This window comes from Nonomuraea maheshkhaliensis (assembly GCF_039529435.1).
GTDB classification, from domain to species: domain Bacteria; phylum Actinomycetota; class Actinomycetes; order Streptosporangiales; family Streptosporangiaceae; genus Nonomuraea; species Nonomuraea maheshkhaliensis.
In genome coordinates this window covers 1-57,671 of the sequence record NZ_BAAAMU010000061.1, presented here as the reverse complement: position 1 = coordinate 57,671, position 57,671 = coordinate 1, and the positions used below count along the sequence as shown (strand labels likewise).

At 71.2% G+C, this 57,671-nt stretch carries 44 protein-coding genes (1 of these 44 running past the window's edge); 24 read left to right on the top strand and 20 right to left on the bottom strand.

Annotated elements, in window-relative coordinates:
- Positions 1 to 477, bottom strand: partial view of a signal peptide peptidase SppA gene (gene sppA / locus ABFX54_RS33315; protein WP_346110555.1) — the beginning only. Its footprint begins 1,224 nt before the window's first position; the window shows 477 of its 1,701 coding nt (coding positions 1-477); the start codon lies at positions 475 to 477; the stop codon falls past the left edge of the window.
- Positions 478 to 566: 89 nt separating this feature from the next.
- On the bottom strand, positions 567 to 1,550 hold the full coding sequence (locus ABFX54_RS33310; RefSeq protein WP_346110554.1) for an NAD(P)-dependent alcohol dehydrogenase: 984 nt from the start codon (positions 1,548 to 1,550) through the stop codon (positions 567 to 569).
- Between the two features lie 155 nt (positions 1,551 to 1,705).
- On the opposite strand from ABFX54_RS33310, the gene ABFX54_RS33305 reads away from it, so the two are divergent.
- A complete protein-coding gene (locus ABFX54_RS33305) occupies positions 1,706 to 2,362 on the top strand; it encodes a DUF2306 domain-containing protein (RefSeq protein ID WP_346110553.1) in 657 nt (218 codons plus the stop codon).
- On the opposite strand, the gene ABFX54_RS33300 is transcribed toward ABFX54_RS33305, so the two are convergent.
- The 7 genes from ABFX54_RS33300 to ABFX54_RS33270 all read right to left on the bottom strand — a co-directional run bounded on the left by ABFX54_RS33300 (position 2,352) and on the right by ABFX54_RS33270 (position 15,339).
- Entirely contained in the window at positions 2,352 to 3,035 is a 684-nt protein-coding gene (locus ABFX54_RS33300; protein WP_346110552.1) for a response regulator, read from the bottom strand. The genes ABFX54_RS33305 and ABFX54_RS33300 overlap by 11 nt on opposite strands.
- A gap of 2 nt (positions 3,036 to 3,037) precedes the next feature.
- On the bottom strand, positions 3,038 to 4,234 hold the full coding sequence (locus ABFX54_RS33295) for a sensor histidine kinase (RefSeq protein WP_346110551.1): 1,197 nt from the start codon (positions 4,232 to 4,234) through the stop codon (positions 3,038 to 3,040).
- A 66-nt stretch (positions 4,235 to 4,300) separates the two neighbouring features.
- Positions 4,301 to 5,656: a S8 family peptidase gene (locus tag ABFX54_RS33290; protein WP_346110550.1), complete on the bottom strand. Its 1,356-nt coding sequence runs from the start codon at positions 5,654 to 5,656 to the stop codon at positions 4,301 to 4,303.
- Between the two features lie 133 nt (positions 5,657 to 5,789).
- Positions 5,790 to 7,175, bottom strand: coding sequence for a S8 family peptidase (locus ABFX54_RS33285; protein ID WP_346110549.1), 1,386 nt, complete (start codon positions 7,173 to 7,175; stop codon positions 5,790 to 5,792).
- Between the two features lie 204 nt (positions 7,176 to 7,379).
- Complete coding sequence (locus tag ABFX54_RS33280) at positions 7,380 to 9,359, bottom strand: S8 family peptidase (RefSeq protein WP_346110548.1); 1,980 nt, start codon at positions 9,357 to 9,359, stop codon at positions 7,380 to 7,382.
- Positions 9,360 to 9,589: 230 nt separating this feature from the next.
- Complete coding sequence (glgB, locus tag ABFX54_RS33275) at positions 9,590 to 11,743, bottom strand: 1,4-alpha-glucan branching protein GlgB (protein WP_346110547.1); 2,154 nt, start codon at positions 11,741 to 11,743, stop codon at positions 9,590 to 9,592.
- Positions 11,744 to 11,862: 119 nt separating this feature from the next.
- Positions 11,863 to 15,339, bottom strand: a complete 3,477-nt coding sequence (locus tag ABFX54_RS33270; RefSeq protein ID WP_346110546.1) for an AfsR/SARP family transcriptional regulator — start codon at positions 15,337 to 15,339, stop codon at positions 11,863 to 11,865.
- A gap of 316 nt (positions 15,340 to 15,655) precedes the next feature.
- Between ABFX54_RS33270 and ABFX54_RS33265 the strand changes: the two genes are divergently transcribed.
- The gene (locus tag ABFX54_RS33265) at positions 15,656 to 16,507 is read left to right on the top strand and encodes an NAD(P)-dependent oxidoreductase (RefSeq protein ID WP_346110545.1); all 852 of its coding nucleotides are present in this window, start codon (positions 15,656 to 15,658) and stop codon (positions 16,505 to 16,507) included.
- Positions 16,508 to 16,610: 103 nt separating this feature from the next.
- On the opposite strand, the gene ABFX54_RS33260 is transcribed toward ABFX54_RS33265, so the two are convergent.
- The 3 genes from ABFX54_RS33260 to ABFX54_RS33250 form a co-directional block, all read right to left on the bottom strand.
- Positions 16,611 to 17,942, bottom strand: coding sequence for a maltokinase N-terminal cap-like domain-containing protein (locus ABFX54_RS33260; protein ID WP_346110544.1), 1,332 nt, complete (start codon positions 17,940 to 17,942; stop codon positions 16,611 to 16,613).
- Between the two features lie 3 nt (positions 17,943 to 17,945).
- On the bottom strand, positions 17,946 to 19,646 hold the full coding sequence (treS, locus tag ABFX54_RS33255; protein WP_106249444.1) for a maltose alpha-D-glucosyltransferase: 1,701 nt from the start codon (positions 19,644 to 19,646) through the stop codon (positions 17,946 to 17,948).
- Positions 19,647 to 19,718: 72 nt separating this feature from the next.
- A complete protein-coding gene (locus ABFX54_RS33250; protein ID WP_346110543.1) occupies positions 19,719 to 21,809 on the bottom strand; it encodes an alpha-1,4-glucan--maltose-1-phosphate maltosyltransferase in 2,091 nt (696 codons plus the stop codon).
- A gap of 244 nt (positions 21,810 to 22,053) precedes the next feature.
- Here ABFX54_RS33250 and glgP point away from each other — a divergent pair, with 244 nt between their 5' ends.
- The gene (gene glgP, locus ABFX54_RS33245) at positions 22,054 to 24,636 is read left to right on the top strand and encodes an alpha-glucan family phosphorylase (RefSeq protein WP_346110542.1); all 2,583 of its coding nucleotides are present in this window, start codon (positions 22,054 to 22,056) and stop codon (positions 24,634 to 24,636) included.
- Between the two features lie 19 nt (positions 24,637 to 24,655).
- Positions 24,656 to 25,552 (top strand): MurR/RpiR family transcriptional regulator, encoded by an 897-nt coding sequence (locus tag ABFX54_RS33240; RefSeq protein ID WP_106249441.1) that lies wholly within the window; start codon positions 24,656 to 24,658, stop codon positions 25,550 to 25,552.
- Here ABFX54_RS33240 and ABFX54_RS33235 read toward each other — a convergent pair.
- The 6 genes from ABFX54_RS33235 to ABFX54_RS33210 form a co-directional block, all read right to left on the bottom strand.
- The gene (locus ABFX54_RS33235; RefSeq protein WP_346110541.1) at positions 25,515 to 27,434 is read right to left on the bottom strand and encodes an N-acetylmuramoyl-L-alanine amidase; all 1,920 of its coding nucleotides are present in this window, start codon (positions 27,432 to 27,434) and stop codon (positions 25,515 to 25,517) included. The two genes, ABFX54_RS33240 and ABFX54_RS33235, sit on opposite strands and share 38 nt — an antisense overlap.
- A 250-nt stretch (positions 27,435 to 27,684) precedes the next feature.
- On the bottom strand, positions 27,685 to 29,481 hold the full coding sequence (locus ABFX54_RS33230; RefSeq protein WP_346110540.1) for an ABC transporter ATP-binding protein: 1,797 nt from the start codon (positions 29,479 to 29,481) through the stop codon (positions 27,685 to 27,687).
- Positions 29,482 to 29,645: 164 nt separating this feature from the next.
- Positions 29,646 to 31,580: an ABC transporter ATP-binding protein gene (locus ABFX54_RS33225; protein WP_346110539.1), complete on the bottom strand. Its 1,935-nt coding sequence runs from the start codon at positions 31,578 to 31,580 to the stop codon at positions 29,646 to 29,648.
- 43 nt (positions 31,581 to 31,623) lie between these two features.
- Positions 31,624 to 32,610 (bottom strand): zinc-binding dehydrogenase, encoded by a 987-nt coding sequence (locus tag ABFX54_RS33220; RefSeq protein ID WP_346110538.1) that lies wholly within the window; start codon positions 32,608 to 32,610, stop codon positions 31,624 to 31,626.
- A 118-nt stretch (positions 32,611 to 32,728) separates the two neighbouring features.
- Positions 32,729 to 33,871 carry a helix-turn-helix domain-containing protein gene (locus ABFX54_RS33215; protein ID WP_346110537.1) on the bottom strand — a complete coding sequence of 381 codons (1,143 nt, stop codon included), beginning with the start codon at positions 33,869 to 33,871 and terminating at the stop codon, positions 32,729 to 32,731.
- On the bottom strand, positions 33,864 to 34,622 hold the full coding sequence (locus tag ABFX54_RS33210; RefSeq protein WP_346110536.1) for a hypothetical protein: 759 nt from the start codon (positions 34,620 to 34,622) through the stop codon (positions 33,864 to 33,866). Before ABFX54_RS33210 ends, ABFX54_RS33215 begins: the two co-directional genes overlap by 8 nt.
- A 152-nt stretch (positions 34,623 to 34,774) precedes the next feature.
- On the opposite strand from ABFX54_RS33210, the gene ABFX54_RS33205 reads away from it, so the two are divergent.
- The 11 genes from ABFX54_RS33205 (at position 34,775) to ABFX54_RS33155 (ending at position 46,401) form a co-directional block, all read left to right on the top strand.
- Entirely contained in the window at positions 34,775 to 36,853 is a 2,079-nt protein-coding gene (locus ABFX54_RS33205; RefSeq protein ID WP_346110535.1) for a family 10 glycosylhydrolase, read from the top strand.
- On the top strand, positions 36,850 to 38,733 hold the full coding sequence (locus ABFX54_RS33200) for a beta-galactosidase trimerization domain-containing protein (RefSeq protein ID WP_346110534.1): 1,884 nt from the start codon (positions 36,850 to 36,852) through the stop codon (positions 38,731 to 38,733). The genes ABFX54_RS33205 and ABFX54_RS33200 overlap by 4 nt, the downstream gene beginning before the upstream one ends.
- 86 nt (positions 38,734 to 38,819) lie before the next feature.
- Positions 38,820 to 40,109, top strand: a complete 1,290-nt coding sequence (locus tag ABFX54_RS33195; protein WP_346110533.1) for an ABC transporter substrate-binding protein — start codon at positions 38,820 to 38,822, stop codon at positions 40,107 to 40,109.
- Between the two features lie 8 nt (positions 40,110 to 40,117).
- Entirely contained in the window at positions 40,118 to 41,002 is an 885-nt protein-coding gene (locus tag ABFX54_RS33190; RefSeq protein WP_346110532.1) for a carbohydrate ABC transporter permease, read from the top strand.
- On the top strand, positions 41,002 to 41,889 hold the full coding sequence (locus tag ABFX54_RS33185; protein ID WP_346110531.1) for a carbohydrate ABC transporter permease: 888 nt from the start codon (positions 41,002 to 41,004) through the stop codon (positions 41,887 to 41,889). Before ABFX54_RS33190 ends, ABFX54_RS33185 begins: the two co-directional genes overlap by 1 nt.
- On the top strand, positions 41,886 to 42,812 hold the full coding sequence (locus ABFX54_RS33180; RefSeq protein ID WP_346110530.1) for a D-2-hydroxyacid dehydrogenase: 927 nt from the start codon (positions 41,886 to 41,888) through the stop codon (positions 42,810 to 42,812). Before ABFX54_RS33185 ends, ABFX54_RS33180 begins: the two co-directional genes overlap by 4 nt.
- A gap of 51 nt (positions 42,813 to 42,863) precedes the next feature.
- The gene (locus ABFX54_RS33175; RefSeq protein ID WP_346110529.1) at positions 42,864 to 43,586 is read left to right on the top strand and encodes a GntR family transcriptional regulator; all 723 of its coding nucleotides are present in this window, start codon (positions 42,864 to 42,866) and stop codon (positions 43,584 to 43,586) included.
- Positions 43,583 to 44,386 (top strand): hydroxypyruvate isomerase family protein, encoded by an 804-nt coding sequence (locus ABFX54_RS33170; RefSeq protein WP_346110528.1) that lies wholly within the window; start codon positions 43,583 to 43,585, stop codon positions 44,384 to 44,386. The genes ABFX54_RS33175 and ABFX54_RS33170 overlap by 4 nt, the downstream gene beginning before the upstream one ends.
- Entirely contained in the window at positions 44,286 to 45,332 is a 1,047-nt protein-coding gene (locus ABFX54_RS33165; RefSeq protein WP_346110527.1) for a 2-hydroxy-3-oxopropionate reductase, read from the top strand. Before ABFX54_RS33170 ends, ABFX54_RS33165 begins: the two co-directional genes overlap by 101 nt.
- 100 nt (positions 45,333 to 45,432) lie before the next feature.
- Complete coding sequence (locus tag ABFX54_RS33160) at positions 45,433 to 46,092, top strand: HNH endonuclease family protein (RefSeq protein WP_346110526.1); 660 nt, start codon at positions 45,433 to 45,435, stop codon at positions 46,090 to 46,092.
- Positions 46,093 to 46,401 (top strand): hypothetical protein, encoded by a 309-nt coding sequence (locus tag ABFX54_RS33155; protein ID WP_346110525.1) that lies wholly within the window; start codon positions 46,093 to 46,095, stop codon positions 46,399 to 46,401.
- A gap of 61 nt (positions 46,402 to 46,462) precedes the next feature.
- Here the strand turns inward: ABFX54_RS33155 and ABFX54_RS33150 are convergent, their stop codons facing one another.
- Together ABFX54_RS33150 and ABFX54_RS33145 are read right to left on the bottom strand one after the other, a co-directional pair.
- Positions 46,463 to 47,011: a hypothetical protein gene (locus tag ABFX54_RS33150; protein ID WP_346110524.1), complete on the bottom strand. Its 549-nt coding sequence runs from the start codon at positions 47,009 to 47,011 to the stop codon at positions 46,463 to 46,465.
- Positions 47,012 to 47,235: 224 nt separating this feature from the next.
- Positions 47,236 to 47,562, bottom strand: coding sequence for a HesB/IscA family protein (locus tag ABFX54_RS33145; RefSeq protein ID WP_346110523.1), 327 nt, complete (start codon positions 47,560 to 47,562; stop codon positions 47,236 to 47,238).
- A gap of 174 nt (positions 47,563 to 47,736) precedes the next feature.
- On the opposite strand from ABFX54_RS33145, the gene ABFX54_RS33140 reads away from it, so the two are divergent.
- From ABFX54_RS33140 to ABFX54_RS33100, 9 genes are all read left to right on the top strand, one after another.
- Positions 47,737 to 48,579 (top strand): alpha/beta fold hydrolase, encoded by an 843-nt coding sequence (locus ABFX54_RS33140; RefSeq protein WP_346110522.1) that lies wholly within the window; start codon positions 47,737 to 47,739, stop codon positions 48,577 to 48,579.
- Between the two features lie 81 nt (positions 48,580 to 48,660).
- Positions 48,661 to 49,434 (top strand): enoyl-CoA hydratase/isomerase family protein, encoded by a 774-nt coding sequence (locus ABFX54_RS33135; RefSeq protein WP_346110521.1) that lies wholly within the window; start codon positions 48,661 to 48,663, stop codon positions 49,432 to 49,434.
- A 136-nt stretch (positions 49,435 to 49,570) separates the two neighbouring features.
- Complete coding sequence (locus ABFX54_RS33130; protein ID WP_346110520.1) at positions 49,571 to 50,029, top strand: hypothetical protein; 459 nt, start codon at positions 49,571 to 49,573, stop codon at positions 50,027 to 50,029.
- Positions 50,020 to 51,228: a DUF6395 domain-containing protein gene (locus ABFX54_RS33125; RefSeq protein WP_346110519.1), complete on the top strand. Its 1,209-nt coding sequence runs from the start codon at positions 50,020 to 50,022 to the stop codon at positions 51,226 to 51,228. Before ABFX54_RS33130 ends, ABFX54_RS33125 begins: the two co-directional genes overlap by 10 nt.
- A gap of 31 nt (positions 51,229 to 51,259) precedes the next feature.
- Entirely contained in the window at positions 51,260 to 52,102 is an 843-nt protein-coding gene (locus ABFX54_RS33120; protein WP_346110518.1) for a M55 family metallopeptidase, read from the top strand.
- Positions 52,095 to 53,681 (top strand): flavin monoamine oxidase family protein, encoded by a 1,587-nt coding sequence (locus ABFX54_RS33115; RefSeq protein WP_346110517.1) that lies wholly within the window; start codon positions 52,095 to 52,097, stop codon positions 53,679 to 53,681. The genes ABFX54_RS33120 and ABFX54_RS33115 overlap by 8 nt, the downstream gene beginning before the upstream one ends.
- Before the next feature lie 61 nt (positions 53,682 to 53,742).
- Positions 53,743 to 54,258, top strand: coding sequence for a YbaK/EbsC family protein (locus ABFX54_RS33110; protein ID WP_346110516.1), 516 nt, complete (start codon positions 53,743 to 53,745; stop codon positions 54,256 to 54,258).
- Between the two features lie 117 nt (positions 54,259 to 54,375).
- Positions 54,376 to 56,667, top strand: coding sequence for a protein kinase domain-containing protein (locus ABFX54_RS33105; RefSeq protein ID WP_346110515.1), 2,292 nt, complete (start codon positions 54,376 to 54,378; stop codon positions 56,665 to 56,667).
- A gap of 16 nt (positions 56,668 to 56,683) precedes the next feature.
- A partial coding sequence (locus tag ABFX54_RS33100; RefSeq protein ID WP_346110514.1) for a serine/threonine-protein kinase occupies positions 56,684 to 57,671 on the top strand: 988 nt, incomplete at its 3' end.

Sequence of the window (57,671 nt, the reverse complement as noted above, 5' to 3'; positions counted from 1 at the left end):
GTAGCCGATGCCCAGCTTGCCCAGCGCGCCCTTGACGAAGCGCTGCTCCACGGCCACCCCGGTCAGCCCGACGTCGCCGCTGGGCTGCAGGTAGAGGCGCTCGAAGGCACTGGCCAGGTAGTAGGGGACGGTGCCGCCTCCGAACTCGCCGAACGTCTCGCCGAAGGCGACGGTCAGCTTGCCCGAGGCGCGGAAGTGGATCACGGCCTGGCGCAGCTCCTGCACCATGGCCAGGCCCAGCGGATTGCCGCCGATCTTCACCACGAGCGCCTTGACGCGCGGGTCCTGCCTGGCCCGGCGCAGGCCCGACAGGACGTCGGCCAGGCGGGGCTTGCGCATGGACAGCAACGCGGCGACCGGATCCGCCGGCGGGCCTTCCGTGAGGCCCTCTGTGAGGTCGAGCTCCAGCACCAGCGGGGCCGTGCGCCGCTGGCGGAGCTTGCCGACGGTTTCGAAGATCGCCTTGCCTGCGTCCATAGAAGCCACCCTAAGCGACACATTTCGAAAAACGTTCCGCCCGACGAACCGAGGTCGTCCGGCGGGCGGGAAGTCCCCGCCCGCACCTGTCATATCGTGATGACGACCTTCCCGGAGGCATGCCCCTCCTCCTGGTACCTGACCGCCTCCACGGTGTCGGCGAACGCGTACGCGCGATCGACGACCGGCGTGACCTGGCCGCTCTCGATGAGCTCGGTCAGCTCCCGCAGGTTGCGCCGGTTCTCGGCGCTGCCGATCACCTGGGTCACCACCGCCTTCTGCGAGGCGAACATCGACGCCGCGACCATCGTGAACATGCGCCCGGCCGGCTGCACCCACCGGCCCGCCGCCGCGCCGAGCATGACGCAGACGCCCTTGCGCTTGAGCACCCGCCGGCACTCGGCGAACGAGCGGTTGCCCGCCACGTAGAGGATCGCGTCGTACGGCGGCCCCATCCGGGTGAAGTCCTCCTTGGTGTAGTCGATCACCTCGTCCGCCCCGAGCGACCTGACCAGGTCCACGTGGCGGGTGCTGCACACGCCGGTGACGTGCGCCCCGTACGCCTTGGCGAGCTGCACCGCGAACGTGCCGACGCCGCCCGAGGCCCCGTTGACCAGGACCCGCTGGCCCGGCCCGACCTTGGCGTCGTCGCGCACGGCGAGCAGGGCCGTGCAGGCGGCCAGGGGCACCGCCGCGGCCTGCTCGAACGACAGGTTCCGCGGCTTGGGCGCCACCTGGTGCTCGGGGACGCTGACGTACTCGGCGAACCCGCCGCCCTCGGGCATGGCGAACACCTCGTCGCCGGGGGCGTGCTCGGTCACCCGCTCGCCGACCGCCTCCACCACCCCGGCCACGTCCGCGCCCAGGATGGTCTTCTTCGGCCGCAGCCCGAGGCCGCCGGGCATGACGCGGGCGACGTACGGCTCGCCGCGCATGCCGTGCCAGTCCCAGGGCTGCACCGAGGTGGCGCGGATCCGGATCAGGACCTCGTGCGGGCCGGGGGCGGGGGTGTCGACGTCGGTGAGCCGGAGGACGTCGGGGGAGCCGTACGAGCGGAGGACGAACGCCTTCATGATGCCTTCCTTCCGTTGGCGGGCCCTCAGTGTGTGCGGCGATCGCGGGCCGGCGGAACAGCCGAAAGTACGAGCTCTCGACCGGCTGATCGGCCCATGGGGAAGGGGTCTCAGGGCCGATGAGCGGGGGCGGGTCCGGCGCTCACCATCGAGGCATGCTCAGGAACCGGAGATCCGGATGGCTCGCGCCCACGGGGTTGATCGCGCTCAGTGCCGTCCCCGTGCTGGCCGGCGCCATCCGCATGAACGAGATCGTGAGCGGCGCCGCGATCACCCCGGCCAACGCCCGCTTCCTCACCTTTCCCGCCCCCGTGGCCGTGCACATCGTGGCCGTCACCCTCTACACCGTGCTCGGCGCCTTCCAGTTCGTCCCCGGGCTGCGGGCGCGCAGGCCCCGATGGCACCGCGCGGCGGGGCGGCTGCTGGTGGTGGCCGGGCTGCTGGCGGCGCTGTCGGGGCTGTGGATGACGTTGTTCTCCGAGGTGCCGCCGGCGGACGAGGGGCTGCTCGCCTGGTTCCGGCTGGTGTTCGGCTCGGGCATGCTCGCCGCCCTCGTGCTCGGCTTCCGCGCCATCCGGCGGCGCGAGGTGCGCCGGCACCGCGCCTGGATGGCCCGCGCGTACGCGATCGGCCTCGGCGCCGGCACGCAGGCGCTGACCCAGGGCCTGTGGCTGGCCTTCGCCGGCCCGCCAGGCGACGTCACCCGGGCGCTGCTCCTCGGGGCGAGCTGGGTGATCAACCTCGCGGTGGCCGAGTGGATCATCCGCCGCCGCCGTGGATCCAGGCGGCTCCCGTCGCCGGTCAGCCCTTGACGCGGTCGGTCTCGTACGCCCACATGGCGATCTCGACCCGGTTACGCACCCCGAGCTTGGTCATCAGGCTCGCGACGTGGCTCTTGACCGTGCTCAGCGAGATGTGCAGCTCGTCGGCGATCTCGCTGTTGGTCCGCCCGCGCGCCACCGTCACCAGGATCTGCTCCTCCCGGTCGGTGAGCGGCTCGATCGGCTGCACGCGCGGCCCGGAGGGAGCGGCGCCGGCGAAGGCCGACAGCAGCCGGGCGGTGATGCTCGGGGCGATGAGCGCGTCACCCCTGGCGGCGGCGCGGATCGCCTGGCCGAGCAGGTCGGGGCCGGCGTCCTTGAGCAGGAACCCGCGGGCGCCCGCCTGGAGCGCCGCGTAGACGTACTCGTCCAGGTCGAACGTGGTGATGACGACGACGGCCATCGGGTCGGCCACGTCGGGCCCGGCCAGGAGGCGGGTGGCCTCGATGCCGTCGCAGCGGGGCATGCGGATGTCGAACAGGCACACGTCAGGACGTAACCGCCTGGCCAGCTCGACGGCCCGGCGGCCGTCGCCCGCCTCGGCGACGACCTCGATGTCCGGCTGGGCGTCGAGGATCATCCTGAGCCCGGTGCGGGCGATCTCCTGGTCGTCGGCGACGACCACCCGGATGGGGGCGTCCGCGGGGTCGCCGGTCGCGCTCATGCTCATGTGCTCCTCGGGGAGACGTCGTGCTTCGGGGTCCTGGGCAGGACGGCGGTCACGGTCCAGCCGCGCCCCGGGTTGGGGCCGGCCTCGCAGGTGCCGCCGAGCAGGTCGGCGCGTTCGATCATGCCGAGCAGCCCGTACCCGGGTGAAGGTGTGGGCCTGGTGGCGGTGCTGTCGCCGTCGTCGCTCACCCGCAGCCGTACGGAGTCGTCGTCGGCGGCGACCCTGACCTCGATCCTGGTGGCGTGCCGGGCATGGCGGCGGGCGTTGGTGACCGACTCCTGGGCGATGCGGTAGACGGCGGCGCCGACCGAAGGCGGCACGCCGTCGAGGTCGCCGTCGATCAGCACCTCCACGGCGGGACCGACCTTGGGCCGCCCGGCGAGCTGCTGGAGGTCGGCGAGGTGGGGGTTGGGGGCCAGCTCGGGCATGTCCCCGCTTCCCGGCGTCCGGTCGCGGCGCAGGACGCGCACCATGGCCCGCATCTCGGCGAGCGTGCGCGACGCCTCGGCCTCGATCACGCGCAGCGCGTCCACGGCGGCGTTCGGATGCGTGGCGGCGGTCGCGATGCCGGCCTGGGCGCGGATGGCCATGGCCGAGACGTGATGGGCGACGGTGTCGTGCAGGTCGCGGGCCAGTTGCTCGCGTTCGAGCAGTTTGACCTGGTCGAGCTCGCGCGCCCTGGCCCTGGCGCGGTAGCGGAAGGCGCCGCCCAGGGCGAACGCGGCGAACACGACGGTGAAGGCGCCGATGACGTCGGAGGCGGCGAGCTGCCCGGGGACCGTGGCGACCTGCCCGGTGAGCGTGGACGTGGTCACCGCGGCGGTGATCAGCCCCAGCCCGAGCGTCATCTCCCGCCCGGACCCCCACCGGGACAGCGCGTAGAGCAGGATCACCATGTAGGCCACCGAGCCCATCTCGGCCGGGTCGGCGCCGGTGACGTTCTGGATCAGGCCCGTGACGATGACGGGGACCGCCAGGCAGGCCAGTGGATGGGTGCGCCGCCATAACAGGGTCGGCAGCATGACCAGCGGATAGACGATCGAGAGCGGCCGCCACAGCAGGTCCGTCCGCAGGGTGCCTTCGAGCACGACGGCCAGCGCGAACAGCCCGGTGAGCGCCCAGTCGCGCCACACCCTGCGCGGGGCGCCGGGCGGACGGGGCTCGTCCCACACGGAGCGGAGGAGGCCGTGCACGCCCTCATCGTACGAGAGCGGGCCCCGGCCCGGCGCGGGGGAGCGCCCGCGCCGGGCCGGCGGTGGCTACCTGGCGCGCAGTGCCGCCCAGACGTCGATCCGCGGCGTGGTGACCTCCGTGCCGGCGCTGGTGTAGGCGATCGGCTTGCCGGTGCGCCGCAGCGCGGACACGAGCTGGTCGACCGAGGCGGTGCGCCGCTTCTGGCGCAGCACCGCCAGCGCGCCCGTGACGTGCGGGGTGGCCATCGAGGTGCCGTTCAGCGACGCGTACGTGTTCCCGGCGATGGCCGCGGTGATCGCGACTCCCGGCGCGAACACGTCCAGCAGCGCGCCCCTGTTGGAGAAGGCCGCCACCGCGTCCTGCTTGTCCGTGGCGCCCACCGCGACCGTGTTCGAGACGCACGCGGGCCACGACACCGCGTCGTCGAAGCCGTCGTTGCCCGAGGCCACGACGGTCGCGGCGCCCTTGGCCATGAGCTTGTCCACCTCGGCCTTGAAGTCGGCCCCGTCGCCCTCGTCGCAGGCCACGTCGTACTTGCCGCCGCCCAGGCTCAGGTTGACCGCGGCGATGTTGTACTGGTCGGCCAGCAGGTCGGCGTAGGCCATGCCGGTCAGGATGGAGGAGTCGTAGGCCAGGATGCAGACGGGACGTCCGGCGCAGTACGGGGAGTTGTCGAAGCGGCTGAACACCTGGACCGGCACGATCCTGGCCTTGGGGGCGACGCCGTCGGCGGCGAACTCGGCCGTCCGCCGACCGGCCGCGATCCCGGCCACGTGGGTGCCGTGGTAGCAGAGGCCGTACTGCGGCTGCGGGGCGCCCGTCGTGCACGCGGTGCTCTCCGCGTCGGCCGCGCCGTCGCCGATCTGGAACTGACTGCCGTTCGGGCACAGCGGGGTGGAGCCGTCGACGGGGTCGGCGGCCGAGAAGCACGCCTGGGCCACGACGCGGCCGGCGAAGGCGGGGTGGTCGTTGTCGATGCCGGAGTCCAGGATGGCCACGGCGGTGCCCTTGCCGGTGAAGCCGGAGCGCTGCGCCCGGTCCGCGCCGATCAGCGGGATGCTCTGCACCAGCGTGGGCTCGTTGAGCTTGTCCTTGCGGATCGAGACGACGTCCGACTGCCCGGCGATCTGCTCCAGCTCGGCGCGGGTGCCGCGGTAGACGAAGAAGTCGAGCTTGGCGGCGATCTCGGAGGGCGGCTGGGCCTCCACGTTCTTCCTGTCCCGCTTGACCGCCTCGGCGCTGGACTGCACGGCCTGCACCTGGGCGGCCCGGTTCACGTGCACGATGGCGCGGTGCTCGCCGCTCGCGGTGATCGCGGGGTCGATCTTGGACTCGGGGTCGGCCAGGGCGGGCGTCGCGATGAGCGTCGCCGAGGTGGCGGCCAGCGCGATGGCGCCGGCCAGCAGAGACGAGAGTCTCAACCGTTCCTCCGGAGGGGTTCGGGGGGAGTTGTCGGGAGAAGTGTAGTAATTCAACTAGTGGGGTCAGAGGGAAAGGTGGGTTTTCGCGCGAAAGGCCGGACGGTCGTCCCGCCCGGCCCGGGAATGCGCGTGATCAGACCTGCGGGTTGGTGGCGGGGGTGGCGCCGGCGGTGGCCCGCTCCACGTCGATGCGCGCCGTGGTCACCTGGGTGCCCGCGGCGTTGAACCGGATCTGGGCGCCGGTGTCGCGCAGCCGCTGCAGGCTCTGCTCGACCGTGTTGTTCGGGAACGCCTGCCGCATCAGCGCGAACGCCCCCGCCACGTGCGGCGCGGCCATCGAGGTGCCGTTCTTGTCGCCGTAGGCGTCGTCGGGCACCGAGGAGCGGATGGCCACCCCGGGCGCGAACAGGTCGAGCAGCGGCCCTCGGTTGGTGAACGAGGCGAGCGCGTCGGAGTCGTCCGTGGCGCCGACCGCGATCGCGGTGGAGACGCAGGCGGGCGCGGAGACGCCGTTCTCCCAGCCGCTGTTGCCCGCCGCCACCACCGGGGCCACGCCCAGGCCCACCAGCGCGTCGAACTCCGGCTTGACCGCCCCCGCGCTCGGGTCGGTGTCGCACGCCTCCGCGTACGCCCGCCCGCCCCCGAGGCTCATGTTCACCGCCGCGACGTTGTGCGTCCGCGCCACCCTGGCCACGTATTCAAGCGCCAGCTTCTGGTCCGAGGTGTAGCTGAGGAAGCACGGCGTGGGGCCGACGCCGCAGGTCAGCGGGTCGTCCACGCGGCTGAAGACCTGGATGGGCAGCAGGCGGGCCTCGGGGGCGACGCCGTTGGCCGGCGCTCCCGCGGTCAGCCGGCCCGCCGCGATGCCCGCCACGTGCGTCCCGTGCGAGCAGACGTTCGCGCCGTCCACGGTGCACTGCGGCGTCTCGACGTCGGCCGCGCCCGGCCCGGTCTGGCTGGGCTGGTTGTTCGGGCAGAGCGAGACCGTGCCGTCACTCGCGTCGGAGGAGGAGAAGCAGGCCTCGTCCGCGATCCGGCCGGCGAAGAACGGGTGGTCGCGGTCGATCCCGGTGTCGAGCACGGCGACCGTGGTGCCGGTGCCGTTCCAGCCGGCCCGGTTGGCCCGGTCCGAGCGGATCACGGTGGTGCTGACGTCGAGGTTGGGCGCGCTCAGCTCGTCCTTGTAGACGGCCTTGACCCGGTTGTCCTTCTTCAGCTTGGCCAGCGTCCTGTCGTCCACCTCGGCCACGAAGAAGTGCGGCGACTGCGCCGCCTCCAGCACCCGGCCGCCCTCGGAGGCCATCTCCAGGTCATTGGCCACGGCCTGGACGCTCTGGCCTGGTTTGAGCTGGATGATGGAGCGGACCTTGTTCTTCTTCTGGATCTCCGAGACGAGCGCCGGGCTGATGATCGGATCGCCGGTGTCGGCGGAGTCGGCTTGCAGTGCCGGAGCGGTCCAGAGCACGGCTGATGTCACGGACAGCGTCAGGACGCCGGTGAACAGAGACCGTAGCCTCACTTTTTCCTCCCGGGGCTGGAGCCGTGAAGCATTTTTCCGGCTTCCGGCTGCGTACAGCCGTTTACATCCCCCCGTGTGACAAGTGTGATGTCAGTGACGTATGTAGCCCAGAGAAACGTTGGAGGCTTTTTTGCCTTGAAGAGCGAGACGAGAGAGGGCCGGTCAGATTCGACCGGCCCTCTCTTGATTTATCGTTTTTCCCGGCTATTTGCCGGATTTGAGGACGTTCTTCGTCGCCTTCTTCAGCGCCGCCGCGGACGGCTTGGCGCTGAGCCGCACCTTCTCGCCGGCCGTCAGCGACGTGGTGCCGTTCGTGCCGTGCGCCCAGTTCAGCCAGGCCGTCAGCAGCGCGCCGTCGAGCTTGGCCTTGCCGGTCTTGCCGTTCTTCAGCACGCGGTACGCCTTGCCCAGCGACGACGCCTTCGTCAGCTCGGGGAACACCTTGCTGGACTTGCCGATCAGCTTCAGATAGCAGGTGAGCGTGGCGTCCGGGATGGAGCCGGTGCTGCGGTGCAGCTCGATCGCCCACTTCTTGGCCGTCAGCTTCTTGGCCGCCGTGCCGCGCGTGCACACCGCTGACACCGGTGACGCCGTGTGGGTGACGGTCACCGTGACCGTGACCGTCGGCAGCGGGACCGGGCTGACCGACGACGTGGGCTCGGGCTCAGGCTCGGTGCCCGGGTCGGGGTTCGACGAGTCCTCCGGCTCGGGGCTGGGGCCGCTGGTGTCGCCGGGGCCCGGCTGCGTCGGGGACTGCGTGATGGGCGGCTGCTGCGCCGTCCCGGCCAGGGCCGCCGCCAGGTCCAGGCGGGGCGTCGTGACCTGGGCGCCGTTGGAGTCGTACACGTACGGGCGGCCCGTGCTCTTCAGCTTCTCGATCAGCTCGGTCATCGGGACGTCCGGCGTGGCCGCCTTCATCAGCGCCAGCGCGCCGGCCACGTGCGGGGTCGCCATCGAGGTGCCGCTGTAGACGGTCGTGGCGTTGTCCGGCACCGACGACTCGATGTCCACGCCGGGCGCGAACAGGTCGAGCAGCGGGCCGCGGTTGGAGAAGTCGGCGACGGCGTCGGAGTTGTCGTTGGCGCCGACGGCGACCGCCGAGGAGACGCAGGCCGGATGGGAGACGCCGTCGAAGAACTCGTTGCCCGCCGCCACCACGGTCGCGATGTTCTTGGCCAGCAGCGCGTCGATCTTCTCCTTGAAGACCGCGCCCTCCTCGGTCCCGTCGCAGTTCGACTCGTACAGCATGCCGCCCAGGCTGAGGTTGACCGCGGCGATCGGCTGGTTCAGCGTCCCGACGTAGTCCAGCGCCTCGCGCAGCGACGACTCGTACGCCATCAGGCACGACGGCTCGCCGCAGAGCTCCTCGTCGTTGATCCGGCTGAACACCTGCACCGCCACGATGTTCGCGCCGGGCGCCACACCGCCGGTGCCGGCCGCGATGCCCGCCACGTGGGAGCCGTGGTCGCACATGTTCACCGCGCCGGCCAGGCACTTCGGGGTGGTGGCATCGGCCGCCGCACCGTCGGTCTGCTTGTTCTGCCCGTTCGGGCAGAGCGACTCGACGCCGGCCTCCTCGGTGGCGGAGAAGCACGCCTGCGCCACGATCCGGCCGGCGAACCACGGGTGGTCCGGGTCGATGCCGGTGTCCAGCACGGCCACCGCCTGGCCGGCGCCGGTGAAGCTCTTGGCGTGCGCCTGGTCGGCGCCGATCAGCGACAGGTTGGGGGAGACGTCCGCCGGCAGGTACGTACGGTCGCGGTGGATCGAGGAGACCCGGGGGTCCTCGGCCAGCTTGGCCAGCTCCTCCGCCGTGCCCTCGACGACCATGAACGACTGGCTCAGCGGCTGCAGCACCACGTCCACGTTCGCGGCGGCGGCCTGGGTGGCGACGGGGGCGTTCTCGGCGGGGTCGGTGAGCTCGACGATGGCCCGTTCGGTGCCGCCGTCCACGCCTAAGCCCGCTTCCACCTTGCTCTCGGGACCGGACGGCTCCTCGGTCGGGGTCGTCTCGGCCGGCGACTCCTCGGCCGGTGGGGTCTCCGCCGGTGGCGTCTCGGCCGGAGGGGGCTCCTCGGCCGGTGGCGTCGGCGTCTGGGACGTGCCCGGCGTGGGGATGAGCGTCGGGTCCTCCGCGTAGGCCGGAGCCGACAGCGGCAGCAGGGCCAGAACGATCGAACTCACGATCAAGGGGCGGAATCGCACGCGTCCTCCGAGGGGGATGATCTCGGAGTTTAGGGCGATTTGCCCGACACGCACAGGCCCCTGGGCCGGTTTCTCACGGAACTTTCAGCCGCCGCACCTCAAACGTTCAGCCCGAAACCGACCAGCCCGAAACCGACCAGCCCGAAACCGACCAGCCCGAAACCGACCAGCCCGCGACGCTCAGCCCGGACCCGTCCAGTCCGCGGACGTCAGCCCGGCCCCTCGTGGGTGAGCCACACCGCGCCCAGCGGAGGCACCCGCAGCGTGGCGGAGCAGGGCAGGCCGTGCCACGGCTCCTCCGTGGCCTCGACCGTCCCCATGTTGCCGACGCCGCTGCCCCAGTAGTCGTAGGCGTCGGTGTTGACCGCCTCCGACCACCGCCCGCCGTACGGGAGCCCGAGCTTGTAGCTCTCGTGCGGCCCGCCGCTGAAGTTCACCACGCACGCCACCGCCGAGCCGTCGTTCGCATAACGGACGAACGAGAACGTGTTGCCCGAGGCGTCGTCGGCGTCGATCCACCGGAACCCCTCAGGCCTGCAGTCCTGCTCCCACAGGGCGGGCGTCTCGCGGTAGAGCCGGTTGAGGTCGCGGACCAGCCGCTGCACCCCCTGGTGCCCGTCGAACTCCAGCACCCACCAGTCCAGCCCGCGCTCCTCCGACCACTCCGACCCCTGGCCGAACTCGCCGCCCATGAACAGCAGCTGCTTGCCCGGATGCGCCCACATGAACGCCAGCAGCGCCCGCAACTGCGCGAACCGCTGCCACTCGTCGCCCGGCATCTTGCCCAGCAGCGAGCCCTTGCCGTGGACGACCTCGTCGTGCGACAGCGGCAGCACGTAGTTCTCGGAGTAGGCGTACAGCAGCGAGAACGTCATCTGGTGGTGGTGGTACTGGCGGAAGACCGGCTCGTGGCGCAGGTATTCGAGCGTGTCGTGCATCCAGCCCATGTTCCACTTGAAGCCGAACCCGAGCCCGCCCAGGTGCACCGGCCGCGAGACCCCCGGCCAGGCCGTCGACTCCTCGGCCACGGTCGAGATGCCCGGAGCCTCCCGGTAGCAGACCGAGTTCATCTCCTTGAGGAACTCGACCGCGTCGAGGTTCTCCCTGCCGCCGTACACGTTGGGTGTCCACTCGCCCTCGCGCCGCGAGTAGTCCAGGTAGAGCATCGAGGCCACCGCGTCCACGCGCAGCCCGTCGACGTGGAACTCCTTCAGCCAGAACAGGGCGTTGGCGACCAGGAAGTTGCGCACTTCCCTGCGGCCGAAGTCGAACACGTAGGTGCCCCAGTCGGGGTGCTCGCCCCTGGCCGGGTCGGCGTGCTCGTAGAGCGGGGTGCCGTCGAAACGGGCCAGCGCCCAGTCGTCCATCGGGAAGTGGGCCGGCACCCAGTCCAGCAGCACGCCGATGCCGCGCTGGTGCAGGCGGTCCACGAAGTGGCGGAACTCGTCAGGCGTGCCGAACCTGGCCGTCGGCGCGTAATAGGACGTCACCTGGTAGCCCCACGACCCGCCGAACGGGTGTTCGGCCACCGGCAGCAGCTCCACGTGGGTGAAGCCCATGTCGGCGACGTACTCGGACAGCTGGTCGGCCAGCTCCACGTAGGACAGCCCGGGCCGCCACGAGCCCAGGTGCACCTCGTAGACGCTCATCGGCCCCGTCTGGGGCTGCGCCTGGCGTCGCTCGACCATCCAGGCGTCGTCCTGCCAGCTGTAGTCCGACTTGTCGATCACCGAGGCCGTCATCGGCGGCACCTCGGTGCGCCTGGCCATCGGGTCGGCCTTGTCCCGCCACACGCCGTCGGCGCCCAGGACCTGGTACTTGTACCGCTGCCCCGCGCCCAGCCCCGGCACGAACAGCTCCCACACCCCCGACCGGCCCAGTGACCGCATCGGGTAGGCGGTGCCGTCCCAGTGGTTGAAGTCGCCGACGATCCTGATGCCGCGCGCGTTCGGCGCCCAGACGGCGAACGCGGTGCCGTCGACGTCCTGGTGCTCCATCACGCGCGCCCCGAGCGCCTCCCACAGCCGCTCGTGCCGCCCCTCACCGATGAGGTGCAGGTCCACCTCGCCCAGCGTGGGCCAGTGCCGATAGGGATCGAGCACCTCGTAGGGCTGCCCGCCGGCGTACTGGACGCTGTAGCGGTAGTCGGGCACCTTGTCCAGGCCCGGGACCGTCACCTCGAACACGCCGTGGGCCTGGTGCTTCATGTCATGGGCAGAGCCGTCGGCCAGCACCACCTGTACACGTTCCGCCAGTGGCCGCAGCGTACGGAAGACCACCCCGCCGGACACGGGGTGCGCTCCGAGCACGGAGTGCGGATCATGGTGCGCCCCGCCCGCCAGGCGGTCGAGCTCTGTCCTCATCGGCATGCTCCCAACCCTGCCCTAAGATGACCGTCCATCCCAGGCACTGCCCGCTTTCACCGCGACAATCACCGGAAGTGCGAAATCGCGGGTTTATTACAGGACGATACCGAAGCGGTCTATAGATCCTTTCCCCGCTCTTTGCCCGGCCCATCGCCGAGCAGTGTGTGAGGCTCCGCACCGCGTGCTGCGCGGGGCTCTGGGCCGGTCACCGCGCCGGACTGATCGCCAGGCTCTGCGCCGGGTTGTGTGCCTGCGTCCTTCGCGCGTTGGTGAAGGCGTTCGCTCCGGGAAGCCTGCTTCACCGCCGCCGCGATGCGTTCTACGTCGCCCCGTTCGCCGGGCGGCAGCGGCGCTCCGACCGACTCCCTCATGGCAGCGGCCTCGCCCAGCGACCGCCCGGCCTCCTCGTGCTGCCCGCCGAGCGCCAGTGCGCCCGCCAGGCCCTCCAGCGCCAGGGCGATGGCCCGCGGATCGCCCACCCTGCGGGCCACCGCCAGACCCTGGCGCTGCAGGTCCAGCGCGCCCGCCGCGTCGCCGCGCTGCTCGGCGACGAACCCCAGCTCGGCCAGGATCAGGGCCGCGCCGGGATCGCCGTTCACGTCCTCGACCCAGCCCAGCCAGGCGCGCAGCCGCCGCTCCGCCTCGTCCAGCCGTCCCTGCCTGCGCGCCCCCAGCGCCAGGCCCAGCTCGGCGAACTCCTCCGCCGGCCGGTTCGACTGCGCCACGGCCAGCAGCCGCGCCCGTTCGTGATAGTCGTCGGCCCGCGTGTGGTCGCCGGTCAGCATCGCGATACGGCCCAGCCGGGACAGCGCGTCCGACACCGAGCTCCACAGCTCCAGCTCCTCCGCCATGCCCAGGATCTCCCGGCGCAGCGCCATGGCCCGGTCGTAGTCGCCGGTGATCTCGGCCAGCATCGCCAGGTTCTCCGCCGCCCGCAACTCGCCCCACCGGTCACCGGTCCGCCTGAACAGCGCCAGCCCCTGCTCGGCGTGCTCGCGCAGCCCGGCCAGATCGCCCCGCAGCGCGGAGTGACGGGCCAGCACGGTCAGCGCGGCGGCCGTGCCCCAGGTGTCGTCCAGCTCGCGAAACTCCGCCAGCGCCGCCGCCAGCAGCGCCTCGCTGGCCGCGGCTTCCTCGTAACCGAGCAGCGCGAACCCCGCGAACCACCGAGCGGTGGCCCGCCTACGCGGGTCCTCGATCGCCGCGAACCACTCCCGATCCAGAGACACGAGCCGCCCCGCCAACAGCTGAAACCCAGCCAGCCACACCTCGGCCTCAGCCGCGCCCCGATCGCCGGGACGCACCTTGACCCCCGCCGTTCCCTGATCGCCGGGACGAGCCACGGACAGGGCCGACTCCAAGGCCCTACGACCTTCACCCAGTCTGCCGCGCAGCACCCAGTACCAGGCCATGGAGTTCACCAGCCGGAGCGCATCGCCGGGGATGCCCTCGCGCACCGCCGCCTCCAGTGCCGTCCTGAGATTCGCGGCCTCGCCGTCCAGACGTATGAGTGCGCCGCACTGCTCGGGTCCGCGCAGGCGCGGCTCCAGCTGAACGGCCAGGGCGGTGTAGTAACGGAGGTGCCTGAGCCGTACGGCGGTCAGCTCACCGGCCTCCTCCAGCCGCTCCTGGCAGTAGGCGGCCACCGACTCCAGCAGCCGATACCGCGGCTCCGCCCCCTCACCCGCCGGCCCGTGACCCGGCTCCTGGGCGGGGACGCGGGTCACCAGCGAGCGATCGACCAGGCGGGCCAGCAGGCCGAGCACGTCCAGGCCAGGCTCGGCGCAGACCTCCTCGGCCGCCTCCAGCGTGCAGCCGTCGGCGTGCACGGACAGCCGCCGCAGCACCACCCGCTCGGCGTCCGACAGCAGCTCCCAGCTCCAGTCGATCATCGCCCGCAATGTCTGCTGCCTGGCCGGCGCGCCGCGCAGCCCGGAGGCGAGCAGGCGGAAGCGGTCGTCGAGCCGCTCGGCGAGCTGTCGCGGGGTCAGCGCCCGCATCCTGGTGGCGGCCAGCTCCAGAGCCAGCGGGATACCGTCCAACCGCGCACAAATCTCCGCCACATGATCGTCGACCCCCACGTCATCTCGGGTGTCGATCCCAGTGCCGAGCTCTGAACCGGTCCCCGCACCGGTCCTTACCGGGGTTGTGGTGGGGGTCTTGAGACCGGCTCGGGTTGTGAAGAGTTCGATGGCGGCCGCGCGGTCGAGCGGCGGCACGCTCCACAGAGCCTCGCCCTCGATCCGCAGTGCCTCCTGGCTGGTGGCGAGGATGCGCAGTACGGGGGCGGCCCGCAGGAGCCGGTCGGCCAGCGCCGCCACCTGTTCGACGACGTGCTCGCAGTTGTCCAGCACCAGCAGCGTCCGCCCGGACCGCAGGGTGCCGGGGAGGCGGTCCAGGATGCCGCCGGGGGCGTCGTCACGCACGCCCAGCACGTCGGCGATCGCCTCGGCCACCTCGACGACCCCCGCCCCCGCCCCGAGCGAGGCCAACTCCACCAGCCACACCCCACCGTCGATGCTCTCACCGTCGATGCCCTCACCGTCGGAGTCGCCGCCGTCGGAGTCGCCGCCGTCCAAGCGCTTGGCCGCCATGGTGAAGCGGGAGCCGGCACTGGGCCCGGTGCCGAGCCCGACGCCGGGATCGACGCGGGGATCGGCGCGGGGATCGGCGCGGGGATCGGCGCGGGGATCGGCGGCGGCCAGGGCGAGGCGGGTTTTGCCGACGCCTCCAGGGCCGGTGAGGGTGACGAGGCGGTTGGCGCGCAGTAGGGCTCGTACCTCGGTCACCGCCTCGTAGCGTCCCACCAGGCGGGTCAGTGGCGCGGGGAGGTTCGTGCGGGGTCTCGCGGAAGGCGCGGCGAGGGCCGGGTCTCGCGACAGGATCGACTGGTGCAGGGCAGTCAGCTCAGGCCCGGGGTCGAGCCCCAGCTCATCCGCCAGCAGTCGCCGCAGTTCCCGGTGGCTCGCCAGGGCCTCGCTCTGCCGTCCGGCCAGGTAGAGCGCCCGTACGTGGGCGGCGCGGAGCCGTTCCCGTAGCGGATGGGCGGCGACGAGGGCGGCCAGGTCGGCGGCGAGCAGGCCGTGCTCGCCCACCGCCAGTGGTTCCTCGGCCAGCTCCTCCTCGGCCACCAGTCGCTGCTCGTCCAGCCGCGCCACGGCCGCGCGGGCGAACGGCTCGTCGGCGAACTCCGCGTACGCTCCGCCGCGCCACAGCCCTAGGGCCTCGCGCAGCAGCGAGGCGCGTACCTCCAGGTCATTCGTGCGCTGGGCGCGCCCGAGCAGCGCCTCGAAGCGGCCGGCGTCCACGGACCCGGGCTCGGCCCGCAGCACGTAGCCAGGCGCCCGGTACGCCACCAGCTCCCGTTCGCCCAGGGCCCGGCGCAGTTGCGAGACCTTGACCCGCAGCGCGGCGGCGGCCCCGGCTGGCGGGCGGCCGTTCCAGAGGTCGTCGATCAGCCGGTCGGCGGAGACGGGCCGGCCGGCGTGGATGAGGAGCACGGCCAGCAGCGCCCGGACCTTGACCTCCGGCACGTGGACCGGCCGCCCGTCCGACGTCCGTACCACGAGCGGCCCCAGCACCCCGAACCGCATCCGCCGCCTCTCCATGACCGACATAACCAACCCAGAACCCGACCATAACCGCCCACCACCAGAGTGGGACGCATCTCCCAATCCACAGGGGGATCCGTCTCTCCCCTTCGCAGGGCGAGACGCGTCTCCCTCATTCGCAGGGGGACGCGTCTCTCCCGTCCGGAGGGTGGGCCGCGTCTTCCTCATCCACAGAGGGGAAACGTGTCTCTCCCATGCTCAGGGCGCGGGCGCGTCTCCACTCCTTCGTAGAGGGGGGACATGTCTCTCCCCTCTACAGGTGTGGACGCATCCCTCTCATTCCATAAGGAACGCTGATATGTCGGAAAATATCTCCTTTCTCGGTCTCGGGCTCATGGGCACCGCCCTCGCCAGCAGCCTCCTGGCCGCCGGCCACCACGTCACCGTCTGGAACCGCACCCCATCCAAGGCCGAGCCCCTGGTCGCCGAGGGCGCCGTCTACGCGGACACCCCGGACAAGGCCGTGGGCGCGAGCACTCTGGTGATCGTCTGCCTGCTCGACCACGCGTCGGTCACGCAGACCCTGGACGGCACGCCGCTGGCGGGCCGGGCCGTGGTGAACCTCACCAACGGCCGTCCCGTCGAGGCCAGGCAGACGGCGGACTGGGTGGCCGAGCGCGGCGGCGACTATCTGGGCGGCGGCATCATGGCCGTCCCCCCGATGATCGCCAAGCCGGGCGCGCTCATCCTCTACAGCGGCTCCCGTACGATCTACGACCGGTACGAGCCGGTGCTGTCGGTAGTGGCCGAGCCCCGGTTCACGGGCGCGGACCCCGAGTCGGCGCCGCTGCTCGACATGGCCATGCTGACCGGCATGTACGGCCAGATCGCCGGTTTCCTGGAGGCCGCCGCCCTGGTGAGGTCCGCCGGGCTGCCGCTGCGCGACTTCGTCGCCACGCTGCTGACCCCGTGGCTGAACGCGATGGTCGCCCAGCAGGCCACCTGGGTCGACAGCTTCGAGTCGGGCGACCACAGCACGGAGGTGTCCAACCTGGAGATCAACCGGGCGGGCCTGGAGAACCTGGTCCGCACCTTCCGCGAGCAGGGCGTCAAGCCGGACCTGCTGCTGCCGCTGAAGACCGTCATCGACCAGCGCACCGCCCGGGGGCTGGGGAACGAGGGCCTGTCCGGCCTGATCGAAGAGCTCTGAGAGAAGAGCCCCGAGAGAAGAGCCCTGCGAGAAGGGCCCTGCGAGAAGAGCTCTGATCGCGCACGGGGCGCACCACTCCAGGCGCCGGGCCTGAGCTCGGACGTCAGGTCGTGCGGGGGCGGAAGGCGGCCAGTGGGATCGGCAGCCACGAGGGGCGGTTGCGGGCCTCGTACACGACCTCGTACACCGCCTTCGACAGCTCGAACGCCCGCAGCAACGCGGCGTCCGCATGATCGATCACGCCGCCGCCCTCGATGTACCCGTCCAGGAAGGCGGCCCGGTTGCGGTCGGCCCACTCCTGGGCCCGGGGCTCCAGCTCCGCGGCCTGGGAGTGCCCGGCCAGCAGGTGCCTGGCCGCGTAGTCGAACGAGCGCAGCATCCCCGCCACGTCACGCAGCGGCGAGTACAGCGCCCGGCGCTCGTTCAGCGGCTGGCCCGGTTCGCCCTCGAAGTCCAGGATCACCCAGTCGGTGGGCGTGCGCATGACCTGGCCGAGGTGGTAGTCGCCGTGAACCCGCTGCACGGGCACCGCGCTGGTGAGCAGCTCCACCTGGTGGTAGACCTGCTCGATGAAGCTCACGTGCTCGCGCAGCTGGGGCACCTCGGCCACGGACAGCCCGAGCCGCCGCCGGAACGACTCGGCCATCCGCTTGACCTCGTGCACCTCGATCACGCCCGTGGGGAATGCCTCGGCCAGCTCGTGGTGCACGCGCGCCGTGGCCGTGCCCAGCCGGCGCGACTCCGCGGCGAAGTTCCCGCCCGCCTCGCTGGCCGGCACCTGGGGCAGGCTGGCGTACAGGTCGCGGACGCTGGTCAGGGCCAGGTCCCAGCCGTCGTTGGCGGGGGAGAGGAACTCCTGCATGATCGCCAGCGTGGTGCCCGTGCCGTCGAGGTCGGTCTCGATCCAGCCGTACGGGCGCGCGATGTGCGGGGCGTTCCTGGCGGCCAGGGCGGTGATGATCTCCAGCTCCGGGTTGACCCCGGGGATGAGCCGGCGGAAGAGCTTGCAGATGTAGGCGTCCCCGTACACGAGCGAGGTGTTGGACTGCTCGGCCCCCAGCACCACGCTGCGCGGGGAGGTGTCGATGGTGACGCCGGGCACGGGGCGCATGCGCAGGCCCCCGCGGGTCTCGTCGTGGGCCATGCCGTCGAGGAGCAGGCCCATGCGGTCCGCGTCGTGGACGGCGTCGTAGAGGTAGGACTCGCCGATGGTCCCGATGAGGGCGTGGTTCAGGCGGTCGGGGATCTCGTTCCGCTCGCCCAGCAGCACCTGGTAGCGGTCGCGCGAGCCCTCCTGCCACACGGCGATGATCAGATGTCGCAGTCCGGGCGACAGCTCGACGTCGGAGTCGATCGACAGCTGGTCGATCGGGCGCCCCTTGCCGCCGAACCAACGCTGGCGGCCGATCCATGCGGCAAGGAGCTCCTCAAGCACGTCCTACTCCTCCTGGGTGATGGCCGGCGGGAGTGTGAACCAATAGAACCCATGCCCGGGAAGCGTCAAAAGATACGGAAGTTCGCCAATTGCCGGAAATGGTACGCCTCCCATGGTTTCCACAGGGGAGACGCCCACAAACCTCCGCAGGTCGAGTTCGACGGGTTGCGGGAATCGTGACAGGTTGTTCACGCAGAGCATCCGGTCGTCGCCCAGTTCCCTGACGAAGGCGAGCACGCTCGGGTTGGAGGAGTTGAGCTCCGCGTAGCCGCCCAGCCCGAAGACGGGGTGACGCTTGCGAATCTCGATCATGCGCCGGGTCCAGTGCAGCAGCGAGCCCGCGTTCTTCTGCTGGGCCTCGACGTTGATGCCCTGGTAACCGTAGATCGGGTCCATGATGACCGGCAGGTAGAGCCGGCCCGGGTCGCAGTCGGAGAAGCCCGCGTTGCGGTCGGGGTCCCACTGCATGGGCGTACGCACGCCGTCGCGGTCGCCGAGCCAGATGTTGTCGCCCATGCCGATCTCGTCGCCGTAGTAGAGCACGGGGGATCCGGGCAGCGACAGGAGCAGGGCGGTGAAGAGCTCGATCTGGTTGCGGTCGTTCTCCAGCAGAGGCGCGAGGCGGCGGCGGATGCCGACGTTGGCCCTCATGCGGGGGTCTTTGGCGTATTCGGTGTACATGTAGTCGCGTTCTTCGTCCGTGACCATTTCGAGCGTCAGCTCGTCGTGGTTGCGGAGGAAGATCCCCCACTGGCAGTTTTCCGGAATTTTCGGTGTTTGTGCCAAAATTTCGGAAATGGGGTAGCGCGATTCCCGGCGGACGGCCATGAAGATGCGCGGCATGAGCGGGAAATGGAAGGCCATGTGGCATTCGTCGCCGCCACCGACCGGATCGCCGAAATACTCCACGACGTCCGACGGCCACTGGTTCGCCTCGGCCAGCAGCACGCGGTCGGGGAACAGCCGGTCGACCTCCGACCGGATCGACTTGAGGTATTCGTGCGTCCGCGGCAGGTTCTCGCAGTTGGTGCCCTCCTCCTCGAAGAGGTAGGGGACCGCGTCCAGCCGGAACCCGTCGATGCCCAGGTCCAGCCAGAAGCGCAGTACCTCCAGCATCGCCTCCTGCACGTCCGGGTTCTCGTAGTTGAGGTCCGGCTGGTGGTGGAAGAAGCGGTGCCAGTAGTACTGGCCGCGGACGGGGTCGTAGGTCCAGTTGGACGTCTCGGTGTCGATGAAGATGATCCGGGCGTCCTGGTACTTCTCATCCGTGGACGACCAGACGTAGAAGTCGCCGTACGGTCCCTCGGGGTCGTGCCGGGACGCCTGGAACCAGGGATGGGCGTCACTGGTGTGGTTCATGACGAGGTCGGCGATGACGCGCATGCCGCGCTTGTGGGCCTCGTCGACCAGTTTCACGAAGTCCCCGAGGTCGCCGAACTCGGGCAGGATCTTCATGAAGTCGGCGATGTCGTATCCGCCGTCGCGCAGCGGCGACTCGTAGAGCGGCAGCAGCCAGAGGCAGTCCACGCCGAGCCACTGCAGATAGTCGAGCTTGCTGATGAGACCTCTGATGTCGCCGGTCCCGTCGCCGTTGGAGTCGGCGAAACCCCTGATCAGGACCTCGTAGAAAACCGCCCGCTTGTACCAATAGGGGTCGCGCGGCTTTTCCTCGTCAAAGGTGTTGGGAATGGGTGTGGAGCTCATGAGCCGCCCCGCAGGTGGCTCATGACGGAGGCGCTATCACACACGTTGAAGACTCCCCGCTGAATTCAGTTCTTACCGTGGCGCGGCTCGGACGGTGAGAATGTGGGCAGGCTGGATATGGGGGTCGAGGCGTACGTAGTTACGCTGCCTCCAGCGGTAGGACTCTCCGGAGAGTTCGTCGTCGACGACGAACTCCGCGTTCCAGTCGAGACCTATGGCGGGCAGGTCCAGATCCACCGTCGCCTCGTGGGTGTGGTGCGGATCCAGATTGATGACCGCCAGAACGACGTCGCCCAGGCCCTGCCTTCGTGTGGCGGGATCATAGGCGCCGGGAAGTCGTTTCGAGAAGCAGACGATGTCCGGTTGGTCGACCCTGTGGAACCGTAGGTTACGCAATTCCTGCAGCGCCGGATGCGCTCTTCGGAACAAATTGAGATGGGTGATGAAGGGGGCGAGGCTCCATCCTTCGCGCTCAGCCGTCACCCAATCGCGGGGTTTGTATTGATACTTCTCGCTATCCAGATATTCCTCGCTTCCCGGGCGCACCGGCACGTTCTCCCCGAGCTCGTACCCGGAATAGACACCCCAGGCGGGCGAGGCGAGCGCGGCCAGCACCGCCCTGATCTTGAACGCCGGGACGCCGCCGTGTTGCAGGTATTCGTGGAGAATGTCCGGAGTGTTGACGAACAGGTTGGGCCGCAGGTAACTCGACGTCTCCTGGGCGAGCTCCGTGAGGTAGGACTCCACATCGTATTTGGAGTTTTTCCAGGTAAAATATGTATATGACTGGTGATAGCCGGTCTTGGCCAGCATGCGCATCATCGCCGGCCGGGTGAACGCCTCCGACAGGAAGATCACGTCGGGGTCGGTGCGATGGACGTCCGCCAGCAGCCGCTCCCAGAAGGCCACGGGCTTGGTGTGCGGGTTGTCCACCCGGAAGATGCGCACCCCGTGGTCCATCCAGTGCCGCAGCACCCGCTTGACCTCGTTGTAGATCCCCTCGGGGTCCTTGTCGAAGTTGATCGGGTAGATGTCCTGATATTTCTTCGGCGGGTTCTCGGCGTACGCGATCGAGCCGTCCGCCCTGACCGTGAACCACTCGGGGTGCTCCTTGACCCACGGGTGGTCGGGAGAGCACTGCAGGGCGAAGTCGAGCGCGATCTCCATGCCCAGCTCGCGGGTACGGCCGACGAACACGTCGAAGTCGTCGAGCGTGCCCAGGTCGGGATGCACGGCGTCGTGGCCGCCGTCCTCGGAGCCGATCGCCCAGGGAGAGCCGGGCTCGTCGGGCTCGGGGCTGAGCGTGTTGTTGCGCCCCTTGCGGTACGTCGTGCCGATCGGGTGGATGGGCGGCAGGTAGACGACGTCGAAGCCCATCTTGGCGATGGCGGGCAGCCGCTTGGCCGCAGTCTGGAAATTTCCGGACTTGGAGATGCCGTTCTCGTTCACCACCGCCCCTTCCGACCTGGGGAAGAACTCGTACCAGGAGCCGTAGAGCGCCCTGCGCCGGTCCACCCTGATCTTGTGGGACTTCGACCTGGTCACCAGCTCGCGGAACGGATGCGCCTCCAGCAACGCCGCGGTCTCGGGCAACTGGACGATCGACAACCGCGCCCGTGGGTCCAGGTCCTCGTCACGCAGCGTCGCGGAGATTGACAGCAGCGCCGCGCGATGGCCGCAGTTGGTGGCGCCGTTGCCGTTCTGCCTGGTCCGGCCGTCACGCGTGGCCTTGCCGGCCGGGGCGACCTGGCCGCCCGCGCAGTCGGCGGGCCGCACGGCCTTGGCCGCCCGCTCGAACAGCCGGGCGCCCTCCTCGCACATGAGATCGACGTCCATGCCGCGCGGGATCTTGATCTCGGCGTCATGCAGCCACGTGCCGATCGGATCACTCCAAGCCTCCACGCGGAACAGCCAGTCGCCCTCGGCCGGCAGGCATACGTCGACACCCCAGCGATCGGTGCCGGGCGCGAGCTCGCGCATCGGTCTCAGGCGCCCGCGCTGCCCGTCGGGCGAGGTCAGCACCACGCCCGACGCCACGGCGTCGTGGCCCTCTCTGAACACGGTCGCCGAGACCTGGAAGGTCTCGCCGGCGACCGCCTTCGCGGGCCATTGCCCGCAGTCGACGACGGGGGAGATGTCCGTGATGGGAATTCGTCCGATCATCGCATTCAAGGGTTTGCGGCGGCACTCCCGGTACCGCCGGAGGCTTTCCCTGGCAGGAACGATCCTTGCAGATAAATTGTGGACAGCAGCGGATAGACCTCCCTTGTGTGTCTGCGGGAAGGTCCAACAACCTGGAAAGTTGCCCCAATAGTCCCTCTTCATGCTTGTTCCCGGAAGGGGTTTGAAGGGGCTTGATGGGGGTGAAGGACTCAGAGGTCCCTCCTAGCCCGTAGGGTGCAGAAACGTGAGAGCTATCCGCCGGTTTACCGTCCGCACCGTCCTGCCCGCGGAGCTGGCCGCCCTCGGCGAGCTTGTCCAGAATCTGCGGTGGTCATGGCACCCCGAGACGATGGACCTCTTCGCGGAGGTCGACGCCGGCCTGTGGGAACAGGTCGGCCACGATCCCGTGGCCCTGCTCGGCGCTGTCAGCCCGGCCAGGCTGAGCGAGCTCGCGGCCGATCGGCGCTTCCTGCGCCGCCTCGCCGACGCCGCGGACGACCTGCGCGAATACATGACCTCTCCGCGCTGGTACCAGACGCTGCCCGACAGCGCCCGGGCCATCGCCTACTTCTCTCCCGAGTACGGCATCGCCGCCGCGCTGCCGCAGTACTCCGGGGGCCTCGGCATCCTGGCCGGAGACCACCTCAAGGCCGCCAGCGACCTCGGCGTGCCGATCCTCGCGGTGGGCCTGCTCTACCGCCACGGCTACTTCACCCAGTCCCTGTCGCCCGAGGGCTGGCAGCTTGAGCACTACCCGTCGCTCGACGCGGGCGGTCTGCCGCTGACCCTGCTGAAGGACGCCGAGGGCACGCCGGTCAAGATCCGCCTGGGCCTGCCCGACGAGCGCGAGCTGCACGCCCAGGTGTGGGTGGCCCAGGTCGGCCGGGTGCCGCTGCTGCTGCTCGACTCCGACGTGGCCGAGAACGACGCGGCGGCCAGGGACATCACCGACCGCCTCTACGGCGGCGGCACCGACCACCGGCTCATGCAGGAGCTGCTGCTCGGGGTCGGCGGCGTCCGCGCGATCAGGGCCTACTGCAAGATCACCGGCCACGCCGAGCCCGAGGTCTTCCACACCAACGAGGGCCACGCCGGGTTCCTCGGCCTGGAGCGCATCCGCGAGCTCACCGAGGCGCGGATGTCGTTCGACGAGGCGCTGGAGGCGGTGCGCGCCGGCACGGTGTTCACCACGCACACCCCGGTTCCGGCGGGCATCGACCGCTTTCCGATCGACATGATCGAGCGGCACTTCGGCGGGGCGGGCGCCTGGCCGACCGTGCCGGTCGAGCGGATCCTGGCGCTGGGCAAGGAGCCCGACCCCAGCCGGTTCAACATGGCGGTCATGGGCATGCGGCTGGCCCAGCGCGTCAACGGCGTGTCCGTGCTGCACGGCGAGGTCAGCCGCGACATGTTCAAAGATCTTTGGCCGGGATTCGATCTGGACGAGGTGCCGATCGGATCGATCACCAACGGCGTGCACGCACCGACCTGGGTCGGCAGGGAGTTCATGGAGCTGGCCGGGCGCGAGCTGCCCTCCCTGCTGGAGCGGGCCCGCGGCTGGGAGCACATCCAGAAGATCTCCGACGCCGACATCTGGCAGATCCGCGGCACGCTGCGCAAGCGGCTGGTCGAGGGCGCCCGCGTACGCCTGCGCAGGTCGTGGCGCGAGCGCGGGGCCTCCGACGCCGAGCTCGGCTGGATCGACGACACGCTCGACCCCGACGTGCTGACGATCGGGTTCGCCCGGCGGGTGCCGTCGTACAAGCGGCTCACGCTCATGCTGCGCGATCCCGCACGGCTGACCGAGCTGCTGCTCGATCCCGACAAACCCGTACAGATCGTGATCGCCGGCAAGGCCCACCCGGCCGACGAGGGCGGCAAGAAGCTGATCCAGCAGATCATCAAGTTCGCCGACCGGCAGGACGTCCGCCACCGCATCGTCTTCCTGCCCGACTACGACATGACCCTCGGCCAGCTCATGGTGCAGGGCTGCGACGTCTGGCTGAACAACCCGCTGCGCCCGCTGGAGGCCTCTGGCACGTCGGGGATGAAGTCCGCGCTGAACGGCGGGCTCAACCTGTCGATCCGCGACGGCTGGTGGGACGAGTGGTACGACGGCACCAACGGCTGGGCCATCCCCACCGCCGACGGGGTGGCCAACCCCGACCGGCGCGACGAGCTGGAGGCTGCCGCCCTCTATGACCTGATCGAGCATGAGGTGTCCGACCGCTTCTACGACCGCGGCCCCGACGGCCTGCCGCGCCGGTGGATGGAGATGGTCAAGCACACGCTGGCCTCGCTCGGGCCCAAGGTGCTGGCCGGACGCATGCTGCGCGACTACGTGGTGACGCTCTACAACCCGGCCGCCGCCTCCGCCCGCGCGCTCAGCGCCGACTCCTACGCGCCGGCCAAGGCGTTCGCCGCCTGGCGGGTCCGGGTGAACCGGGCCTGGCCGGGCGTGCGGGTCGAGCACGTCGAGGCGGCCGGCGTGGGCGACACCCCGGAGGTCGGAGCCTCGATCGAGCTGCACGCCACCATCGCGCTCGGTGACCTGGAGCCCGGCGACGTGCTGGTCCAGGCCGCCTACGGCAAGGTCGGGCCGCACGACGAGCTGGTGCACCCGGTCTACTCCACGCTGTCGGTCTCGTCGGTGGACGACGACGGGCGGGCCCACTACACCGGCGCGGTGCCGCTCGACCGTACGGGCGCGTTCGGTTACACCGTGCGAGTCGTCCCGCACCACCCGCTGCTGGCCACCCCGGCCGAGCTGGGCCTGATCACCGTGCCCGAGGAACCGGCGGGCATGACGAACGGAACATTGCGCTGACAAGCGGCATAATCACAGGGTGGACGACAGCGGGAACGGCCTGCGGGCCGACACTCTGGTGGCCACGGTTCGCGGTGTGCTGCCGTCGCTGACGCCAGCCGCCCAGACCGTGGCCCGCCTCATTCTGGAAGACCCCGCGACGGTGGCGAGGAGCACCATCACCGAGCTCTCCGCCGCCTCCGGCACGAGTGAGGCGACGATCGTGCGCACCGCCCGGTTGCTCGGCTTCGCCGGATATCCGCAGCTCAGGCTGGCCTTAGCCGCGGCCGCCGCGCAGCCGGACCGGCTGGTGCCCGGCGACCTCGCGCCCGACGACCCGCTGTCGGAGGTCATCCAGAAGGTGGCCAGGGCCGAGTCGGAGGCGATCAACGACACCGTCGCCCAGCTCACCTCCGAACGGCTCGGCCTGGTCGTCGACGCCATCGTCGGCGCCCGGCGGATCGACGCCTACGGGGTCGGCGCCTCCGGGCTGGTGGCCGAGGACGTCGCCCAGAAGCTGCTGCGCATCGGTCTGTCCAGCCACGCCTTCCAGGACGCGCACCTGGCGCTGACCAGCGCCGTGCTGCTCAAGGACGGCGACGTGGCCATCGGCATCAGCACCTCCGGCGAGACCCCCGACGTGATCGAGCCGCTGAGCCGGGCCAAGGAGGCCGGGGCCACCACGGTCGCGATCACCAACAACCCCCGCTCGTCCATCGCGGAGCTGGCCGAACACGTGCTGATCTCGGCCGGGCGCGAGACGGAGTTCCGTCCCGGCGCCCTGGCCAGCAGGATCAGCCAGCTCCTCGTCGTCGACTGCGTGTTCGTCGGCGTCGCCCAGCGTACGTTCGACTCCTCTCAGGAGGCGCTCGCGAGCACCAGGCGCGCCGTCAAGGAGTTCACCCGGAGAACGTCACCCGCACGTCGTCAGCCTTGACGAACATCACGCGGTGGCCGAACTGGATCTGCAGGTACTTCGTCTTGCCCCGCACGACCTTGTGGTCCTCCAGGTTGAAGGTGACCGCGCGGTAGTACTCGGTGGCCGCCTGGCCGGCGAGCGTGTACTTCTCGCCCGCCGAGAACGTGTACTGCAGCGGCGTCACCGCCTGGTACGGGATGCCCTCCGGATAGGCCGACTCCTCCGGGTAGGCCCGGCCGAACACCGGCACCGTCGCCTTGCCCGGCTTCGGCGTGACCACCAGCCCCATCGACGGGACGGCGGTCGGAGCGCTCCTTGGGTTGTGGAACCACGCCTTCTGCCCGAGGTACCAGATGGCCGTCCAGTCACCCTGGCGCTCGGCCACGGCGAAGCGCTGGCCGGTGCTGGCGCGGGCGCTGTGGTCGTAGACGCTGTAGAGGGAGTCGCCGGTCGGGTGCTTGCCGATGTCCTTGACCAGCGGCGCGTCCTCGCGCGGCTCGGTGCGCAGCCAGACGGTGTGGGCGCTGGTCGGCGGGCAGTCCGCCTCCGGGTTCTGGCGGTCACAGCCGTAGAAGTGCGGCTTGTTCGTGGCGAAGTCCGGCTTGATCATGACCGAGCCGGCCCTGGGACCGCCGAACGCGTGCAGCGGCGCGCCCATGAGCTGGAAGTAGTGCGCCCAGTCCCAGAACGGGCCCGGGTCCTCGTGCATGCCGCGCACGGTCGTCGGCAGGGTGCCGGAGACGTTGTCGTGGCCCAGGATGTGGGCGCGGTCGAGCGGCACGCCGTGCCGCAGCGCCAGGTAGCGGACCAGGCGGGCGGACGAGCGGTACATCGCCTCGGTGAACCAGGTGCTGCCCTCGGCCAGGAAGCCCTCGTGCTCGATGCCGATGGACTTGGCGTTGACGTACCAGTTGCCGGCCTGCCAGGCGACGTCCTTGGTCTTGATGTGCTGGGCGATGTGGCCGTCGGAGGAGCGGACGGAGTAGTGCCAGCTCGCGCCGTAGTTGGGGTCCTGGTTGAGGCGGATGGAGGGCAGGAAATATCCCTCCATGTCGTGGATGATGATGTATTCGACCTTCTGGCTGGACGGCCGGTTCGCCAGGTCGTAGTGCCCGTAGTCGTCGTTCGGCAGCTCCTGGTACGCGGACGGGATCCACTCACAGGAGATCGAGGCCGGGCACTCGATGCCGTCGGGGCGCACCGGCGGGCGCAGGCCGAGCTTCTCCAGCCACTTCTCGATCTTCGTCAGGCCCGGCACGGCCGGCAGGGCGACCCGCTGACCGTCGTCGGTCGTGCGCGCGGCCCCTTCCTTGATCGTGGCGAAGACCTCGTCGGCGAAGAACTTGGCCGCCCCCGACTCCTCGGCGCCGGAGTACTTCGCCACGGCGCCGTACCACTGGCCGGGGTCCTCGCTCAGCGGCGCGCCCAGCGTCTTCTGGTAGTCGGCCAGCAGCGCGGCTCCGCCGCGGATGTTGGCGGCGTCGTCGGTACGCAGCCGCTCGTGGCTCTCGCCGGTCAGCGCGGCGGCGCGTTCCATCGTTCGCAGCGAGGCCGGGATCTCGGCCGGCGCCGGTCGCTCGGCCGGGGGCGCGAGGGGGCGGGTGTCGTCGCCGCGGGCGTCCTCCTCGCCCTCGTCGTGATGGTTGGAGGAGGTGAAGGCGGCGGCGTCGGTCAGGTGCATGGGCCCGAACCCGGCGTCGCTGGAGGGCCGGCCGGCGTGGGCGTCCCACCGGGACTCAAGGTAGGAGACGCCCAGCAGCACGCTCTCGGGCACCTGGAACTCCTTGGCGGCGGCCGCGAAGGCCTGCTGCCGGTCCGGGGGCTGCTGGGCGTGAGCCGTGCTCATGTTGACTAAGGGCAGCAGGGCGACGAGTGAGGCCGCCATCAGTATTCTGCGCATGAACCACTCCTCGGGAGCTGGGGGGCGCGTCGTGCAGTTCAGCGTCTCAACATTTTCCTTCGCAGGCGAGATCTTTGCGAAGATATTTTTCATCCCTTAACGGGCGTGACCGCCGGACCGGATCCCTTGATCGTCTGGCCGGGTGGCTGAACCGGGTGGTCGCTCAATCGGGGCGGTCACCGTGGCGGGCGGCAACCGGTGGTCGCTCAACTGAGGTGATCGCCGTGTCGGGTGGCCGAACGGCGGTCGCTCAATTGGCGTGATCACCGTGCCAGGACCGCCACAGGGACGCGTACGCGCCGCCCGCCGCGACCAGCTCCTCGTGTGTGCCCAGCTCGGTCAGCCGCCCGTCCCGCATGACCGCCACCCGGTCCGCGTCATGAGCCGTCTGGAGGCGGTGGGCGATGGCGATGACCGTACGGCCCTCCAGCACCGCGGCCAGGGCGCGCTCCGTGTGGCGGGCCGTACGCGGATCCAGCAGCGCGGTCGCCTCGTCCAGGATCAACGTGTGCGGGTCGGCCAGCACCACGCGAGCCAGGGCCAGCTGCTGGGCGCGCGCGCCGTCCGGGTGGTGCGGCCCGTGGCGCAGGTCGGTGTCCAGCCCGTCGGGCAGCTCGTCGAACCAGTCGGCGCCCACGGCGGCCAGCGCCGCGCGCAGGTCGGCGTCGGTGGCCTCGGGGGCGGCGATCTGGAGGTTGTCCCGTACGGTGCCCAGGAACACGTGGTGCTCCTGGGTGACCAGGACGACCCGCTCACGGAGCAGCCCAGGGGCCAGGTCGGCCACGGGGACGCCGCCGACCGCGACGGAGCCCGTACGAGGGGCGTCCATGCCGGCCAGGAGCCGGCCCAGCGTCGTCTTGCCCGCCCCCGACGGGCCGACGATGGCCAGCCGCTCGCCGGGTCGGACGCTCAGCTCCACCTCGTGCAGCACGTCGGGTCCGCCGTCGTAGGCGTAGGACGCGCGGGAGACCTCCAGCCGATCATCCACGGGCACCGAGGACCCACCGGCCGCCGCGCCCCCCGAAATCCGGCCCTGCCCCTCGGACGCCGGATCCTTGGACACCGGGTCCTCGGATGTCGGGCCCTTGGACGCCGGGCCCGCGGGTGTGGTCCCTGGGGCGGCGCCCAAGCCTTCCACACGGGCGAAGGCGGCGCCGCTGCTCTGCAGCTCCTCCAGCCGTTGCAGGACGATGTTCAGCGGCTCGGAGAGCTGGCGCAGGTAGAGGGCGGAGGCGACCACCGTGCCCAGCGTCATCGCGGACGGGTCCCGCATCGTGAGCGCGCCCCCGACCAGCAGCACGGCCGCCACCGGGATCGCGTACGAGACGTCCACCACCGGGAAGAGCACACTGCGCAGGAACAACGTCCTGGTCCTGGCCCGCCGGGACTCCTCGACCGTCCGCCGGCAGGCCATGAGACGGCGGTGTTCGAGCCTGAGCGCCTGCACGGTGCGGGCGCCCGTCGTGGTGGCGGCCAGTTCCTCGGCCAGTGCCGAGCTGGCGGCGCCCTCCTCCAGATACGCCCCGAGCGCCCGGCGCAGGTACCAGCGGGAGGCGAACCAGATGCCCGACAGCCCGATCACCCCGCACGCGCCGAGCAGCGGGTCCAGCACGAAGACGGCGGCCAGGATGAACAGCGCCTGGACGGAGGCGATGGCCACGTCGGGGCCGGCGTCACGCAGCGTGGTCCCGACCGCCGCCACGTCGGTGGTGCCCCGGGTGGTCAGGTCGCCGGTGCCCGCCCGCTCGACCACCGAGGCGGGCATGGCCAGCGCGCGCTCGGTGAACTGCTCGCGGATCCTGGCCAGCGTACGTTCGCCGAACCGATGGCCGACGTAGCTCGCGTAACGCGCCAGCAGCAACTGCACCACGGCGCAGCCGAGAATGGCCAGCGCCAGCCGGTCCACCGTGCCGGCGGAGGCGCCGGCCTTGACCTCGTCCACGATGCGGCCGAGCAGCCACGGCGCGCCCAGCCCCGCGACGGCGGCCAGCCCGTTGAGCACGAGCATGGCGCCGAACGCCCGCCCGTCCAAGCGAACGAGCCGCACCGCCGCCTTACGCGTCTGCGCGGGCCCGGCGACAGGCAACCCACCACGCACCCCCAGCGACGCCCGGCTTCCCGGCCGCCCTCCTGCACGGCTCGCCGGGCGGTCTTCTGGGTTGCTCGCCGGGTGGTCTTCTGCGTCGCGTCCCGACTGGTCTCCGGCGTCGTTCACCGGCCGGCCTCCTGTGGTGTGATGCCGGTTCGGCTGCGCGTGCCAGGGCCGGCGGGCACCTCGGCCGGGCCTCCTGTGCCGGGCATGTCGGCCGGACCTCCTGTGCGGGGCCCGCCGGGCGCTCCGGATGGGCGGCCGGAAGGGTGGCCGGAAGTGGGTGGGCCGTCGGTTCGGCCGTTGGTGGTCGTGTCGTCCGGGTTGTCGTCTTCTGCGCCGCGTGAGACCAGCGCCCGGTAGCCGGGCTCCTCGCGCAGCAGATCGTGATGGGTTCCCGAGGCCACGGCCGTTCCGTCGACCAGGTAGTACACCCGGTCGGCGCGGTCCAGGACGAGTGGGGAAGTGCTGGTGACGACCGTGGTGCGGCCGGCTCGTATGGTACGCAGGCGGGCGGCGACCGTGGCCTCGGTGTGGGCGTCCAGGGCCGAGGTGGGCTCGGCGGCGAGCAGGATCTCCGGGTCGGCCAGGAGCGCGCGGGCCAGCCGCACCCGCTGCCGCTGCCCCCCGGACAGGTTGTGGCCCTGGGCGGAGATGGGGGAGTCCAGGCCGTGCGGAAGCGCCTGCACGATGTCCTCGGCCAGGGCCGCGTGCACGGCTCGCTCGACGGCCGCGTCGTCGGGCTCCCGGCTGCCCGCGATGACCTCGCGTAACGTGCCGGCGAACAGGTGGGCCTCGTTGTCCGCCACCAGGATCCGCTCCCGTAGCGCCCCCCGATCGACATCCTCAAGCCGCACCCCACCCCAGGTCACGTACGAAGTGGTCTCGGTATCGAACCCGCCCAGGCGGTCGAGCACCGCCGCCGAGTCCGCCGCTCGCGCGCTGACCAGCGCCGTGATCAGCCCGGGAGTGATCTCCACACCGGACGTCGGATCGTGCAGAGCGGCCGGCGCGGCAGGCGGCGCAAGGTCGGCACCACCCGGCGACGCACCGGTGGGCGCGCCGGCCTCGGGGCGGAGGTTGAGGAAGTGGATGACGCGGCGGGCCGCGACCAGGCCGCGGCTGAGGTCGTAGCCGCCTTCGACGAAGAACGAGACCGGCACCACCAGCACGGCCGCGTACCCGTACAGTGCCACCAGTTCCCCGACCGTGATCTCCCCCTGCGCGGCCATCCGGGCGGCCAGCCACGTCACGCCCCCGAGGAAGAGCGTCGGCAGGCCCACCCCCAGCGCGTGGATCCAGCTCGTCACCGCCCCCACCCGGTACCCCTGCTCGCGCAGCTCCCGCGAGCCGCGCCGGTAGCGGTCGGCGTAGACGTCCTTGCCGCCGATGCCGTTGAGCACCCGCAGCCCGCCGGCGAGGTCGGCGAAGCGGGCGGCGAGTTCGCCCTGCCGTCCTCGATAGGCGGTCTCGGCGCCGCGCAGTCGTCCCAGCAGCGGCCCGAGCACGCCGACCAGCAGCGGCACCCCCAGCAGCACCACGGCGGCGAGCAGCGGTGAGACCGACAGCAGCAGCCCGGCCACCACGACGTAGGCCAGCACCGCCCCGACTCCCGGGCCGGTGATGGTGAGCGTCTGGGCCATCACGGCGGCGTCGGCGGCGCCGATCGTGACGACCTCCCCGGCCGTCACCCGGCCGGGCAGTGACGCGCCGAGCCGGGTCGCGTGCAGGGTCACCGCCTCCACGGTCCGGTAGGAGGCGTCCAGCCGCACCCTCGTCATCGTCCGGTGGCGCATGATCGCCAGCCAGGCGTTCAGCAGCCCCGCGCCGAAGACGGCGGCCACCCACCAGGCCAGTACGGGGTAGCGCCCCGTGGACAGCCCGTCGTCGATGGCCCGCGACAGCAGGTAAGGAGGCAGCGTCAGGCCGACCATCCAGGCGGTCCCCAGCGCCGCCCCGGCCAGGATCCGCGCCCGCTGGCTCGTGACCAGCCACCACAGATAGCGCCCTGGGTCGCGGACGTCGGGAGTTCCCGGATCGATGAGGTCTTCCGCCATGCATCGCACAGTAGCCGGGAGGACCGACGGTCTCGCGGCCAGGTCAGGGCACCAGTACGACCTTGCCCGTGGTCCGCCTCGACTCCAGCGCCGCGTGCGCCGCCGCGGCCTCGGCGAGCGGGAACGTCTGCACGGCCGGCACGAGCGTGCCCTCGGCCGCCGCCGCCAGCGCCCTGACCTCGTACGCCGGACGTTCGGCTTGCTGACCGAGCAGGAGCAGCAGGGCGTTGGTCACGCTCAGCCCGCGCGAGGCGACCAGTCCCGGGTCCGGCTCGATGGGCCGCTGGGAGGCGTTGCCGATGGTGAGGCACCGGCCCCCGTCCGCGAGCAGCTCGAACGCCGCCCGCGCCCGGTCCCCGCCCACCCCGTCGAGCAGCGCGGTGACCTTCCTGCCGCCGAGCAGGTCGGCGACCCGCTGCTCCCAGCCGGGCTCGTCGTAGTCGACGGCGAGGTCCGCGCCCAGCTCGCGCACGGCGGCCACCTTGGCCGGCCCGCCCGCCGCGCCGATCACGTGGCAGCCCAGGCGGCGGGCGTACTGGACGAGGAGCCGGCCGACGCCGCCGGCCGCCGAGGTGACGAGGACCACGTCGGCGGAGCTCAGCGCGGCCACGTCGAGGAAGTGCAGCGCGGTGACCCCCGTGACGATCATGGCGACGGCGGACGCGTGATCGACGCCGTCGGGGACGCGGTGCAGGGCCGTCAGGTCGGCCACCGCCAGCTCGGCGTACCCGCCGGGCCGCCCGCCCGAGGTCACGACGTCACGCCCGATCCAGGCGGGGTCCACGTCCGGTCCCACGGCGTCCACGGTGCCGGCCACCTCGCCGCCGAAGATCGACGGCAGCTCGGGCAGCGGCGGCAGCGGCGTCTGCGAGTCGCTGGTCCCGCCCTTGCGCAGCATCGTCTCGACCAGGTGCACGCCGGCCGCCTTGACAGCGATGCGCACCTGGCCGGGGCCCGGCTCGGGATCGGGGACGACCTCGTAGCTGAGGTTCTCGGCCGGGCCGAAGGAGTGCAGGACGACGGCGTGCATGGGTGGCTCCCTGAAAGTCGGTGTCGTGCCCACCCTTCCTCCTCAACCAAGGTTGAGGTCAACCGCACATGGCCGGGCGGCGGCTAGGGCACCGGCGACGGCGGGCGCCCGCCCGCCTCTACGGCACCAGCGTCAGCGACGGCCGCTGGTCGGGCAGGCCGATCAGCTCGCGTACCCGTGCGATCGGCCAGGCCAGCTCCCTGGCCAGCGTCGCCGCGCTCAGCCCGCTCTCCTTGCAGGCCAGCTCGAAGGCGTGCGCCAGCAGCACCGGCTGCTCGCCCGGATAGCCGGAGACGGGCTCGTTGGTGAACCCGGGCTGGTCGCGCAGCGCGGCCAGGCGCTGATAGGCGCGCCCGGCGGCGGAGTCGGACAGCAGGCCGGTCTCCCGGCACCGGTAGAGCAGCGAGTCGACCGACACCCCCCACGTCTGCCGCAGCTCGGCCAGCCTGCGCAGGTCGGCGCGGAGCGGGAGCTGGGGCAGGATGCTGTCGCGGGGGGTGAGGAACTCGGCGGCGAAGGCGTCGGCCTCGCGCTCCTGGTGGGAGTCGCCCGCGGCGGTGTCGCCGTGGAGGACGAGGTGGCCCAGCTCGTGGGCGGCGGTGAAGCGGTGGCGGTAGATGTCGTCGAACCGGTTGGGCGTCAGCACCACGATCGGCCGGGGCAGGCTGGAGGTGGAGAAGGCGTCGACGGTCACCGCGTCGGGGTCGTGCCGGGGGAAGGCCACCACGATGCCGTGCGCCTCCATCCGGCGCACCAGATGGCTGATCGGCCCGGCGCCCAGCCCCCAGTGGGAGCGCAGCGCGCGGGCGGCCCCGGCCGGGTCGCGCGGCAGCGCGGAGTGCGTCTCGCCGCCGGCGAAGCCGGGCAGGTCGACGGCGGGCAACTGCACCCGTTTCTCCAGCGCGTACGCCAGCTCCCACACCTGCTCGACGAAGGCCACGGCCTTGGCCCGCTGGTAGGCCCGGGTGGAGCGCAGGCTGCGGAAGTGGGCCATGGACCCGTCGAGCTTGCCGTGCGGGCGGCCGGGCAGGAAGAACGCCATCGGCACCGACAGCACCTCGGCCAGCGGCGCGATCAGATCGGGCCGCGGCCGGGTGACGCCCGCCTCGTATTGACCGACCGCCGCCGGAGAGACGCCGAGATGCTCGGCGACCTCCTTCTTGGTGAGCGCGGCCAGGTGGCGGGCCTGGGTGAGGCGGGTGGCGTCGAAGGCGTCGGCGACGGCCTGCGGGCTCGGCCCGCCCGCCCGGGAGTCACGCACCGCCGGCGGCCTCCGGCCGGATCGGGGTGGCCTCGGCGGCCGGGCTGGCACCCCGCCGGGCGGACCCGGTGCGCGCGTTGACCTCGGGCATCGGCAGGACGCCCTGGTCGAAGGCCGCCGCGCTGTCGCCGGACGCGGGCGCGCCCGCCTCGTGACCGAGCGGGATCGGCTCGCACTGGTGCCAGCGCAGGCTGCCGAAGCGGTCGAGCAGCTCGGCCTCGCCCCACCAGGCGTCGAGCAGCCCGGCGTGGGCGTTGGCCGCGTAGGCGATCAGCACCAGCCGGGTGTCGTCGGGCAGGTCGCCCAGCGCCTCGGCGACCGGCACCGCGTGCGGCGGGAGGTCGTGCAGCGTGAGCTGTCGTATCCGCGGCTCGGGGCCGAACCGGTTGAACAGTGCCTGCACCAGCGCCGACGGGCGGCCGTCGCCGATCCTGGCGCTCATCACGGTGAGCGAGCGGTCCTTGGCGTAGCGGAAGGGGAACAGCAGCTTGCCGTCGAGCACCACGAGCTCGTGCTGGGAGCCGCCGGGCTTGACGATGCGCACGTCGCCCATGTCCTCGAACGCCTCGGCCAGCGCCTCGAACTTGCGCGACATGAGCGTGAACCCGAACGGGTGCAGATGATCGGTCTGCGCCACCTTCTGCGCGTCCCTGGCGTTTTCCAGCGCGACCGACAGAGCCTCGGCCACGCCCTGTCTGATCAGGGGAGCGCGCTGCCCGAACGTGTCGTGGGCCCACTGGGACATCCGCATGCCCGACCTCCTGCCGCTTTACTTTCCAACATCATAGGCCCGCCACGACTTCATGTTGCCCGCACGACACACCTTCCCCTTGTACGGCTTGCATTCTTGTATGACAATATTCCGCGTCTAACAAGTGAGCTTGACGAGAGGTGCGCTTCCGCATGCGAACACCCGACTGGCCCCTGACGGCGACCCGCTGGACGCAACTGACGCTGGCCGAGGACGACCCGGCACACCTCGACGTCGACTTCTGGACCTCGGTGATGCGCGACAGCAGGTCGAACGCGGTCTGCGTCAGCGCGGGCGGCTACATCGCCTACTACCCGACCCGGATCCCGTACCACCACCGCAGCACCTTCATGGGCGACACCGACCCGTTCGGCGCGCTCGTCGAGGCGGCCAGAGGGCTCGGCATGCACGTCATGGCCAGGGTGGACCCCCACGCCGTGCACGCCGACGCGGCCACCGCGCATCCCGAGTGGCTGGCGTGCGACCAGGACGGCGCGCCGATCGAGCACTGGTCCCATCCCGGCATCTGGCTGACCTGCGCCTTCACCGGATACCACCGGGAGTTCATCACCGAGGTGGCCAGGGAGATCGTGCGCGAGTACGACGTGGACGCGATCTTCGCCAACCGGTGGGAGGGCTACTACGGCATCTCCTACAGCGAGGCCGCGCGGCGCTCGTTCCGCGACGACACGGGGTTCGAACTGCCCAAGCGCGAGCACGACACGACGGACCCTGCCTGGCCCGCCTATGTGGCCTGGCGGCGGCGCCGGCTCAGCGAGCTGGTCGCGATCTGGGACGCGGCGGTCAAGGACCTGCGGCCGCACGCCCGTTTCATCCCCAACCTGGGCGCCTTCGCCGCCCGCGACCTGGAGCCCGAGCTGGTCGAGCGGGTCTACCCGCTGTTCGTGGTGGACAAGCAGGGGCGCTCGGGCATCGAGGCGCCGTGGGCGGCCGGGCGGGTGGCCAAGCGCAGCAGGGGCCTGTTCCCCGACCGGCCGGTCGGGCTCATCACCTCGGTCGGGCCCGAGTACCACCAGCACCGGTGGAAGGACTCGGTGGCCCCGCCGGAGGAGGTGCGGACGTGGATCGTGGACGGGTTCGCGCAGGGCGCGTTCCCGTGGTTCACCAAGTTCAACGCCACCGTCTCCGACCCGCGCTGGGTGCCGGCCGTGGTGGACGCGTTCGGGCTGCACGCGAAGCTGGAGCCGGTGCTGGCGCCGATGCCGGTCACGGCCGAGGTGGCGCTGGTCGACCCGAGCAGGGCCGGGCGGATCAGGAGCGGGGCGGCGCACTCCTTCCCCGACGAGGACGGCTTCTACCAGGCCCTGGTCGAGGCGCGGATCCCGTTCGACCTGCTGGCCGACCAGGTGCTGTCGGCCGAGCGGCTGCGGCCGTACAAGGTGCTGGTGCTGGCCAACGCCGAGCAGCTCAGCGACGAGCAGTGCGCGGCCGTCCGCGACTACGTGGCCGCCGGCGGCGGCCTGGTCGCCGCGCACCAGTCCTCCCTGTACGACGAGCACGGCGCGCCGCGCGCCAACTTCGGCCTGGCCGACGTCTTCGGCGCCGACCTGGTGACCCGGCTCAGGGGCCCGGTGAAGAACAACTACATCGCCCTGACCGGCGAGCACCCGGTCAGCGACGGCTTCGGCCCGGCCGGGCGGATCATCGGCGGCACCCGGCTGCTGGGCGTCGTGGCCAGGCCGGGCACGCAGGTGCCGTTCCGCTTCATCCCGGACTTTCCGGACCTGCCGATGGAGGAGCTGTACGCCAGGAAGGCCCCCGACGCCCCCGCCGTGATCACCAGGGAGGGGCCCGGGCGGGTGGTCTACATCCCGTTCGACCTCGGGGCGATCTTCTGGGAGACGCTCCAGGCCGATCACGGCCTGCTGATCGCGAACGCGGTGCGCTGGGCGCTCGGCGGCGAGCCCGAGGCCACCGTACGCGGCCCGGGGCTGGTCGACCTGGCCGTGCGCCGCGACGAGCACGGTCTCGCGGTCACCGTGGTCAACCTGACCAACCCCATGGCCATGCGCGGCGCGATCAGGGAGACCATCCCGCTGCCGCCGCAGACGGTCTCCGTCGCGCTGCCGCAGGACGCGGCGGGGGCCACGGCCCGGCTGCTGGTGGACGGGAGCGAGGTGCCCGTCGCCGTCCGCGAGGGCCGGGCCGAGGTGGAGCTGACCGGCGTGGGCCTCATCGAGGTCGTGCACCTGACCTGGGAGAAGGGGTGAGCCGCGTCTGGTGGCGTGAGCCGTTCCGGATGTTCCAGACCAACCTCCGCGAGGTGGACGCCGGGCTGGACGTCGAGCGGGTGCTGGACTACCTGGAGGAGTTCGGCGCGAACGCCTGGCTGATCAGCGTCGGCGGCATCCTGTCGAACTATCCGACCGGCCTGGACTTCCAGACGCGCAACCCGCACCTGGCCGAGCGCCCGTCCGGCGACCTGATCGGCGACGCGGTGGCGGCGGCCCGGCGACGGGGCGTGCGCGTGCTGGCCAGGATGGACTTCTCCAAGATCGACCACCGGCGGGCGGAGCGGCATCCCGAGTGGTGCTTCGTCTCGCCCGCCGGCGAGCGGCAGGTCTACAACGGCCTCACGAGCGTGTGCCCGAGCGGCGACTACTACCAGGTCAAGCTGTTCGAGGTGATCGGCGAGGTGCTCGACCGGTACGAGATCGACGGCTTCTTCCTCAACTGGATGTCGTTCAACGAAGTGGACTACAGCCGCAGGTACTGGGGCGTGTGCCACTGCCTGGCCTGCGCCCGCCGCTACGACGGTGAACTGCCCGAGCGGGCGGACGCCCGGTGGCGCGCGTTCACACGGGCGACGCTGGACGACCTGCACGCCAGGATCAGGGCCGAGATCGCCGCGCGAAGACCGGAGGCGGCGCTCATCCTGGGCGAGCACGCCGACATCGTCTTCCACGAGGCGAACAACGCCGTCGGCCGGCCCCTCTGGCACCACAGGACCAGCGAGCACGTGAGCGCGGCCAAGTCGTACCGGCCCGAGGTGCCGGTGCTGGTCAACTCGGTGGGGTTCGTGGACATGCCATACCGGATGGCGGGGGAGGAGCCTCACCATTTCGCCCAGTATCTGCTGCAGGCGATCTCGCGGGGGGCGATCCCGTCCACGTACATCATGGGGACGCCGGACGACAGCCCGTACGAGTGCCTGGAGATCGCCGGCGAGCTGACCCGGTTCCACCGCGACCACGCCGAGGTCTACCGGGACCTGGTCTCAGAGGCGCGCACGCTGCTGGTCCGGCCCGAAGGGGAGCGGGCCGAGTTCCAGGGGCTCTACCTGGCGCTGCTGGAGCGGCACGTGCCCTTCGACGTGCTGCCCGAGGAGAAGCTGGCGGTGAGCGACCTGTCGCGCTACCGGCTGGTCGTGCTGCCCGACGCCGGTACGCTGAGCCGTCCCGAGGCGCTGGACGCGTACGCGGAGGCGGGCGGCACCGTGCTGGCGACCGGTGCGAGCGACAGCAGGCTCGCCTGCCTGCCCGTCGCCCGCCGGCTGGCCGCGTACACGACGGAGGAGTCCGTCCGCTCCCTGCACCTGCGCGGCGACCGCGGCATGGTGCCGGTGATCGGCGCCTTTCACGTGGTCGAGCCCGCGCCGGGCGCCGAGACGGGCCTGCCCGCGCTCTCCAGGGCCAGGTACGGCCCGCCGGAGAAGTGCCACGGCCATCTGGAGACCGGCCACCCCGGCTGGCTGAGCGCCCCGTACGGCCGGGGCGGAGGCGTGCTGATGCCCTGGACCGTCGGGCGCGGCTACCGGGAGACCGGGCTGAGCGCTCACCGCGACCTGTTCGCCGACCGCCTGCCCACCGGCCTCGCCGTCGAGACCGGGCTGCCCGAGCAGGCGGAGATCGTGCCCGCCCGCGCAGGGGACACGCGGGTGATCCATCTGCTCAACCGCTCGGGCGACGCCGACCAGCGCTTCCGCCGCCCGCTGCCGATCGCCGAATCGTGGCTGGACCTGCCCTGGGAGGGCGAATGGCGGGCGCACGCGCTGCGCGCCGGCCGCCCCCTGGAGGTGGACGGCGGCCGGGTGCGGCTGCCCGAGATCGGCCTCTTCGAAGTCGTGAAATTGTCAAACAAGTATTCATGACCTATTGACGGTCTCGTTAGACAAATGAACACTGGACCATCACCGGGGTAGCCGGTCCCCTGTGAGAACGACGGGAGAACACAGTGATGAGCGGACTAGATCGGCGGGGGTTTCTGAAGCTGGCGGCGGCCGGGGCACTGGGGGCCGGCCTCACAGCGTGCGGCGCCGGCGACTCGGGCGGCGGAGGCGGCACCACCCTGCGGTACGCGTGGTGGGGCAACAACGTCCGGCAGCAGAACTACACGAAGGCGCTCAAGGAGTTCGCGGCCAAGAACCCGGGCATCCAGGTCGAGCCGGAGTTCGCCGAGTATTCGGCCTTCCAGGAGCGCATGACCACCCAGATGGCCGCCCGCGACGTGGCCGACATCTTCTGGGTCGCATCGGCGCAGGTCATGACGTACCACAAGAGCAACATCTACCGCCGCCTCGACGAGGTGACCAGCCTCAACCTGGCCGACTACTCCAAGGAGGAGCTGGAGTCGTTCAAGCTGGGCGGGCAGCTCAACACCATGCCGTTCGGCATCTTCGTCCCCGTCATCCGCTACAACGAGACCTTCGCCGAGGAGGACGGCGTCAACCTCCCACCGGCCGACGCCGACTGGGACGCCTGGTCGGAGTTCCTCATCGACTACTCCAAGGACAACCCGAAGCAGCGCAAGGGCATGCCGTACGAGGCCGACGCCGACATGGTGTTCGAGGCCTGGCTGCGCCAGCGCGGCGAGCTGCTCTGGACCCAGGACGGCAAGCCCGGCTTCACCGCCGACAGCGTGCGGGCCTGGTTCGACTGGTGGGACAAGATGCAGAAGGCCGGCGCCGTGATGACGCTGAGCGAGCAGGAGGGCATGGGCCCCGACTGGGCCGTGGTCGGCAAGAAGGTGCTGGCCAAGGTGGGCAACTCCAACCACATCATCGACGACGCCAAGATGTTCCCCGACCACTCCTTCAAGCTGCGCGGCGTCCCCGTGACCAAGGACGCGCAGGCCGGGCACCCGTTCCTCTACTACCCCCGGATGGCCATCTACCAGGGCATCGACGACGACAAGCTGGAGGCCGCGGGCAAGCTCGTCAGCTACAACACCAACGACCCCGCGATGATCAAGACGGTCGGCCTCACCATGGGCGCGCCGGTCAACCCCAAGGTCTTCGAGCAGACGCTGGCCAGTGCGCAGGGCGACGACAAGGAGATGCTCAACGCCGTGCAACTCAGCCGCAAGGCCGAGCGCCGCCCCCGCTTCGAGGCGCCCCCCGGCACCAGCACCTGGCGCACGGCCATGGCCAGGGTCGCCGAGGAGATCTCGCTCGGCCGGCTGAGCACCGCCGACGGCGCGAAACGGCTGCTCGACGAGATCAACGCCGGCATCGCCCGCGCCCAGTAGGAACCCCCATGTCGAAGCTCCATCGTCAGGGCGGCGCCGCGCACGTCTTCCTGATCCCCTGGTGGCTGGGCCTCGTGCTGGTCACGGCCGTGCCTCTGATCGCCTCCTTCTACCTGGCCTTCACCGACTACAACATCCTCAGCTCGCCGAAGTTCAACGGCCTTGCGAACTTCGAGCGCATGTTCCAGGACGACTACTTCTGGGCCGCCGTCCGCGTGACCGCGGTCTACGTGGTCGTCTCGATCCCGCTGCAGCTCGGCTTCGCGCTGCTGCTCGCCCTGATCCTCGACCGCGGCCTGCGCGGCCTGGCCTTCTACCGCAGCGCCTTCTACCTGCCCTCGCTGCTGGGCACCAGCGTCGCCGTGGCGATCCTGTGGCGGCAGATCTTCGGCGACGACGGCCTGATCGACCGGGCGCTGTCGCTGTTCGGGCTGGAGCTCGGGAGCTGGCTGCAGAACCCCAGCCTGTCGCTCTCGACGCTGATCGTCCTGAACGTCTGGACGTTCGGCTCACCCATGGTGATCTTCCTGGCCGGCCTCCGCCAGATCCCCGAGGAGCTGTACGAGGCCGCCAAGGTGGACGGCGCCGGAATCGTACGCCAGTTCACCAGGGTCACGATCCCCTTGCTCACGCCGATCATCTTCTTCAACCTCATCCTGCAGACGATCGGCGCGTTCCAGACCTTCACCCAGGCCCACGTCGTCAGCGGCGGCACAGGGGGCCCGGCCAACTCGACGCTCTTCTACACGCTCTACATCTACCAGCAGGGATTCACGAACTTCGACATGGGCTACGCCTCCGCGCTGGCCTGGGTGCTGATGGCGGCCATCGGCCTGGTGACGGCCGTGCACTTCGTCCTGTCGAGGTACTGGGTCTTCTACGGAGACGACTGATGACGACCGCGACCACCTCGCTCGACTCCGCCCGCGCCCGCTCCACGGCGTTCCTGCGCCGGCGCGGGCGCCGGGACCTGCTCAAGCACCTCGGGCTCGGCGTCTTCGTGCTGCTGATGCTCTATCCGCTGATCTGGATGATCGTCAGCTCGCTCAAGCCCGACCACCTCATCCTCACCGAGACGGGGCTCATCCCCAGCGAGATCACCTTCGACAACTTCGTCGAGGGCTGGAACGCGCTCAACCGCCCGTTCACGGTCTTCTTCCTCAACTCGCTGCTGGTCACCGTCGGCTCGATCATCGGGAACCTGTTCTCGTGCTCGCTGACCGCGTACGCGCTGGCCCGGCTGGAGTTCCGGATGCGCGGGGTCTATCTCGCCATCACGCTGCTGTCGGTGATGCTGCCGATGCACGTGCTGGTGATCCCGCAGTACATCTTCTTCTCGCAGCTCGACCTGGTGAACACGTACTATCCGCTGCTCATCCCGAAGTTCCTGGCCACGGACGCGTTCTTCATCTACCTGATGGTCCAGTTCATCAGGACGATCCCGCGCGACCTGGACCGCGCGGCCTGGATCGACGGCTCGGGCCCGTTCCGCACCTTCTGGTACGTGGTCCTCCCGCTGATGCGGCCCGCCCTCGTCACCACCACGATCTTCACCTTCATCTGGACCTGGAACGACTTCTTCATCCCGCTGATCTACCTCACCTCGCCGAAGATGTTCACGGTGCCGGTGGCGCTGAACTCCATGGTCGACTCCGAGTCGCAGGGCGGCGTGGGCATGTTGTTCGCGATGTCGCTCGTGTCGCTGCTGCCGGTGCTCATCTTCTTCGCCATCGCCCAGAAACAGCTCATCCGCGGCATCGCCACCACGGGGCTCAAATGAGAATCATCATCACCGGCGACCATGACGAGCTCGCCCGCCGCCGCATCCGCAGGGCGGCGGGAGACGCCCACGTCGAGTTCGCCGCCGACCCGAGCGACGGCATCGAGCTGGCCGACGCCGTCGTCGGAAAGGTGCCCGAGCCGCTGCTGGCCAGGGCGGGCCGGCTGCGCTGGGTGCACAGCCCGGCGGCGGGCGTGGACGGCGTCCTGTCCGAGGGGCTGCTGGCCAGCGACGTGACGCTCACCTCCGCCACGGGCAACGGCGCGATCCCGCTGGCCGAGCACGCGATGCTGCTGCTCCTCATGCTCGACAGGGACGTGCCGCGCTGGCTGCGCGCCCAGTCCGAGCGCCGCTGGGAGCGCTACACGCACGGTGAGCTGGCCGGCAAGACCGTCGGCCTGTACGGGCTGGGGCACGCGGGCCTCGACCTGGCCGCCAAGGCGAAGGCGTTCCACATGCGGGTGCTGGGCATGCGCAGGAAGGACGCCCCCGCGCCCGGCGTGGACGAGCTGCTCGGCCCGGAGGAGTTCCCGCGTTTCCTGGCCGAGTCGGACTACGTGGTGGTCACCGCGCCGCTCACCCACGCCACCGCGGGGCGCTTCGGCAAGGCGGAGTTCGCCGCGATGAAGCCCACGGCCTGCTTCGTCTGCGTCTCGCGCGGCGGCATCGCCGACGACGACGCCCTGCTGGGCGCGCTGCGCCGGGGCGAGATCGCCGGCGCGGGCCTGGACGCCCACGGCGTGGAGCCGCTGCCGCCGGCCAGCCCGTTCTGGTCGCTGCCGAACGTCATCGTCACCCCGCACAACGGCGCCACCACCCGCGAGACCGCGGGCCGCGGCCTGGACATCCTGCTGGACAACCTGGGCCGCTTCGCCAGGGGCGAGCCGCTGCGCAACGTCGTCGACAAGGCCGCCGGGTACTGAGAGGCGCAGTATACTTGTCTGACGATTTTGCCATTTTCTGGGAGGAGTTCCATGGACGGTAAGCCCAGCTTTCCTCTCGGACCATCATCGCTGACGGAAGCCCTCTACGAGTCCGTACGCAAGCGCATCGTCAACGGCGACATCGCCCCGGGGGAGAAGCTCACCGAGATCCGGATCGCGAACGAGTACAGCGTCGCACGACCCACCGCCAAAGCCTGCCTCGAACGGCTGACCGCGCTCGGGCTGTTGCGCCGTACCACGCACAAGACCGCCGTCGTCCCCAAGCTGGACGAGGGCGAGATCCGCGACCTCTACTTCAGCCGCGAGACCGTCGAGCGGGCGGCGGTCGTGGCGCTGGCCCGCGCCGGCAAGGTGCCGCCCGAGGCGGTGCGCGCCCAGGCGGCGATGAAGGCGGCGGCCGGCGACGCCGCCCAGCACGGCTCCGACCAGGGGTCGCATGCCGGGGCGTTCGCCACCCAGGTCGAGGCCGACATCGCCTTCCACTCCGCGCTGGTGGCCGCCGTCGGCAGCCGCCGCCTGGCGCGGATGCACGAGGTCATCCTCGGCGAGGTGCACCTCACCATGGGCCAGTTCCAGGCCCACCGCACCACGGACCCGATGAACGTGGCGCACGAGCACGACGACATCCTCAAGGCCATCGGCGACGGCGACCCCGAGCGGGCGCAGCAGTGCCTGGCCCACCATCTCGACCAGGCCCAGGGGCGGCTGCTCGGCCAGCTGCGCCGCGAACGATCGGAAGAGGCCCACGCGTGACCAGGTGGAGCGTCAACTGTTCCCTCCTCTACACGGACCTGCCGCTGCTGGAGCGGCCCGCCGCGGCGGCGGCCGACGGGTTCACCGCCGTCGAGTTCTGGTGGCCGTGGCCGGTGGCGGTGCCCGGCGACCGTGAGGTGGACGCGTTCGTCGCCGCCGTCGAGAACGCGGGCGTGCGGCTGACCGGGCTCAACTTCTTCGCCGGCGACATGCCGGGCGGCGACCGGGGCGTCGTGTCCTGGCCGGGCCGCACGCGCGAGCTGCTCGACAACATCCCCGTGGTGGCCGCGATCGGTGAACGGCTCGGCTGCCGCGCCTTCAACGCCCTCTACGGCAACCGGATCGACGGCGCCGACCCCGCCGAGCAGGATGAACTGGGCGCCGAGCTGCTGACCGCCTGTGCCAAGGGCGTCTCGGGCACGGTGCTGCTTGAGCCGGTCAGCGGCGCGCCGCGCTATCCGCTGCTGACGGCCTCCGACGCGGTGGCCGTGCTCGACCGGCTGGGCGATGTGCCCAACCTCGGGCTGCTCGCCGACTTCTACCACCTGGCCGTGAACGGCGACGACGTGGCCGCCGTCATCGACCGGCACGCCGCGCGCATCGCCCACGTGCAGATCGCCGACGCCCCTGGCCGGGGCGCGCCCGGCTCGGGCGAGCTGCCGCTGCCGCGGTGGATCGACGACGTGTACGCCGCCGGATATGACGGATATATCGGCCTGGAATACCGCGCGGAGGGGCCCGACGCCTTCGCCTGGCTCCCCCGCGAGCACCGGGCCGCCGCCCCCGACCCGCGATCATGAACGCGACCTTCGACGCGACTCCGAACGCGGCCCTCGACGCCGCGGCCGACACGGAAGGATCATCCACGTGAGCGCCATCGCCTTCATCGGCCTCGGCATCATGGGCTCGCCCATGGCCGTCCACCTGGTCAAGGCCGGGCACGCCGTGACCGGGTACAACCGGTCGCCGGACAAGGCGAAGCCGCTGGCGGAGGCCGGCGGGCGGGTGGCCGGGTCGGTCGCCGACGCCGTGACGGGCGCCGAGGTCGTCGCGCTCATGGTGCCCGACTCGCCCGACGTCCAGGACGTGCTGACCGGCGAAGACGGCGTCTTCGCGCACGCCGCCCCCGGCACGCTGATCATCGACTTCTCCTCCATCCGCCCCGACGTCACCCGCGAGCTGGCCGAGGAGGCGGGCCGCAGGGGCCTGCGCTACCTCGACGCCCCCGTCTCCGGCGGCGAGGCCGGCGCCAGGAACGCGGCCTTGTCGATCATGGTCGGCGGCGCGGCCGGCGACTTCGAGGCCGCCCGGCCGATCTTCGAGGCGGTCGGCAAGACCGTCGTCCACGTCGGGCCGAGCGGCTCCGGCCAGACGGTCAAGGCCGCCAACCAGCTCATCGTGGCGGCCAACATCGAGGCGCTGGCCGAGGCCGTGGTGTTCCTGCGGGCGTACGGGGTGGACCTGGAGGCCGCCATGGACGTGCTCGGCGGCGGTCTGGCCGGCTCCGCCGTACTGACGCAGAAGCGCGGCAACATGACCGGGCACTCCTTCGAGCCCGGCTTCCGCATCGCGCTGCACCACAAGGACATGGGCATCGTCACCTCCGCGGCCCGCGAGGCCGGCGTCGTGCTGCCGCTCGGCGCGCTCGTGGCCCAGCTCGTGGCCTCCGCCGACGCGACCGGCGACGGCGGGCTCGACCACTCGGCGCTGCTGCGCGGCGTGGAGCGGCTCTCCGGCACCGCGTAGGGGAAGCGTCCGGTATCGGTAGCTCTAGGGACGTCACCGTAAGTGACAAGGAGGCGCGCCTTCTGACCACTTAGGGGGATTGTGCCCGTAGTCGTGGGCCATGTTCTCTTTGCGATCATGGCCCGCGTACGCGGCTGCCGTCACCTTCCTCACTCTGCTCCCCGCGGCCGGCGCGAACGCCGCAGGACCGGCCGAGCTGCCGCCGCCCCTGTCCGCAGAAGCCGCCTACGCGCAGCTCGCCCGGCTCGACGTCGCGGAACCGGGCTCGATGTCCGGCTACAGCCGCGCCCGCTTCCCGCACTGGGTCCAGCAGGGCGACTCCTGCGACACCCGCGAGGTCGTGCTCGAGCGCGACGGCGCCGACGTCAAGCAGGACGAGAACTGCCGCGCCATCTCGGGCACCTGGCACAGCGAGTACGACGGCAGGGACTTCACGGACGCCTCCGACCTCGACATCGACCACATGGTGCCGCTCGCCCAGGCGTGGCGCTCGGGGGCGAACACCTGGACCGACGCCCGGCGCAGGGAGTTCGCGAACGACCTCGAAGGGCCGCAGCTCATCGCGGTCTCGGCGTCCTCGAACCGGTCGAAAGGCGACCAGTCACCCGACCAGTGGCGGCCGCCGCAGCAGTCGTACTGGTGCGTCTACAGCCGCGCCTGGATCGACGTGAAGTCCCGCTACGACCTCACGATCACCGAGGCCGAGCGGGAGGCGCTGGCCGAGATGGTGGGCACCTGCCGCATGGACGGTGAGGGTTGAATGGAGGCCGTACGGAGCTTCGAGAGCAGCGTCGTCGCCGGCCCAGGCGGGGTGATGACCGACGAGGTTGGCGTCATCACCGGCGAGGTGACCGTGCGCACGGAGGTGTCCGGCGACCGGGTGACGGTACGCGTGCAGTACCTGGACGCCGACGAGTGGTACGAGATCGACGGCAGCCCCCTGAGCCCGGCTCCCGGCCTCGCGCAGGACCTGCACCAGAAGGTCGTCCAGGCGGTCCGCCACGGCCTCCCAGACGGCCTCCCAGACGGCCTCTCAGGCGGCCTCCCGGCCCTTCGCCCGCTCACCTGAGCCCCGGCCCCGACGACGGCCGCGCGTAGCCAGGGCCGTTCGTGGGTGAACCCGGCCGGGGTCAGGTGAGGCGCTGGAGCAGTTCGTCGGCGCTCAGCGGCCGGCCGGGTGGGGCGGGTGCGGGGTGGTTGCGCATGCCGGCCAGTGCGAGCCGGACCGCGCGATCGCGAAGGTCCTCGCCCAGCTCGGCCGGCAGGGTCAGCACCCCTCGCATGAGCAGCCCCACCACCCCGATCACGTCACCGGGGCCCACGTCGAGCCGCAGCGCGCCCTCGGCGTGGGCGGCGCCGACGATCCGGCCGAGCTCCTCCAGCAGCCGGGCGCGGCCCGCGACGATCCCGGGCGTCACGTTCACCTCGGGCGTCACAGTCGCCTCGTGGGCCACGGTCGCCCCGTGAGTCGTGCCCGCCTCGGGCGCGGGCGTTCCCGCGATCGGCAGCAGCGGGTCGAGCCCCAGCTCGACGCAGCCCTCGACGAAGCGGCTGAGCGCGTCCCACGCCCAGGTCTCCTCGTGACCCGCCTGCTCGGCCAGCGCGATCATGCGGTCGAGGCCGTCGGCGATGAGGTCCCGGTTCCCGGCGTCCGCTCTCGGTTGGCCCGGCGCGCCCATGCGGTCAGCCGCCTCTCACTCGGTGTCGCTTCCCCAGCAGCCTAACCTCAGGAACCGGAGGTTTCTCCTCCACCACGTGCCGCCCAGCCTTCGCGACGAGGGCTGCTGTGAACATGCTCCTCCGAGCCGGCGGAACCCGGCCCGGAGGAGACACGCACGGCCGGCTGCGGCCCTGAAAGCGGCCGTAAAAGGGGCCATGAAAGCGGCCGTAAACGCTCCGGCGGCTAAACGCTCTGGCCGTTCTGGGCGCTGCGGCCGTTGTGGCCGCCGGGCTGCCGGTCGAGACGGAACATCGGCTGACCCGGCGTGTCCGGGTCCGCGTCCAGCGACTTGTCGTCGAGGATGGGCGCCGCGTCCTGCGCGACGAACACCCGCACGTCCTCCTTCTCCACCACCTGGTCCCCGGCCTGCGGCGTGGTCGCCAGGGACACCTCCAGAGTCCCGGCCTCGTCGGCCTTGGCGGAGATGCGCAGCCCGGCGTCGGCGGGCACGTCCTCCCCATCCATGAGATCCCGGATGGCGACGACGGCGTTGTCAGTCAGTACCAGCACGACCTGCTCCTTTGTCCTCGTGAACCCTCCGCCTAACCCACGGGTCCCACCCCAAACTCCGAGGCTCCTTCACCCGCTTCATGCGTAGCGATGAGTTCGGGCGGCGGATCGGGTCTGCCCTGGCATGACTCGAATCACGCCGTCATCCTCGGCCGGCACCTCTCCGGTGATTTGATGACCGCTGTCAACGCCAATGGGATCGCCTTGGGCATCGAGTCGTTCGGTGCCGACGACGCGCCACTCGTCCTGCTCGCGGGCGGGACGACGATGCTCTCCTGGCCCGACGCGCTCTGCCAGCGCCTCGCCGCCGGCGGGCGCCGTGTGGTGCGCTACGACCTGCGCGACAGCGGGGAATCGACGACGACGGATCCGGAGGCGCCCGCCTACACCCTGCGCGACCTCGCCGCCGACGCGGCGGCCCTCGCCGACGCGCTCGGCGGGGGGCCCGCGCACCTCGCGGGGATCGGCGTCGGCGGGATGGTCGCCCAGGTGGCCGTGCTCGACCATCCGGGCGCGTTCTCGGCGCTCACCCTGGTCGGCACCCGCGCGGTCGCCCCTGGCCCGCCCGACGACGACCTCCCCGACCATGATCGGGCGACGATGAGCCGGCTGTTCGCGCGTCCGATGCCCGATTGGACCGACCGTGAGGCGGTCGCGGCGTTCGCCGCCGCCGGTGCGGAGATCCTCGGCGACGACCCCGTCGCCGCGCGCGCGATAGCCGCGCGCGTCTGGGACCGCACGCCCGGCACCTCACCCCAGGTCCAGCCGGCCAACCAGCTGGGCATGGTGTTCTCCAGGCTCGACTGCGAACCCCGCTGGCGCGAGCGCCTGCCCGAGATCGAGGTCCCCACGCTCGTCGTCCACGGCCGCCGTGACCGGTTCTTCCCCGTCGGCAACGGCGAGGCGATCGCGCGCGAGATCCCGGGGGCACGGCTGCTCGTGCTCGAGGAGGCCGCCACCGCGATCCCCCCTGCGGCGATCGGCGAGGTCACCGAGGCGATGCTCACGCTCGGATAGAGGCCCCGGCTCCGGGCCGACATGCCCGGACGGACGTGGCTCACCGGCCCGTGCGGGAGTGCGGCTGTTAGGTTCTGGCTCATGGGTGAGTTTGTGAGCGTCGAGGTGGCCGACCAGATCGCCACGATCCGTCTTGACCGTCCGAAGATGAACGCCCTCAGCGGCCAGGCCCAGAGGGAGATCGAGGAGGCGGCCGGCATCGTCGACGCCGACCCGCTGGTACAGGCGGTGATCCTGTACGGCGGGGAGCGGGTGTTCGCCGCCGGCGTGGACATCAAGGAGATGGCCGGCATGTCGTACGCCGACATGGCCACCCACTCCACCGCCCTCCAGGGCTGCTTCACCGCGGTCGCCCGCATCGGCAAGCCGGTCATCGCCGCCGTCACCGGCTACGCCCTGGGCGGCGGCTGCGAGCTGGCCCTGTGCGCCGACTTCCGGGTCGCGGGCGAGTCGGCCAAGCTGGGGCAGCCGGAGATCCTGCTCGGCCTCATCCCCGGCGCGGGCGGCTCCCAGCGCCTGCCGCGCCTGATCGGGCCGGCCAAGGCCAAGGACCTGATCTTCACCGGCCGGCACGTCCCCGCCGCCGAGGCGCTGGCGATGGGCCTGGTCGACCGGGTGGTGCCGGACGAGCAGGTCTACACGGCGGCCCTGGAGTGGGCCGCGACCTTCGTGGGCGGCCCGTCGGTCGCCCTGCGCGCCGCCAAGCAGGCCGTGGACCAAGGTCTGGAGACCGATCTCGACACGGGGCTTGAGATCGAGCGGCTGCAGTTCTCCGGGCTGTTCGCCACCGAGGACGCCAAGCTCGGCATGAAGGCGTTCATGGAGAAGTCCAAGGCCAAGTTCACCGGTCGCTAGAGGCGGCTCCGAAGGCCGGGTTCAGCGGTCTGCGGAGGTCACGGAGCCGGGCCGGGCTGGTCGGCGCGACGCGAAGTCAACACATTCGGTAAGGGTCGTCCTTTCCGATGTTGGTTTGCCACTATGGTGGCGTTTCATGATGCGCGTCCTCGTCCCTGCCCGGCTCAGAAAGGTCGTGCGCACGTGGTTCGATTCCCGCTACATCTCGATCTCTGATCATCGCCAGGACATCAGGGACGCGCTCTGGGAGGTCCAGACCCTGAGGCGGGAGATGGTCACCCTCCAGGGCGAGGTGGAGCGGCTGCGCCAGACCCGCCCGGCATCGCCGCCACCGCCGCCGCGGCAGTCGGCCGCCGACAAGGCGAAGATCGACGACACCCGCAGGCTCGCCCAGGAGACGGCGAAGGCCCTGGACGGCGTGCTGCAGAACGAGATCCTGGTCTGGCAGGCCATCGACGAGCTGCGCGCCGCCGCGGCCGAGGCCCAGGCGAAGCAGACCGCGGCGGCGCAGGCCGCCGTGGACCAGAGCACCGTGGTCCAGACCCCCATGGATCCGGGAGAGCAGGGTCGCGCCGAGGAGCAGCCGTGCGCGTGACGTGGAGCGGCGGGGGCGCGCTGAGCTTCCGCCTCGATCCTGACGACGAGATCACCGGCACCGCCTCCGACGACTACCCGATCAAGCTGGCCATCAACGCGTGCTCCCTCGGCGGGGTGCCCGACGACGCCCATCCCGACCTGTTCGCCGTGGCCGCCTGGACGATCGTGGCCCCGTGGACGCGCCGTCGGATCGCGTTCGACCGCGCCGTCTCCGCGGAGCTGGCCCAGGCCCTGCACGAGGGCTGGGGCGTCGAGGCGGGCCCGGTGGGGGCCGAGCCGCGTCGCCCGGGGGCCCGGCTGGCGATCTCGTACAGCGGCGGCGCCGACTCCGTGGCGGCGGCCACGATGTACCCGGACGCGCCGTTCATCCATTTCCGCCGGGTCGACCACCCCCGCGTGCCGAACCGCTGGCCCCACTACCGCTCCGACGTGCTGGCCAAGCTGGCCGCGCAGACCGGCAGGGAGCTCAGCACGGTCACCTCCGACCTGGAGTACACGCTGGCCGAGCCCCGCCCCGGCTACCCCGAGCACCACGCCGTGGCCGCCGGCGCGCTGCTGCTGGCCGACCGGCTCGATCTCGGCGGCCTGGGCTTCGGCTACGAGATGGGCTCGCGCTGGCTGGGCGGCGGACGCTACCTGTGGCGCTACACCCCCGACAACCCCATGTGGTCGCCCCACGGCAGGTGGGGCCGCCTGTTCGCGGCCGCGGGCGTGCACATCGTGCTGCCCGTCGGCGGCGTGAGCGAGGCGGTCACCATGCGCCTGGCGCTCGGCTCCGACCTGAGGCCCCAGGTCCGCTGGTGCCTGCGCGGCACCGACGGCCCGTGCCGCGTCTGCGGCAAGTGCCTGTACAAGGAGCTCATCCAGGCCGCCGTCGAGCGCCGCCCGCTGGACACGCCGATCAAGGCCGATCACCCCGCAGCCCGGAAGTATCTCAAGAAGCCGCCCTACGGCGGCCAGGAGATGATCCAGTACGGGCTCTCCCGCGTCCCCGGCATCGAGAACACCCTGTTCGCCCCCACCCTCGACTACTTCGACGTCTCGGAGGAGGCGACGAGCTGGCTGGAGCACTGCTACCCGCCCGCGCTCGCCGAGATCCCCGAGCCGTGGCGGGCGCGGGCGGAGGCGTTCGTCGAGGCGAACGTCGGGCTGATGACCGAGCCCGAGGTGCGCAGGGTGGAGTCGTGGGGCGCGTGATCAGCGGCTGGACGAGGAGCGGAACGGCGTCGTGAAGGTTTATCTGTCGGTGGACATGGAGGGCGTGACGGGTCTGACCGACCCGGAGGAGATGCACGCCGGCAAGCGCGGGTACGAGCGCGGTTGCGAGCTGATGACCGCCGACGCCAACGCGGCCATCGAGGGCGCGTTCGCGGCGGGAGCCGGCGAGGTGCTCGTCAATGACGCCCACGGCTCCACCAAGAACCTCAGGATCGACCTCCTCGACCCCCGGGCGACCCTGATCAGGGGGCCGGGCAAGGCGCAGCGGATGGCCCAGGGGCTCGACGGGACGTTCGGGGCGGCCTGCTTCGTGGGCTACCACGCCCGCGCGGGCGTGCCCGACGGCGTGCTCAACCACACCTGGATGGGCAAGGAGATCCAGAACGTCTACCTCAACGGCGAGCTGTGCGGCGAGACCCGGCTGGTCGCCGCCTGTGCCGGGTTCCACGGGGTGCCGGTGGTGCTGGTGACCGGGGACGAGGCGGTGGGGGAGGAGGCCCGCGAGCTGCTCGGCGACGTCGAGACGGTGGCGGTCAAGCGGGGCATCGACAAGTTCTCGGCCGAGCTGCTGCCGCCGGTCGTGGCCCAGGCGCGCATTCGTGAGGCGGCCTCGCGTGCGCTCGGCCGGTTGAGCGACTTCACGCCGTACCAGCCGGCGGCGCCGTACACGCTGGGGGTGGAGTGGAACTCCACCGCGATCGCCGCGGCCGTGGCGCTGATCCCGGGTGTGAAGACGGCCGGTTCGCGGCACACCGAGTTCACCACCGACGACTTCACCCAGATCATGGCCCTGTTCGGGATCTTCGCCACGATCGGTGGTCAGATCGCCTGCGGCAGCGGCCCCTATGGCTGAGAAGAGCAGCGGCGGGGCGGCTGAGAAGGGCGGCGGCGGGGCGCTGACCCGGCGCGGCCTGCTGGTCGGCATCGGGGCGGTGGGTGGCGCCGGAGCCATGTACGCGGCCATGGGCGCCCTCGGGCTGGCCCCCGCCGAGCAGGACAAGGACTTCACCGCCCCGAGGACGGGCGACTTCACCCTGCGCGGCAAGGGCTCGGCCAAGGTGGTGATCCTCGGCGCGGGGGTGGCGGGGCTGACGGCCGCGTACGAGCTGGGCAAGGCCGGCTACGACTGCACGCTGCTTGAGGCCAGGCCGAAGGCGGGCGGCAGGAACCTGTCGCTGCGCGGCGGCGACCGCCTGACCGAGCTGAACGGCCCCGCCCAGGACGTGACGTTCGGCGAGGGCGTCTACTTCAACGCAGGCCCTGGCCGCATCGCCCCCTGGATGGTCACCCTCGACTACTGCCGCGAACTCGGCGTCCCCATCGAGACCTTCGTCAACAACAACGCCGCCGCGTACGTCCACACCAACGGCAGGACCGTGCGGGCCCGCGAGGCACGCGCCGACATGTACGGGTATGTCGCCGAACTCCTCGCCAAGGCCACCGACCTCGGCGCCCTCGACCGGGTCGTCTCCAAGAACGACCAGGAGACCCTGCTGGACTTCCTGCGGCGCTTCGGCGACCTCGGCCCGAAGCTGGAGTACGAGGGCTCCGACCGCCGCGGCTTCACGAAGTTCCCCGCGCTGGACGCCGGCGCGCCCGTCCCCGCGCCCGGCAGCCTGCACCAGATCCTGGCCGCCGGCACCGGCCGCGCGATCACCAGCGACTTCGGTTTCGAGCAGGCCACCCCCATGTTCCAGCCCGTCGGCGGCATGGACGCCATCGTGACCAAACTCGTCGAGGCCGTCGGCCAGGACCGCATCAAGACCGGCGCCAAGGTCACCAAGATCACCACGCTGGCTGACGGCGTTGAGGTCGTGCACACCGGCGGCTCGATCAAGGCCGACTACTGCGTCGCCGCCCTCCCACCCCACCTCCTCGCCAAGATCCCGCACAACCTGGGGGCCCAGGTCACCGCCGCGCTGGCCACCCCGGTCCCCGCGGCGGCGGGCAAGATCGGCCTGGAGTACGGCCGGCGCTGGTGGGAGCGGGAGGACCGCATCTACGGCGGCGTCACCGAGACCGACCTGGACATCACCCACATCTGGTACCCCTCACACGGCTACCACTCCGAGCGCGGCCTGCTCGTCGGCTACTACAACACCGACGAGAACGCCGAGCTGTACGCGGCGCTCACCCCCGAGGACCGCAGGCGCAGGGCGCTCACCCAGGGCAAGAAGATCCACGGCGAGAAGTACCGCCAGGACGTCCTGTCCAGCGCCTCGATCGCCTGGGAGCGCCAGGAGCACATCCAGGGAGCCTGGGTGCGCTGGCCGTCCTTTGATTCGTCGTTCACTCTTCTGCAACGCCCCGCCGGAAGGGTCTACTTCGCGGGCGACTGGCTCACCCATCTGATCGCTTGGCAGGCGGGGGCCATGGAATCCGCCCGTGGCGCCGTCACTCAGCTGCACCAGCGAGTGCTGCAGTCTCCGTGACGTCGCCCGCTGATCCCCAGGGCCACAATAGGCTCGTGGGAGAAGCGATCGAGGAGCTGGGATGACGTTGCACTGGGTGCCCGCGACCGAACGGATCGACCTGCTGGCCGACCCCGTGGCCGCGGCCCTGTCCGACATCGAGGAGGGGGTCGAGGTCGCCGAGATCGATCCCGGGCTGGCCGACACGGCGGCGTTCTGCGAGCGCTACGGCGTGACTCTCGACGAGTCCGCCAACTGCGTCGTGGTGGCCGCCAAACGCGGTGGCGAGACCCGTTACGCGGCCTGCATGGTGCTCGCCACCATGCGGGTGGACGTCAACGGCGTCGTGCGCAAACACCTCGACGCGCGTAAGGCGAGCTTCGCGCCGATGGACGACGCCGTCCGGCTCACCGGCATGGAATACGGCGGCATCACGCCCCTCGGCCTGCCCGAGGAGTGGCCGATCCTGGTCGACGCGCACGTCGCGCGGCACGCCAGGGTGGTCGTCGGCAGCGGCGTGCGCAGATCGAAACTCGCCGTATCAGGTGCCGCGCTGGCCGCTCTCAAAGGAGCAGAGGTGCTCTCCTTGGCCGGCTGAGGGAAAACTGAAGCCGATTCGAGACCGTTGGATGGGAAACCGAAGGGCCCGCTCTGGACGTTGTACGAGTGGGAATGTGGCCTCATGGTTCATCTCGTGGGCGGGGATTAAGCCGGTATGGTGCTTCATGCCATGAACGATGACCGACTAGGCCCTTACCGGCTGCTCAGGCGGCTCGGTGAAGGCGGAATGGGTGTTGTCCACCTCGCTGTCGACCCCCAGGGGCGGCAGGTGGCGGTCAAGGTCCTGCGCGGAGAGGTCGCGGGCGACGAGGTCGCCAGGCGGCGGCTTTCGCGTGAGGTCGAGACCATGCGCAGGGTGCGCAGCAAGTTCATCGCCGAGGTGCTCGACGCCGATGTGACCGGTCATCGTCCTTACATCGTCACGCGTTACGTGCCGGGCCGTCCGCTCGACGAGATCGTCAAGGACGACGGCCCGCTCGACCTGCCCGCGCTGGTCCGGATCGCGCACGGGGTGGCCGCCGCGCTGTCCGCGGTGCACTCGGTGGGCGTGATCCACCGCGACCTCAAGCCGGGCAACGTGCTCATCCTCGACGGCGAGCCCGTCCTGATCGACTTCGGCATCGCGCAGGCGGTCGACGCGACCCGGCTGACGCAGACCGGCATGTTCATCGGCACGCCCGGCTACCTCGCCCCCGAGATCATCGAGGGTCAGGAGGCGGGTCCCGAGGTCGACGTGCACGCCTGGGCGGGCACGCTGCTGTTCGCCGGCACCGGGCAGCCGCCGTTCGGCAAGGGCACGCTGGAGATGATCTTCTACAACATCACCGCGGGCAAGGCCGACATCAGCGGCGCCCCGGCGGAGCTGCGGCCGCTGCTGAAGGCCGCCTTCCAGCGCAACCCGAGCAAGCGGCCCAAGGCGGCCGAGCTGGCCGAGCAGACCGCCCGGATGTTGCCGAAGTCGCCGCAGGGCTCCTCGCCCGACGAGATCTCGACCGTGCCGCGCCCCGACGCGGCGCCGTCGGTCCCGCTGACGCCGCCGCCGCTGGTGACGGACAAGCCGTCCTACGACATCTCCACGCCGCCGGTGACGCCCAGGCGGCTGATCGAGAGTCAGGAGCAGCTCGCGCTGCCGCCGCAGGAGCAGCAGTACGTGTCGCTGCTGCCCGACCAGCCCGACCCCTACCCGACGCGCCGGGTGTCGCCGGAGGAGCTGCGGCAGATCCAGCGCGAGGCCGGCCTGCACGGGTCCCAGTCAGCCGCCCAGTCAGCCGCCCAGTCAGCCGCCCAGTCAGCCGCCCAGTCAGCGGTCGGCAACGGTCCCGCGGCGCCGCCGCAGGGCGAGACCGACGTGCCCACCAGGCGGGTGCGCCCCGACTCGGCCGACTACCGCAGGCTCACCCAGCCTCCGCAGCAGGGCCAGCAAGCTCAGCACCAGGCTCCGGCCGTCGGCCGTCCCGAGGCGCCGGGTTCCGGTCCGCAGCGCGGCTCCGGCCCGCAGCACGGCCCGCACCAGGGCTCGCCCTCCGGATACCGGCACGGCCCCGGCTCCGGCCCGCAACACGGTCCCGGCTCGGGGCCCCAGCACGGCCGGGGCTCCGGACCCCAGCAGCACGGCCCGGGATCGGGGCCGCAGCAACACGGCCCGGGCTCGGGCCCGCAGCAGCACGGCCCGGGTTCCGGTCCGCAGCGCGGCGCCGGTCAGGGCCGGAATGACCCCAACGACTACGGCCGGCCCAACCCGATCCCGGTGCAGCCGCCGCCCTACATCCCGGCCCAGCCGCAATATCCGCACCTCGACCCGACCAAGCGGGAGCCTTTCCTCCCGAGCGTCGCGCCGGGCAAGGTGCTGCAGCGTTCCAGGGCCTACGGGGCGGCCGGTTCGATGCTGCTGATCCTGATGATCGTGGCGGCGGTGCGCGCGCCCGTGCTCGTGTCCGTCGTGGCGATCCCGATCGCGGTCCTGCTGCGCGCGGCCGACCTGGCCCAGCCGCAGCTCACGGCGCGCAGGGCGGCGGGCGCGGCGGCGCTCGACGTGATCAGGGTGTTCGCCTATCCGGCCGCGCTGGCCAAGTCGGCCGGCATCACGCTGGCCCTGGGCCTCTACGCGCTCATACTCGGACTGCCGGTCACGCTGCTACTCACGGTCGTGGCGGGTATGAATCCCGACAACGCCCTCGCCTGGGGCGCCGCCATAGCGCTGTGGACGGTCTGCGCGGGCCCCGGAGTCGAGGGGCCGGGCAAACAGATGCGCAGAACGCTCGCGTCGCTCGTACCCTCGAGAACAGCGGCGATGGTGATGGCGGGAGTGCTGGCCGCGGTGGCCGCGCTCTCGCTGATCCTCGCCATCGGAACGTTCGGGGACAAGAGGGAGGCCGTATGGACTCCGCTGAACGTCGATCCAGTGAGCAGACAGCTGGATCAGCTAGGGGGGGAATCCGGAGGATGACGGGGGGAAGGTGGCGATGAGCACCCAAGCACCAGAACGCCTCGGCCCGTACCGACTGGTCAGGAAGATCGGCGAAGGTGGCATGGGGGTCGTCCACCTGGGTCTCGACGGCGAGGGCCGCGAGGTCGCCATCAAGGTCCTGCATCCCCACGTGGCCGCCGACCTCAAGGCGCGCGACCGGCTCACCCGCGAGGTCGAGACCATGCGCAGGGTGCGCAGCCCTTACGTCGCGGAGGTGATCGACGCCGAGCTCGTCGGCGGGCAGCCGTACGTGGTGACCCGGTTCGCGCCGGGACGCACGCTGGAGGACACCGTCCTGAGCGAGGGCGCCCTGGAGGCGCGCGACGTGATCAGGCTCGCCCAGGGGCTCTGCCAGGCGCTGGTGGCCATCCACGCGGCCGACGTGATCCACCGCGACTTCAAGCCGTCCAACGTCATGCTGGTCGACGGCGAGCCGCTGGTCATCGACTTCGGCATCGCCCATCTGGTCAACGCGACCCGGCTGACGCAGACGGGCATGTTCGTCGGCACGCCGGGCTATCTCGCGCCCGAGATCATCCGTGACTCCGAGATCACCCAGGCCGCCGACGTGCACGCGCTGGCCTCGACGGTGTTCTTCGCCGCGACCGGGGCGCCGCCGTTCGGCACGGGCACGTTCGAGGCGGTCTGCTTCAACATCATGGAAGGCCGGGCGCAGGTCGACAAGGCGCCCGTGTGGCTGCGCGGCTGGCTCAGCCGGGCACTCCAGGTCGATCCGGCGGCCCGGCCCGGCGCCCAGGAGTTGCTGCGGATGGCCAGGGCGCTCGATCCGTCGGTGACCACGTTCAACGAGACGTCCTTCGACGGGCCGACGGGGACCAAGCGCCTGGGCGACCGCACGCGCACCATGGACAACTTCTCCGACCTGCTCCCGCCGGTCGAGTACACCAAGCCCGCCCCGCCGCCGACGCCCACCCGCCAGGAGCAGCGGCCGGCGCGCCGCGAGCAGCCGCGCCGCGACGAGC

Excerpts from the sequence above, each read along its gene's own strand:
- ABFX54_RS33225 (WP_346110539.1), bottom strand. The coding sequence starts at position 31,580 with ATGGCGGAAGACCTCATCGATCCGGGAACTCCCGACGTCCGCGACCCA.
- ABFX54_RS33250 (WP_346110543.1), bottom strand. The coding sequence starts at position 21,809 with ATGATCGGACGAATTCCCATCACGGACATCTCCCCCGTCGTCGACTGC.
- ABFX54_RS33160 (WP_346110526.1), top strand. The coding sequence starts at position 45,433 with ATGTTCTCTTTGCGATCATGGCCCGCGTACGCGGCTGCCGTCACCTTC.
- ABFX54_RS33150 (WP_346110524.1), bottom strand. The coding sequence starts at position 47,011 with ATGGGCGCGCCGGGCCAACCGAGAGCGGACGCCGGGAACCGGGACCTC.
- ABFX54_RS33185 (WP_346110531.1), top strand. The coding sequence starts at position 41,002 with ATGACGACCGCGACCACCTCGCTCGACTCCGCCCGCGCCCGCTCCACG.
- ABFX54_RS33310 (WP_346110554.1), bottom strand. The coding sequence starts at position 1,550 with ATGAAGGCGTTCGTCCTCCGCTCGTACGGCTCCCCCGACGTCCTCCGG.
- ABFX54_RS33110 (WP_346110516.1), top strand. The coding sequence starts at position 53,743 with ATGACGTTGCACTGGGTGCCCGCGACCGAACGGATCGACCTGCTGGCC.
- ABFX54_RS33175 (WP_346110529.1), top strand. The coding sequence starts at position 42,864 with ATGGACGGTAAGCCCAGCTTTCCTCTCGGACCATCATCGCTGACGGAA.
- ABFX54_RS33105 (WP_346110515.1), top strand. The coding sequence starts at position 54,376 with ATGGTGCTTCATGCCATGAACGATGACCGACTAGGCCCTTACCGGCTG.
- ABFX54_RS33305 (WP_346110553.1), top strand. The coding sequence starts at position 1,706 with ATGCTCAGGAACCGGAGATCCGGATGGCTCGCGCCCACGGGGTTGATC.
- ABFX54_RS33205 (WP_346110535.1), top strand. The coding sequence starts at position 34,775 with ATGCGAACACCCGACTGGCCCCTGACGGCGACCCGCTGGACGCAACTG.
- ABFX54_RS33165 (WP_346110527.1), top strand. The coding sequence starts at position 44,286 with ATGACGGATATATCGGCCTGGAATACCGCGCGGAGGGGCCCGACGCCT.
- ABFX54_RS33220 (WP_346110538.1), bottom strand. The coding sequence starts at position 32,610 with ATGCACGCCGTCGTCCTGCACTCCTTCGGCCCGGCCGAGAACCTCAGC.
- ABFX54_RS33135 (WP_346110521.1), top strand. The coding sequence starts at position 48,661 with ATGGGTGAGTTTGTGAGCGTCGAGGTGGCCGACCAGATCGCCACGATC.
- ABFX54_RS33210 (WP_346110536.1), bottom strand. The coding sequence starts at position 34,622 with ATGCGGATGTCCCAGTGGGCCCACGACACGTTCGGGCAGCGCGCTCCC.
- ABFX54_RS33130 (WP_346110520.1), top strand. The coding sequence starts at position 49,571 with ATGATGCGCGTCCTCGTCCCTGCCCGGCTCAGAAAGGTCGTGCGCACG.
- ABFX54_RS33300 (WP_346110552.1), bottom strand. The coding sequence starts at position 3,035 with ATGAGCGCGACCGGCGACCCCGCGGACGCCCCCATCCGGGTGGTCGTC.
- ABFX54_RS33180 (WP_346110530.1), top strand. The coding sequence starts at position 41,886 with ATGAGAATCATCATCACCGGCGACCATGACGAGCTCGCCCGCCGCCGC.
- ABFX54_RS33265 (WP_346110545.1), top strand. The coding sequence starts at position 15,656 with ATGTCGGAAAATATCTCCTTTCTCGGTCTCGGGCTCATGGGCACCGCC.
- glgB (WP_346110547.1), bottom strand. The coding sequence starts at position 11,743 with ATGAGGACAGAGCTCGACCGCCTGGCGGGCGGGGCGCACCATGATCCG.
- ABFX54_RS33140 (WP_346110522.1), top strand. The coding sequence starts at position 47,737 with ATGACCGCTGTCAACGCCAATGGGATCGCCTTGGGCATCGAGTCGTTC.
- ABFX54_RS33115 (WP_346110517.1), top strand. The coding sequence starts at position 52,095 with ATGGCTGAGAAGAGCAGCGGCGGGGCGGCTGAGAAGGGCGGCGGCGGG.
- ABFX54_RS33270 (WP_346110546.1), bottom strand. The coding sequence starts at position 15,339 with ATGCGGTTCGGGGTGCTGGGGCCGCTCGTGGTACGGACGTCGGACGGG.
- ABFX54_RS33155 (WP_346110525.1), top strand. The coding sequence starts at position 46,093 with ATGGAGGCCGTACGGAGCTTCGAGAGCAGCGTCGTCGCCGGCCCAGGC.
- ABFX54_RS33195 (WP_346110533.1), top strand. The coding sequence starts at position 38,820 with ATGAGCGGACTAGATCGGCGGGGGTTTCTGAAGCTGGCGGCGGCCGGG.
- ABFX54_RS33190 (WP_346110532.1), top strand. The coding sequence starts at position 40,118 with ATGTCGAAGCTCCATCGTCAGGGCGGCGCCGCGCACGTCTTCCTGATC.
- treS (WP_106249444.1), bottom strand. The coding sequence starts at position 19,646 with ATGAGCTCCACACCCATTCCCAACACCTTTGACGAGGAAAAGCCGCGC.
- ABFX54_RS33235 (WP_346110541.1), bottom strand. The coding sequence starts at position 27,434 with ATGCGCAGAATACTGATGGCGGCCTCACTCGTCGCCCTGCTGCCCTTA.